The 57,450-nt window shown below is 72.3% G+C and carries 51 protein-coding genes and 1 pseudogene (1 of these 52 only partly in view); 21 read left to right on the top strand and 31 right to left on the bottom strand.

Annotated elements, in window-relative coordinates:
* The 10 genes from KIS93_RS54885 to KIS93_RS54840 form a co-directional block, all read right to left on the bottom strand.
* A protein-coding gene (locus KIS93_RS54885; protein WP_222108028.1) for an endo-alpha-N-acetylgalactosaminidase family protein crosses the window boundary here: on the bottom strand, positions 1–1,537 show its start. The gene continues 2,321 nt to the left of window position 1, outside the view; 1,537 of the gene's 3,858 nt are visible here — the first part of the coding sequence; its start codon is at positions 1,535–1,537; its stop codon lies beyond the left edge, outside the window.
* 84 nt (positions 1,538–1,621) lie between these two features.
* On the bottom strand, positions 1,622–2,416 hold the full coding sequence (gene trpA / locus KIS93_RS54880; RefSeq protein WP_080041012.1) for a tryptophan synthase subunit alpha: 795 nt from the start codon (positions 2,414–2,416) through the stop codon (positions 1,622–1,624).
* A 107-nt stretch (positions 2,417–2,523) separates the two neighbouring features.
* Positions 2,524–3,726: a tryptophan synthase subunit beta gene (gene trpB / locus KIS93_RS54875; protein ID WP_222108034.1), complete on the bottom strand. Its 1,203-nt coding sequence runs from the start codon at positions 3,724–3,726 to the stop codon at positions 2,524–2,526.
* Positions 3,727–3,764: 38 nt separating this feature from the next.
* The gene (trpC, locus tag KIS93_RS54870) at positions 3,765–4,604 is read right to left on the bottom strand and encodes an indole-3-glycerol phosphate synthase TrpC (RefSeq protein WP_080041013.1); all 840 of its coding nucleotides are present in this window, start codon (positions 4,602–4,604) and stop codon (positions 3,765–3,767) included.
* A 131-nt stretch (positions 4,605–4,735) separates the two neighbouring features.
* Complete coding sequence (locus KIS93_RS54865) at positions 4,736–5,167, bottom strand: DUF2752 domain-containing protein (RefSeq protein ID WP_080041014.1); 432 nt, start codon at positions 5,165–5,167, stop codon at positions 4,736–4,738.
* Between the two features lie 34 nt (positions 5,168–5,201).
* Entirely contained in the window at positions 5,202–5,783 is a 582-nt protein-coding gene (locus KIS93_RS54860; RefSeq protein WP_222108027.1) for a CD225/dispanin family protein, read from the bottom strand.
* 162 nt (positions 5,784–5,945) lie between these two features.
* Positions 5,946–6,581, bottom strand: coding sequence for a DUF4190 domain-containing protein (locus tag KIS93_RS54855; RefSeq protein WP_080041016.1), 636 nt, complete (start codon positions 6,579–6,581; stop codon positions 5,946–5,948).
* A 108-nt stretch (positions 6,582–6,689) separates the two neighbouring features.
* On the bottom strand, positions 6,690–7,277 hold the full coding sequence (locus tag KIS93_RS54850) for a Trp biosynthesis-associated membrane protein (RefSeq protein WP_186405020.1): 588 nt from the start codon (positions 7,275–7,277) through the stop codon (positions 6,690–6,692).
* 5 nt (positions 7,278–7,282) lie between these two features.
* Positions 7,283–7,630, bottom strand: a complete 348-nt coding sequence (hisI, locus tag KIS93_RS54845; RefSeq protein WP_080041017.1) for a phosphoribosyl-AMP cyclohydrolase — start codon at positions 7,628–7,630, stop codon at positions 7,283–7,285.
* 62 nt (positions 7,631–7,692) lie between these two features.
* Positions 7,693–8,034 carry an STAS domain-containing protein gene (locus KIS93_RS54840; protein ID WP_186405019.1) on the bottom strand — a complete coding sequence of 114 codons (342 nt, stop codon included), beginning with the start codon at positions 8,032–8,034 and terminating at the stop codon, positions 7,693–7,695.
* A gap of 145 nt (positions 8,035–8,179) precedes the next feature.
* On the opposite strand from KIS93_RS54840, the gene KIS93_RS54835 reads away from it, so the two are divergent.
* Positions 8,180–9,016 carry an MEDS domain-containing protein gene (locus KIS93_RS54835; protein ID WP_186405018.1) on the top strand — a complete coding sequence of 279 codons (837 nt, stop codon included), beginning with the start codon at positions 8,180–8,182 and terminating at the stop codon, positions 9,014–9,016.
* Between the two features lie 9 nt (positions 9,017–9,025).
* The gene (locus KIS93_RS54830; protein ID WP_186405030.1) at positions 9,026–9,397 is read left to right on the top strand and encodes an ATP-binding protein; all 372 of its coding nucleotides are present in this window, start codon (positions 9,026–9,028) and stop codon (positions 9,395–9,397) included.
* 27 nt (positions 9,398–9,424) lie between these two features.
* Here the strand turns inward: KIS93_RS54830 and KIS93_RS54825 are convergent, their stop codons facing one another.
* Positions 9,425–11,218, bottom strand: a complete 1,794-nt coding sequence (locus KIS93_RS54825) for an ABC transporter ATP-binding protein (RefSeq protein WP_080041021.1) — start codon at positions 11,216–11,218, stop codon at positions 9,425–9,427.
* Positions 11,215–13,035, bottom strand: coding sequence for an ABC transporter ATP-binding protein (locus KIS93_RS54820; protein ID WP_168019302.1), 1,821 nt, complete (start codon positions 13,033–13,035; stop codon positions 11,215–11,217). Before KIS93_RS54820 ends, KIS93_RS54825 begins: the two co-directional genes overlap by 4 nt.
* A gap of 116 nt (positions 13,036–13,151) precedes the next feature.
* Between KIS93_RS54820 and KIS93_RS54815 the strand changes: the two genes are divergently transcribed.
* From KIS93_RS54815 to KIS93_RS54805, 3 genes are all read left to right on the top strand, one after another.
* Positions 13,152–13,781: a TIGR03085 family metal-binding protein gene (locus tag KIS93_RS54815; RefSeq protein ID WP_080041023.1), complete on the top strand. Its 630-nt coding sequence runs from the start codon at positions 13,152–13,154 to the stop codon at positions 13,779–13,781.
* A gap of 191 nt (positions 13,782–13,972) precedes the next feature.
* Complete coding sequence (locus KIS93_RS54810) at positions 13,973–14,134, top strand: hypothetical protein (RefSeq protein WP_168019289.1); 162 nt, start codon at positions 13,973–13,975, stop codon at positions 14,132–14,134.
* 61 nt (positions 14,135–14,195) lie between these two features.
* Entirely contained in the window at positions 14,196–15,557 is a 1,362-nt protein-coding gene (locus KIS93_RS54805; protein ID WP_080041024.1) for a glutamine synthetase family protein, read from the top strand.
* Positions 15,558–15,675: 118 nt separating this feature from the next.
* Here KIS93_RS54805 and hisF read toward each other — a convergent pair whose 3' ends face one another.
* From hisF to hisD, 9 genes are read right to left on the bottom strand one after another with little or no spacing between them, the layout of a single operon-like run.
* On the bottom strand, positions 15,676–16,437 hold the full coding sequence (gene hisF / locus KIS93_RS54800; RefSeq protein WP_080041025.1) for an imidazole glycerol phosphate synthase subunit HisF: 762 nt from the start codon (positions 16,435–16,437) through the stop codon (positions 15,676–15,678).
* The gene (locus KIS93_RS54795; RefSeq protein ID WP_080041026.1) at positions 16,434–16,844 is read right to left on the bottom strand and encodes a Rid family hydrolase; all 411 of its coding nucleotides are present in this window, start codon (positions 16,842–16,844) and stop codon (positions 16,434–16,436) included. The genes hisF and KIS93_RS54795 overlap by 4 nt, the downstream gene beginning before the upstream one ends.
* Positions 16,845–16,863: 19 nt before the next feature.
* A complete protein-coding gene (gene priA, locus KIS93_RS54790) occupies positions 16,864–17,586 on the bottom strand; it encodes a bifunctional 1-(5-phosphoribosyl)-5-((5-phosphoribosylamino)methylideneamino)imidazole-4-carboxamide isomerase/phosphoribosylanthranilate isomerase PriA (RefSeq protein WP_080041027.1) in 723 nt (240 codons plus the stop codon).
* Complete coding sequence (locus tag KIS93_RS54785; protein ID WP_080041028.1) at positions 17,587–17,916, bottom strand: hypothetical protein; 330 nt, start codon at positions 17,914–17,916, stop codon at positions 17,587–17,589.
* A gap of 7 nt (positions 17,917–17,923) precedes the next feature.
* Positions 17,924–18,562 (bottom strand): imidazole glycerol phosphate synthase subunit HisH, encoded by a 639-nt coding sequence (gene hisH / locus KIS93_RS54780; protein ID WP_222108025.1) that lies wholly within the window; start codon positions 18,560–18,562, stop codon positions 17,924–17,926.
* The gene (locus KIS93_RS54775; protein ID WP_168019310.1) at positions 18,556–18,711 is read right to left on the bottom strand and encodes a hypothetical protein; all 156 of its coding nucleotides are present in this window, start codon (positions 18,709–18,711) and stop codon (positions 18,556–18,558) included. The genes hisH and KIS93_RS54775 overlap by 7 nt, the downstream gene beginning before the upstream one ends.
* Positions 18,708–19,301 carry an imidazoleglycerol-phosphate dehydratase HisB gene (gene hisB, locus KIS93_RS54770; RefSeq protein ID WP_080041029.1) on the bottom strand — a complete coding sequence of 198 codons (594 nt, stop codon included), beginning with the start codon at positions 19,299–19,301 and terminating at the stop codon, positions 18,708–18,710. The genes KIS93_RS54775 and hisB overlap by 4 nt, the downstream gene beginning before the upstream one ends.
* The gene (locus KIS93_RS54765; protein WP_080041030.1) at positions 19,298–20,368 is read right to left on the bottom strand and encodes a histidinol-phosphate transaminase; all 1,071 of its coding nucleotides are present in this window, start codon (positions 20,366–20,368) and stop codon (positions 19,298–19,300) included. Before KIS93_RS54765 ends, hisB begins: the two co-directional genes overlap by 4 nt.
* Positions 20,365–21,672 (bottom strand): histidinol dehydrogenase, encoded by a 1,308-nt coding sequence (gene hisD, locus KIS93_RS54760; RefSeq protein ID WP_080041031.1) that lies wholly within the window; start codon positions 21,670–21,672, stop codon positions 20,365–20,367. The genes KIS93_RS54765 and hisD overlap by 4 nt, the downstream gene beginning before the upstream one ends.
* Before the next feature lie 378 nt (positions 21,673–22,050).
* Between hisD and KIS93_RS54755 the strand changes: the two genes are divergently transcribed.
* From KIS93_RS54755 to KIS93_RS68040, 4 genes are all read left to right on the top strand, one after another.
* Positions 22,051–23,004 (top strand): hypothetical protein, encoded by a 954-nt coding sequence (locus tag KIS93_RS54755; protein ID WP_080041032.1) that lies wholly within the window; start codon positions 22,051–22,053, stop codon positions 23,002–23,004.
* A gap of 36 nt (positions 23,005–23,040) precedes the next feature.
* Positions 23,041–23,235 (top strand): hypothetical protein, encoded by a 195-nt coding sequence (locus KIS93_RS54750; protein ID WP_080041033.1) that lies wholly within the window; start codon positions 23,041–23,043, stop codon positions 23,233–23,235.
* A gap of 48 nt (positions 23,236–23,283) precedes the next feature.
* A complete protein-coding gene (ligD, locus tag KIS93_RS54745; protein WP_080041034.1) occupies positions 23,284–24,288 on the top strand; it encodes a non-homologous end-joining DNA ligase in 1,005 nt (334 codons plus the stop codon).
* Positions 24,289–24,376: 88 nt separating this feature from the next.
* A complete protein-coding gene (locus KIS93_RS68040; RefSeq protein ID WP_080041035.1) occupies positions 24,377–26,104 on the top strand; it encodes a trypsin-like serine peptidase in 1,728 nt (575 codons plus the stop codon).
* A gap of 205 nt (positions 26,105–26,309) precedes the next feature.
* Here KIS93_RS68040 and KIS93_RS54735 read toward each other — a convergent pair whose 3' ends face one another.
* Entirely contained in the window at positions 26,310–27,428 is a 1,119-nt protein-coding gene (locus tag KIS93_RS54735) for an MFS transporter (RefSeq protein ID WP_230466399.1), read from the bottom strand.
* 54 nt (positions 27,429–27,482) lie between these two features.
* Here KIS93_RS54735 and KIS93_RS66730 point away from each other — a divergent pair, with 54 nt between their 5' ends.
* Complete coding sequence (locus KIS93_RS66730) at positions 27,483–28,394, top strand: AraC family transcriptional regulator (RefSeq protein WP_230466400.1); 912 nt, start codon at positions 27,483–27,485, stop codon at positions 28,392–28,394.
* Between the two features lie 65 nt (positions 28,395–28,459).
* Positions 28,460–28,954, top strand: a complete 495-nt coding sequence (ybaK, locus tag KIS93_RS54720; RefSeq protein WP_080041036.1) for a Cys-tRNA(Pro) deacylase — start codon at positions 28,460–28,462, stop codon at positions 28,952–28,954.
* Between the two features lie 503 nt (positions 28,955–29,457).
* Here ybaK and KIS93_RS54715 read toward each other — a convergent pair.
* Positions 29,458–31,653 carry a transglycosylase domain-containing protein gene (locus KIS93_RS54715; protein ID WP_155129826.1) on the bottom strand — a complete coding sequence of 732 codons (2,196 nt, stop codon included), beginning with the start codon at positions 31,651–31,653 and terminating at the stop codon, positions 29,458–29,460.
* A 159-nt stretch (positions 31,654–31,812) separates the two neighbouring features.
* Positions 31,813–33,123 carry a UDP-N-acetylglucosamine 1-carboxyvinyltransferase gene (gene murA, locus KIS93_RS54710; protein ID WP_230466401.1) on the bottom strand — a complete coding sequence of 437 codons (1,311 nt, stop codon included), beginning with the start codon at positions 33,121–33,123 and terminating at the stop codon, positions 31,813–31,815.
* 173 nt (positions 33,124–33,296) lie between these two features.
* Between murA and KIS93_RS54705 the strand changes: the two genes are divergently transcribed.
* Complete coding sequence (locus KIS93_RS54705; RefSeq protein ID WP_080041038.1) at positions 33,297–33,824, top strand: hypothetical protein; 528 nt, start codon at positions 33,297–33,299, stop codon at positions 33,822–33,824.
* 36 nt (positions 33,825–33,860) lie between these two features.
* Here the strand turns inward: KIS93_RS54705 and KIS93_RS54700 are convergent, their stop codons facing one another.
* Positions 33,861–35,255: an amidase gene (locus KIS93_RS54700; protein ID WP_080041039.1), complete on the bottom strand. Its 1,395-nt coding sequence runs from the start codon at positions 35,253–35,255 to the stop codon at positions 33,861–33,863.
* A 64-nt stretch (positions 35,256–35,319) separates the two neighbouring features.
* Positions 35,320–38,847, bottom strand: a complete 3,528-nt coding sequence (gene dnaE / locus KIS93_RS54695) for a DNA polymerase III subunit alpha (protein ID WP_080041040.1) — start codon at positions 38,845–38,847, stop codon at positions 35,320–35,322.
* A gap of 224 nt (positions 38,848–39,071) precedes the next feature.
* Here dnaE and KIS93_RS54690 point away from each other — a divergent pair.
* Together KIS93_RS54690 and KIS93_RS54685 are read left to right on the top strand one after the other, a co-directional pair.
* Positions 39,072–40,354 (top strand): annotated as a pseudogene (locus KIS93_RS54690) (amino acid permease).
* 10 nt (positions 40,355–40,364) lie between these two features.
* The gene (locus tag KIS93_RS54685) at positions 40,365–41,486 is read left to right on the top strand and encodes an SGNH/GDSL hydrolase family protein (protein ID WP_155128138.1); all 1,122 of its coding nucleotides are present in this window, start codon (positions 40,365–40,367) and stop codon (positions 41,484–41,486) included.
* Here KIS93_RS54685 and KIS93_RS68600 read toward each other — a convergent pair.
* On the bottom strand, positions 41,440–42,081 hold the full coding sequence (locus tag KIS93_RS68600; RefSeq protein ID WP_335673943.1) for a chorismate mutase: 642 nt from the start codon (positions 42,079–42,081) through the stop codon (positions 41,440–41,442). The genes KIS93_RS54685 and KIS93_RS68600 overlap by 47 nt on opposite strands.
* Before the next feature lie 513 nt (positions 42,082–42,594).
* On the opposite strand from KIS93_RS68600, the gene KIS93_RS54675 reads away from it, so the two are divergent.
* From KIS93_RS54675 to KIS93_RS54650, 6 genes are all read left to right on the top strand, one after another.
* Positions 42,595–44,508, top strand: a complete 1,914-nt coding sequence (locus KIS93_RS54675; RefSeq protein ID WP_080041042.1) for a serine/threonine-protein kinase — start codon at positions 42,595–42,597, stop codon at positions 44,506–44,508.
* 14 nt (positions 44,509–44,522) lie between these two features.
* Positions 44,523–46,178, top strand: a complete 1,656-nt coding sequence (locus KIS93_RS54670) for a protein kinase domain-containing protein (RefSeq protein WP_080041043.1) — start codon at positions 44,523–44,525, stop codon at positions 46,176–46,178.
* Positions 46,175–46,990: an AraC family transcriptional regulator gene (locus KIS93_RS54665; protein WP_230466403.1), complete on the top strand. Its 816-nt coding sequence runs from the start codon at positions 46,175–46,177 to the stop codon at positions 46,988–46,990. Before KIS93_RS54670 ends, KIS93_RS54665 begins: the two co-directional genes overlap by 4 nt.
* Positions 46,991–47,098: 108 nt before the next feature.
* Positions 47,099–47,761 carry an AzlC family ABC transporter permease gene (locus tag KIS93_RS54660; RefSeq protein ID WP_080041044.1) on the top strand — a complete coding sequence of 221 codons (663 nt, stop codon included), beginning with the start codon at positions 47,099–47,101 and terminating at the stop codon, positions 47,759–47,761.
* Positions 47,762–47,775: 14 nt separating this feature from the next.
* Positions 47,776–48,087, top strand: a complete 312-nt coding sequence (locus KIS93_RS54655) for an AzlD domain-containing protein (protein WP_080041045.1) — start codon at positions 47,776–47,778, stop codon at positions 48,085–48,087.
* A 9-nt stretch (positions 48,088–48,096) separates the two neighbouring features.
* Complete coding sequence (locus KIS93_RS54650; RefSeq protein WP_080041046.1) at positions 48,097–49,428, top strand: serine/threonine-protein kinase; 1,332 nt, start codon at positions 48,097–48,099, stop codon at positions 49,426–49,428.
* Positions 49,429–49,432: 4 nt separating this feature from the next.
* On the opposite strand, the gene KIS93_RS54645 is transcribed toward KIS93_RS54650, so the two are convergent.
* The 3 genes from KIS93_RS54645 to KIS93_RS54635 all read right to left on the bottom strand — a co-directional run bounded on the left by KIS93_RS54645 (position 49,433) and on the right by KIS93_RS54635 (position 51,326).
* The gene (locus tag KIS93_RS54645) at positions 49,433–50,362 is read right to left on the bottom strand and encodes an RluA family pseudouridine synthase (RefSeq protein WP_080041047.1); all 930 of its coding nucleotides are present in this window, start codon (positions 50,360–50,362) and stop codon (positions 49,433–49,435) included.
* Positions 50,359–50,868, bottom strand: a complete 510-nt coding sequence (gene lspA, locus KIS93_RS54640; RefSeq protein WP_222108024.1) for a signal peptidase II — start codon at positions 50,866–50,868, stop codon at positions 50,359–50,361. Before lspA ends, KIS93_RS54645 begins: the two co-directional genes overlap by 4 nt.
* A gap of 68 nt (positions 50,869–50,936) precedes the next feature.
* Positions 50,937–51,326: a TraR/DksA family transcriptional regulator gene (locus KIS93_RS54635; protein WP_186405017.1), complete on the bottom strand. Its 390-nt coding sequence runs from the start codon at positions 51,324–51,326 to the stop codon at positions 50,937–50,939.
* 471 nt (positions 51,327–51,797) lie between these two features.
* Between KIS93_RS54635 and ileS the strand changes: the two genes are divergently transcribed.
* A complete protein-coding gene (gene ileS, locus KIS93_RS54630; RefSeq protein ID WP_080047027.1) occupies positions 51,798–54,941 on the top strand; it encodes an isoleucine--tRNA ligase in 3,144 nt (1,047 codons plus the stop codon).
* A 99-nt stretch (positions 54,942–55,040) separates the two neighbouring features.
* On the opposite strand, the gene KIS93_RS54625 is transcribed toward ileS, so the two are convergent.
* On the bottom strand, positions 55,041–56,291 hold the full coding sequence (locus KIS93_RS54625) for an MFS transporter (RefSeq protein WP_080041050.1): 1,251 nt from the start codon (positions 56,289–56,291) through the stop codon (positions 55,041–55,043).
* Positions 56,292–57,450: the final 1,159 nt, after the last annotated feature.

Raw genomic sequence — 57,450 nt, 5'->3', positions numbered from 1 at the left:
ACTCGGTGGCCACCTGCCAGCCCTGCGCGCGCAGCTCGGCCTGCGTGCGGTCGGCGACCCAGCCGAACGGCCGGAACACGTCCACGTACAGGAGCGCGAGGTTCGGGTCCGTCTCCGCGCGCAGCCGGGCCAGCCGCGCGGCCAGCGTGCCTCTGGTCAGGTCGCCGCGCTGGTCGATCAGGTACGCCTGGTCGAGCCAGTTCCAGCCCTTGGCGTCCTTGTTGACCAGCCGCTCGTCGAAGCTCCTGGCCTCGGGGTAGGCCTCGGTGGCGTTGACGTGCGCGCCGAATGTGGCGTTCCACGCCCTGCCCGCCCTGAGCAGCGTGTTCAGGTCCTTGAGCCCGCCCGCGCGGCGGTTGTAGTTGCCGCCGTAGTCGGGGTGCGCCGAATCGTGCCCCTCCGACTGGTAGCCCTTGAGCAGCGCGAGCTGCCCGAGCCCGTCGGTGGCCAGCGAGACGCGCTTGACATCGTCCAGCGTGCGCAGGAACGGGTGCGTGGCCTGGCTGGAGAAGTTGAACGGGATGTGCGTGACCACCCGGTCCTTGGTCCGCTCCGAGCCGAGCGCCTTGATCGCGATGCCGCGGAACGCGATCGCGCCGTCCTGCCAGTCGAGCGTGCCGTCGCCGTTCGCGTCGGGGGTGACCACGACCTTCGCCCACGGGCGTTCCTCGGTGAACGGGGAGCCGCTCGCGCGGTGCGTCCACTGGCCGCTCCAGACGCCCACCCGGACCGTGCCGTCGGCGTCCTTCCTGGCCTGGTGCCACAGCCGGGCCGCGTCACGGTCGGTGGGGCCCGACGGGCGGTCGTAGGTCGCGTTCGTCTCGACGGCGGCGGCCAGCCGGTCGGTGTGCACGATCGCGTACGTCGCCCCGACCGGCGCCGTGTCCGCCGGCGTGGCCGCGGTGACCTGGGCGAAGACGTCGGCGGTGCGGGTGGAGTCGGGGTCCAGCCGGGTGAACGCGGTGGCCGCGCCCGGCTGCGCGCTCGACACCGACACCAGGTCGTGGCCGGGCAGGTCGATGGTGCCGACCCTGAACGCCTCGGTGTCGATCACCTCGTCGATCGCGAACGTCGTCACCCTGCCCCTGACCCCGACGCTGGCCCGCAGCGCGACCCCGTCGCCGAGGTCGAGGCGGTAGCGGGCGGTCGCGCCGTCGTTGCCGGTCAGCCGCACCTCGGCGGGCCTGGCCTGGCCGTTGATCACGATGGCGGGCACGGCCGTGCCGCCGCCGAGCGTGGCGCCGCTCGCCCGGTCGGTGTAGCGCAGGACGCGCGGGAAGTCAGGGTCCAGCTCGACCCGCAGGGCCGCCGACGCGATCACGATCGGCTCGGCCACCTGGGCGGGGGTGGGCGGCACGTTCTGCGCGGTGGGGCTCGGCGGCGGCGCGCCGGTCACCGGCGGCTCCGGCGACGGCAGCTCGTAGGTGGGCGCGGGTGAAGCCGATGTGGGTGCGGGTGCAGGTGCGGGCGGTGCTGCCAGGGCGGCCATGGCCGGGGCCGCGAGGGTGAGGGCTGCCGCGAGTAACAAGGGACGCATGACCCGTCCTTTCGGGACCGTCTGACTTAGACGGTAAAGCGCGGCCCCCGTTCAGGGAACCGCGCTTTCAGGTCACGACAGGGCTCAGCGCCGCACGCCCCTGGCCATGTCACGGGCCAGCACCCCGATGGACTCGCGCCCGGCCGCCTCGTCGGGCGCGTCGAGGATGCGGCGGATGAACGCCGACCCCACGATCACGCCGTCGGCGTAGGCCGCCACCTCGGCCGCCTGCGCGCCCGTGCCGACCCCGAGGCCCACGCAGACGGGCAGGTCGGTGTGCGCCTTGGTGCGCTGGACCAGGCCCTCGGCGGCGACGTTCACGGTCTCCCTGGCGCCGGTGACGCCCATGAGGGAGGCGGCGTACACGAAGCCGGTGCAGCAGTCGACGACGGCCTTGATGCGCGGCTCGGTCGAGCTGGGCGCGACCAGGAACACCGTGTCGATGCCGGCCGCCGCGGACGCGGCCCGCCACGGCTCGGACTCCTCCGGCGTCAGGTCGGGCGTGATCGTGCCCACGCCGCCGGCGTTGGCCAGGTCACGCGCGAAGCGGTCGGCGCCGTACTTGTCGATCGGGTTCCAGTAGGTCATGACGAGCGTGGCGGCGCCGGTGGCGGCCACCCCCTCGACGGTGCGCAGCACGTCGGCGATGCGCGTGCCGTTGGTCAGCGAACGGTGCACCGCGTCTTGGATGGTCGGGCCGTCCATGAGCGGGTCGGAGTAGGGCAGGCCGATCTCGATGACGTCGCAGCCGGCCTCCACCAGGGCCGCGGCGGCGGCGACGTCGCCGCCCTTGGAGGGGAAGCCCGCGGGCAGGTAGCCGACGAGCGCGGCCCGGTTGTCCGCCTTCGCCTTGGCGAAAACCGTCTGAAGAGTCGTCATGTCTGTCCGTTTCGAAGGTCGAGTCCTCCCATGATGCCCTGCGGCGGGCCCGCCCCTGAATCCCCCGCGCCGGGGAGGACTCGCGCCCGGCGCGGGCGAAGGGAGTCTTACAGGTTGAAGTACTTCATCGCGGTGCCCATGTCCTTGTCGCCGCGGCCGGAGAGGTTGACCAGGATGGTCGCCTCGGGGCCGAGCTCGCGGCCCAGCTCCAGCGCGCCCGCCAGGGCGTGGGAGGACTCGATGGCGGGGATGATGCCTTCGGTCCGGGCCAGCAGCGAGAACGCGGCCATCGCCTGGTCGTCGGTGACGCCGTGGTAGGTGGCGCGGCCGGAGTCCTTCAGCCAGGCGTGCTCGGGGCCGACGCCGGGGTAGTCGAGCCCGGCGGAGATCGAGTGCGACTCGATGGTCTGGCCTTCGTCGTCCTGGAGGACGTAGGTGCGCGAGCCGTGCAGCACGCCGACGGAGCCGGCGGTGAGGGTGAGCGCGTGCTCGCCGCTCTCCAGGCCGTGCCCGGCGGCCTCGTAGCCGTGCAGCTGGACGTCGTGGTCGCCGATGAAGGCGTGGAAGATGCCGATCGCGTTGCTGCCGCCGCCGACGGCGGCGCACACCGCGTCGGGCAGCTTCCCGGTCAGCTCCAGCATCTGGCGGCGCGCCTCGACGCCGATGATGCGCGCGAAGTCGCGCACGATCTCGGGGAACGGGTGCGGGCCTGCCACGGTGCCGAACAGGTAGTGGGTGGTGTCGACGTTGGTCACCCAGTCGCGGAACGCCTCGTTGATGGCGTCCTTCAGCGTGCGGGAGCCGTTGGAGACGGGCACGACGGTGGCGCCGAGCAGCTTCATCCTGGCGACGTTGAGGGCCTGGCGCTCGCAGTCGACGGCGCCCATGTAGATGACGCACTCGAGGCCGAGCAGGGCCGCGGCGGTGGCGGTGGCCACGCCGTGCTGGCCGGCGCCGGTCTCGGCGATCACGCGCTTCTTGCCGAGCCGCTTGGTGAGCAGCACCTGGCCCAGCACGTTGTTGATCTTGTGGGCGCCGGTGTGGGTGAGGTCTTCGCGCTTGAGGATCACGCGGGCGCCGCCGGCCTGCTCGCTGAAGCGCGGCACGTCGGTCAGCGTGGTGGGCCGGCCCGCGTAGGTGCGCAGCAGGTGATCGAACTCGCGCAGGAACTCCGCGTCGTTCTTGGCCTTCTCGTAGGTGGCCGCGACCTCGTCGAGCGCCGGGATGAGCGCCTCGGGGACGTACCGGCCGCCGAAGATGCCGAACTTGCCGTGCACGTCGGGGTCGTCGCCGGCGCCGTTGCCGGCCAGGTCGGCGGCGGTCAGGATGCTGCCTTCGTTTGCCACTGCTATCCCTCTGCTGAGTGGTCGGGGCGCGTCGACGGATGAGCGCCGGCGGTCACCAACGCCTCCACTGCCTTGCGCGGGTCTTTGCCGGTGACCAGACTCTCGCCCACCAGGACGGCGTCGGCGCCGCCCCGGGCATAGGCGAGCAGGTCATGCGGGCCGCGCACGCCCGACTCGGCAATCTTGATGACATTATCGGGGATCTTCGGCGCGATCTTCGCGAAGACGTCGCGGTCGACCTCGAGTGTCTTCAGATTGCGCGCGTTGACCCCGATGACCCGGGCGCCGGCGGCGACCGCCCGCTCCAGCTCCTCTTCGGTGTGCACCTCGACCAGCGGGGTGAGCCCGATCGACTCGGCCCGCTCGATGAGCGACACCAGGGCCTCCTGCTCCAGGCAGACGACCATGAGCAGGGCCAGGTCGGCGCCGTAGGCGCGGGCCTCCCAGAGCTGGTAGGAGGTGAGGATGAAGTCTTTGCGCAGGATCGGGATGTCGACCCTGGCGCGCACCGCGGCCAGGTCGTCGAGGCTGCCGCCGAACTTGCGCCGCTCGGTCAGCACGCTGATGACGTGGGCGCCGCCCGCCTCGTAGTCGGCCGCCAGCGCCGCGGGGTCGGCGATCGCGGCGAGCGCGCCCTTCGACGGGCTGGAGCGCTTGACCTCGGCGATCACCGAGATGCGGTCGCCTCCCAGCGCGGCCATCGCGTCGCGGGGCGCCTGGGCCCGCTCGGCTCGCTGCTTGAGCTCGTCGATGGACACGGCCTGCTGACGTGCGGCGAGGTCGGCGCGCACCCCGTCGAGGATGTCGTCGAGGACACTCGGCCCTTCCGTCCGCTCACTCACGCGCTTGAGGTCCCTCCGGTCGGCGTCTGGGGGTGGCGGAGAGTTCGCGTCGCGTCCGCTCTCTGCCTTGTCCTGCGATGGTATCGGCCCCTACGGGGTCACCTCACCACCGGTCCCCATGTGGGCGCCGCCTATGGGGCTAGGAACGCCCCGAATGGGAGATTACGGACGACCCAGTAGACCATCACGATCGCGAGGAACGCCCAGAGCCACGCCGGATGCGCCAGCGTCGTGCGTCTGGGCCGGCCCTGCAAGGCGCGCACCACCCATCGGCCCCACCAGAACACCAGGAACGGGATCATGGCGACTGCGAGGGGATTGAGGCCGAGGGCGGCCACCGGGTCGAGGTGGGCCAGCGCGTGGATGGTGCGCAGCGTGCCGCAACCCGGGCAGTACAGGCCGGTGAGCCACAGGAACGGGCAGGTCGGGTAGTGGCCCGGCTCGTTGGGATCGACCATCCCGACGACCGTGAACACCGCACCGGTGAGCGCGGCGACACCGAGCGGCGGCAGCAGGGCCTTCAGGCGTCGCTTCCCGGACTGCTCGGTCGCCGCGAATGTCATGTGCTCAGTATTCACCTTCCCCGCCCGGCCCTCATCAGGAGTACGACGCGCTCACGGCGGCGGCGATCAGCAGGAAGTAGACGATCACGCCGATGACGCTCAGCACCGACAGGATGATGCCGGCGATCAGGGTGCGCTTCCACCACGTCTTGGCCTCCTCGGCGGCCTGGTGGGCGCCCGCGAAGTCGCCGACCTGCCACCGCTGGTTGACCTGCGACGACTTCATGATCGCCACGATGCCGAGCGGGAGGCAGCAGAAAATGGCGGTCAGGATGGCCGGGACGAGCTGGTTGTCCGGCGGGTTGCCGCCCGGGCCGCCGCCGTAGCCGCCACCGGGGGGCTGGCCGTAACCGCCGCCGGGCGGCTGGCCGTAGCCGTCACCGTAACCACCGCCGCTGGGCGGCTGCTGGCCGTAGCCGCCACCGCTCGGGGGCTGCTGCCCGTAACCACCGCCGTAGCCGCCGCCGCTGGGCGGCTGCTGGCCGTAGCCGCCACCGCTCGGGGGCTGCTGCCCGTAGCCGCCACCGTAGCCGCCGCCGCTCGGCGGCTGCTGGCCGTACCCGCCGCCCGGCGGCTGGCCGCCGTAACCGCCGTCGCCCTGGTTGCCGTAACTCATGCTCATGACCCCTTATTCGTCACTTTGAGTTCGAGTTGCGCGCGGCAGCCTAGCGACAATGCACCGTCTACGTGGACGAACGTCCATTTTGCGGACAATTCGTAATCGGACCGCAAGCGGCTCGTCACGGTCCGGCTACGGTTTCGGCACGTTACCCGCGGGTCAGAAATCGGACGTGGACGTGGCCGCGGCGCTCAGGCCCAGCATCCACAGGAAGAACCCGCCGAAGAAGAGCCAGCACAGCACCCAGATCACGACCGTGATGTACGAGGTGACCAGGCCGCCCACCGCCATGCCCGAGCCCTCCTCACCCGTCTTCTTGATCCGGTTGAGCGCGATGTGGCCGAGGATCACGCCGGGGATGCTGGTGAGGCCGCAGAAGATCAGCCCGATGATGCCCAGCACGAGCGAGGCCACCGCCATGCCGTTCGTGGAGCGCGGCTGCTGCGGCGGGCCGTAGTAGCCGGGAGGCGGCTGCTGCTGGTAGCCGTAGCCGCCGCTCGGCGGAAGCTGGCCGTAGCCGAGGTTCTGCTGGCTGTTGGGCTGCTCCCCGTAGCCGCCGTAGCCAGGCTGCTGCTCCCCGTAGCCGCCATAACCCGGCTGCTGCTGGCCGTAGCCGCCGTGGCTGGGGGGCTGCTGGCCGTAGCCACCACCGCTCGGTGGCTGCTGGCCGTAGCCGCCGCCGCTCGCGGGCTGCTGCCCGTAGCCGCCGTAACCGGGAGGCTGTTGCCCGTAGCCTCCCCCGCTCGGCGGCTGCTGCCCGTAGCCGCCGTTCGCGCCCTGATCCCCGTAGGTCATGAGCTGGCTCCTCAATGTTCGTGGCGAGTTGCAACGGCAGCTTATTGAGGAAACGTTTGCCAAGCAGACAATGGTTCAGAACAGTGGAGGATTCGACAGAGCCGGGATTCAGCGGGAATCGGTGGGATCGTCGCCCCTGTCGAGCGCGTCCCAGAGCGCTTTGTCGTCCTTGACCTGCGCGGTCTCCTTCGCGGGCGCGCCCGCTTCCCTGCTGTACCGGGCCGACATGCCGGCCCAGCCGCCGCCGCGTACGACGGCCAGGATCCCGCCCGCGACCATCAGCACCGCGCCGGCGGCGGCCACGGCCGGCCACAGGGGCGCGCTCTCCCAGGGGAGGTCGGTGGCGCCGTGCAGCACGTTCTGCTCGCGCAGCCAATCGGTCACGTTGTCGCCGCTGAGCGCCGTCCACGTGGCCGCGGCGGCGCCGGCGCCGCACAGGGCCAGCAGCGCGCCGACGAGCCGGCGCCCCAGGCCCTTGGTGGCGAGCACCGCGACGATGCCGGCCAGCCCGGCCAGCGCCACGGGGGTCAGCGCGGGGCTGAGGTCTCCTCCGGTGGGCGCCGCCCCGCCGTCGTTCCGGAGCACGCGCGCCCACGTCTGCCCGGCGGCGACCAGCACGAGCAGGCAGCCGAGCGCGGTTGCCACCACCCAGGCCCACAGCTCACGGCGGCCGGAGTCAGGTCTCTCGCTGTCCACGACGCTCAGCCGAGCGCGATCTCGAGCGGGTCGGCGTCGAAGCAGGTGCGGTCGCCCGTGTGGCACGCGCCGCCCTCCTGGTCCACCTTCACGAGGATCGTGTCGCCGTCGCAGTCGAGCGCCACGGCCTTGACGTGCTGGACGTGGCCGGAGGTGTCGCCCTTCACCCAGAACTCCTGGCGGCTGCGCGACCAGTAGGTGGCCCGGCCGGTGGTGAGGGTGCGGTGCAGCGCCTCGTCGTTCATCCAGGCCAGCATGAGCACCTCGCCGGTGTCGTACTGCTGGGCGATCGCGGCGACGAGCCCGTCGGGGTTGCGCTTCAGCCTGGCGGCGATCTTGGGGTCGAGCGGCATGCACCCATTCAACCAGCCCCACCCGCCGCCATGCCCTCCGGCACGTCCGCTCTGGCGAGCAGTCAGGCCAGGGCTTGCGACAGCGTGTCGTAGATGGGGAACAGCGGCGCCAGGTTCGTCCGCCGCAGGCGCCGCAGCACCTGCCCGTCGGGCGCCACCAGGGCCATCGTGCCGTTCCTGTCGCGCAGCGAGGCCAGCATCCGCACCAGCACGCCCAGGCCCGTGGTGTCGATGAACGTCAGCGCGCTCAGGTCGACCACCAGCCGGGGCTCCGGCGTGGCCGCCGCCTCGTTGAGGCACTGGCGGACCTGGGAGACGTTGTCCAGGTCCACCTCGCCCGCGAGGCTGACCACCACGAGCTCCCCGTGTCGGCGTCGCGACATCTCCAGCACATCCACGCCCATGCTCTCCATAACCCCTCCCGCGGGCGGCCCCGCCGAAAAGGTACACCGGTCTGCGTCGCGTCACCGTGGGTTTTGCCGAGAATGCGTTACGTGATGGCCGGGATCGAGGTAATTTCGTCCCGACGCGTGCTTGGGGAGGGCCATCGTGGTGCACGTCGCGAGCTCCGTCCTCGATCCCGATCTCGGTGATCATGTGTGCCTGCCGTTCGACGGCGAGCGGGAGCGGAGGACGACCACCGGGCTGTTCACCGTGAACGGCCTGCGCCGCCGTACCAAGGTGGTGATCATCACACATGCCGACAGCCCCGAGCGGACGCGCGGGTGGCTGGCGCCGCTCGTGCCTGGGCTGGCCGATGCCGAGTCCGCCGGGCAGGTCGAGATCCTCGACTGCGCCGGCACCCACTTCACCGGCGGCCGGCTCGACTTGGAGCGCGTGTACGCGAGCCTGTCCGACGCGCACGCCCGGGCGCGCAAGCACGGGCAGCACGGCGTGTACGCGCTGATCGACGCCTCCTGGGGAGCGGGCGCCACCGGGGAGCAGGTGGCGTTCGAGGCGGCGACCAACGAGCTGTTCGGCGAGCGGTGGCTGGCCGCCGTGTGCCAGTACGACCGCGGCCTCTTCGCGCGCGACGCCCTCGACCGGGCCTCCTCCGTGCACCCGATCTCGCCGGAGCAGGCGCTGCTGCGTTTCGCGGGGACGAGCGAGCCCGCCGGGCTGCGGGTGTGGGGCGACATCGACCTCACCAACCGGCCGGCGTTCGCCTCGCTGCTGGCGCGGCTGGAGAAGGAGCCGGGCGAGGTCGTCATCGACGCGTCGGAGCTGGACTTCATCGACGCGGGCTCGGCGCGGCTCCTGACCGTCACGGCGATGGCCAGGCCGCGCGGCGCCACCTCCGTGGTGTGCCGCGACTCCATCGCGCGGGTGCTGCGGCTGATCGGGGCGGACGAGTTCATGACCGTGCGACGGGTGGGCGATGCGTAGGCAGGTGCTCTGCGCGGCCTTCGCCCGGGCCGGATCACGTTCCTGCGCAGGGCGGTCGCCGAGCACGCCAGGTACGAAGGGCTCACCGGGAGGCGGCTGGAGGACTTCGTGCTGGCGGTCAACGAGATCACCACGAACGCGGTCCTGCACGGCGGCGGGCACGGGCGGCTGCGGCTGTGGTCGCACGGCGAGCTGCTGTGGTGCGAGGTCAGCGACGAGGGGCCGGGGCTGCCCGCCGGGTGGATGGGCGACATGCGGCCGCCCGCGGGGTTCGACTTCCGCGGGCGGGGGTTGTGGCTGACCAGCATGGTGTGCGAGCACATCACGATCGTGTCCGGGCCCGCGGGCACGACCGTGACGTTCGCCGCCGTCCGGGAGTGAAGCCCGGCCGGATAGGAGCGGGCCGGGTCAGGAGCGGGCCGCGGAGACCCACGAGGCGTGCAGGTCGGCGTACACGCCGGGCTGCTGGACGAGCTCCGCATGCGGCCCGCGCTGCACCAGCCGGCCCGCGTCGAAGACGAGCACCTCGTCGGCGTTCTCGGCCGTGGACAGGCGGTGCGCGATCGAGACGGCCGTACGGCCCCGGGTGACGCCTTCGAGGGCGCGGGCCAGCCGTACCTCCGTGGCGGGGTCCACCGCCGAGGTGGCCTCGTCCAGCAGGAGCAGGTCGGGGTCGGCGAGGTAGGCGCGGGCGAGGGCGACGAGCTGCCGCTCACCGGCCGACAGGGACTCGCCGCGCTGGCCGACCGGCGTGTCGAGGCCGGCGGGCAGGCCCTCCAGCCAGTCGGCCAGGCCCAGCTCGGTCATGGCCAGCTCGATCTCCTCCCGGGTGGCCGACGGCTTGCCGTAGCGGATGTTGTCGGCGAGGGTGCCGTCGAACAGGAAGCCGTCCTGGGGCACCATGACGATGCGCTCGCGCAGCGAGGAGAAGCGCACGTCGCGCAGGTCGTGGCCGTCCACGGTGACGCGGCCTGAGCCGGGGTCCATGAGCCTGGTCAGGAGCTTGGCGAACGTGGTCTTGCCCGAGCCGGTCTCTCCCACGACGGCGACGCGGGAGCGCGGCGGGATGTCCACGGTGACCTCCCGCAGCACGGGCGCGCCGCCCGGGTAGGAGAAGTGCACGTTCTCGAAGGCGACCTCGATGGGGCCGCGGGGCAGCTCCACACCCTTCTCGCCGGGGTCGGCGACGTCGGGCGGCGTGTCGAGGACGCCGAGGATGCGCCGCCAGCCGGCCACCGCGTTCTGGGCCTCGTTGAGCACCTCGGTGGCGGTCTGCAGCGGCGAGACGAACAGCGTGACGAGGAACAGGAACGCCACCAGCCGCCCCTGCGTGATGTCGCCCGACAGGCCGAGCCGCACGCCGAGCAGCACGATGCCGGCGATGGCGAGGGCGGCCACGATCTCGGTCAGCGGGAAGACGAAGCCGACGATGGTCTGCGCCCTCGTCTGGGCCTTCCTGTTGGCGTTGACGGCCTGGTCGATGCGCTCGGCGGTGCGCCGCTCGGAGGCGTACGCCCTGATGACGGTGGCGCCGACGACGGACTCGCTGACGGCGGCCAGCATGTCGCCGGTGCGCTCGCGCACGACCGTGTACGCGCGCGACAGCAGCCGCTGGAAGCGCGGCAGGGCGATCATCAGCGGAATGAAGCAGGCCCAGACCAGGAGGGTGAGCTGCCACGAGTAGACGAACATCAGGACGGTGGCCACGAGGAGCTGGCCGAGCGCCACGATGATCATCAGCCCGCCCCATTGCATGAAGTTGCTGATCTGGTCGATGTCGTTGGTGACGCGGGAGACCAGGGCGCCGCGCCGCTCGGTGTTCTGGGTGAGCACCGACAGGTCGTGGACGTGGCGGAAGCCGCGCACGCGCAGGGTGGCCAGCGAGGACTCGGTGGCCTTGTAGAGACGGACGTTCATGACGTAGCCGGCCAGGGCGGTCAGGACGACCGCCGCGGCGCAGACCAGGACGGCACGGGTGATGTACGGAATGTCGGGCGTCCCGCTCTTGAGCCCGGTGTCGATCGTCTGCTGGACCGCGATCGGCACGATGATCTTGCCGATGGTGGCCACGATCGCCAGCGCCAGCGTGCCCGCCAGGCCCTTGCGGAACTCGGGCGTCAGCGCCAGGCCCTGCCGGACCGTGGCCAGCGCCGAGCGCTCCGAGTCGCGCCGAATGCTCTGCGCGCTGCTCTGCGCCGTCATGCCTGCACCTCTTCCACAGCCTCTTCCGCGGCTTCCTCGACCGCCTCGTCCACGGCCTCCTCCAGCTCGATGGCCGCGCGTTCCGCCTCCTCGCGCTCGTACGCGGTCACCAGGTTGCGGTAGCCGGCGCAGCGCTCGATCAGCTCCTCGTGCGGCCCGTGGTCGACGACGCGGCCCTTGTCCAGGTAGACGACCTCGTCGGCCAGGGCGATCGTGGCCATGCGGTAGGCGACGACCACGACGGTGGAGGCTTCGGCGGCGTCGCGCAGGCCGTACAGGATCTTGGCCTCGACCTGGGGGTCCACACTGGAGGTGGCGTCGTCGAGCACGAGCAGGCGGGGGCGGCGCACGAGCGCGCGGGCCAGCGCGATGCGCTGGCGCTGGCCGCCCGACAGGGAGGCGCCGCGCTCGCCGACGCGCGTGTCGAGGCCGTCGGGCAGGCGGCCGACGAAGCCGTCCGCCTGGGCCAGGCGCAGGGCGGCCCGCACGTCCTCGTCGGTGGTGTCGGCGCCGAGCGCGACGTTGCCGCGCACGGTGTCGTCGAACAGGAACGTCTGCTGCGGCACCAGCGCCACGGAGGCCGCGACGCCGCCGTAGGGCAGCTCGCGCAGGTCCACGTCGTCGAGCAGCACCCGCCCCGAGTTCGGGTCGACCAGGCGGGCGAGAAGCTGGACGAGCGTGGACTTGCCTGAGCCGGTGGGCCCGACGAGGGCGACGGTGCGGCCGGCGGGCACCTCGAAGGTGACGTCGTGCAGCACCTCGGCCTCGCCGTAGGCGTAGGAGACGCCCTCGACGGCCAGCTTCGCCGGCCCCGTGGAGGTCGTGGGGGTGGAGCCGTACTCCATGGAGCCGGTCGCGTCCAGCACGGCCTGCACCCGCTGCCAGCCGACGACGCTGCGCGGCAGCTCGGCCAGCACCCAGCCCAGCGCCCTGATGGGGAAGGCGAGCAGCGTGAACAGGTAGGCCACCTGCACGAGCCCGCCGGCGTCGATCGCGCCGCCGGACAGGCGGGCGGCGCCCACGGCCAGCACGGCGAGCACGCCGAGCGTGGGCAGTGCCTCCAGCATCGGGTCGAACAGGCCGCGCACCCGGCCGACGGCGATGTTGGCGTCGCGCAGCTCGTGGGCGCGCCGCTGGAACCGCTCGGTCTCCAGGTCCTCGCGGCCGAGGGTCTTGACGACGAGCGCGCCGTCGAAGCTCTCGTGCGCGATCTCGCTGACCTCGGCGCGCAGCTGCTGCGCGCGGGTGGCCAGGGGGCTGAGCCGGCGCTGGTAGACCAGGTTGAGCACGGCGATGGCCGGGAAGATGAGGAAGCCCACGAGGGCGAGCACCAGGTCGGTGAACAGCATGGCGACGGCCGCGGTGACCAGCATGACGATCACGCCCACGGCCATCGGCAGCGGCGCGAGCGGGGCCCAGGCGGCCTCGGCGTCGGCGCTGGCGTTCGACAGGAGCTGGCCGGTCGGGTGCTGGTGGTGCCAGGACAGGGGCAGGCGCAGGTACTGCTTGGTGACGTCGCGGCGGGAGCGGGCCTGCATGCGGTACTGCATGACGCCGGCGAGGATGCGCCGCCCGGCCACGCCGAGCGCCTTGAGCAGCGCGGTGCCGAGGATCAGCAGCGCGCCGGTCCACAGGGCGGCCGTGGTGACCCCGCCCTGGGCGAACGTGGGCAGCACCACGTTCTGCGTCGCCCATCCCAGTGCCCAGGCGGAGGCGACGGTCATGCCGCCGTAGACCGCGCTGGCGAGCACCGCCAGCGTGAACACCGCCTTCTCCGTGCGAATGGCCACTCCAAGGACGCCGAGCCCTTGGCGCATCACGGCCGAGGTGACCTTATTCGCCACTCGGTGGGTTTCCTCTCCAATTGGACGTTTCTACGTATGTCAGTATCACTTCCGATCATGCTGTTATTCCCAGCGGTAAGGTTGAGCACGTGACTCACGCTCGTGGCGAACGTTCCGCGCTCTGCGACCTGCTCGACAGGCTCGGCCCCGACGCGCCGACCCTCTGCACGGGCTGGACCACCTACGACCTGGCCGCCCACCTCGCGCTGCGCGAGCGCCGCCCCGACGCCATGGGCGGCATCGCGATCAAGGCCCTGGCCGGCTACACGGCCTCCGTCCAGAACGGGCTCAAGGCCCGCCACCCCTTCCCCGAGCTGGTCGGCCTCGTCCGCAAGCCCGGCGGCGTCTACGGCCTGCTGCCCGCCCTCGACGAGGCGGTCAACACCCTCGAACTGTTCGTGCACCACGAAGACGTGCGCCGCGCCCAGCCCGCGTGGCAGCCGCGCGAGCTGCCCGCCGACCTGGAGGCGCTCATCTGGAAGCGCGTCTCCACCGGCGCCCGGCTGATGCTGCGCCGCTCGCCCGTGGGCGTCGTGCTGCACCGGCTCGGCGGCGGCGTGGCGCTCGGCGGGCCGCGCGGCGGCTCCCGCGTCGAGGTCACCGGCAGGGCGGCGGAGCTGCTGATGTTCTGCTTCGGACGGCAGGCGCACGCCCAGGTGGAGCTGACCGGCGACCCCGGCGACGTCGCCCGGCTGCGCGAGGCCACTCTCGGCGTCTGACGCCGGTGCGCGGTCGCCTCGCTACCCGCGGAAATCCCGCCACGGAAGGCACCCGCAGGTAATCTCCTGCCCGTACCATGGCATGAGTAGGAAGCCCCCCGGTTAGGATCATGTACATCTTCACAGAAGATGCCTAGGGATCGCCCAGATCCGGGTATATACGGCTGGGAATGGACTGCAGGAGGCCCCCCATGCAGGTCAAGAAGGTGATCACCTACGTGGCTGTCGCGTTCGTGGTCTTCTACCTGTTCACCCGGCCGGCCCAAGCCGCCGCCGCGGTCAACGGTGTGTTCGACGGAATCCTTCAAGGAGCTAATCAGTTGGCCGTGTTCTTCTCAAGTGTTCTGACCTGACCGTAGGTTCTGTCTGCGTCAGGTGCTTCCCCGCGCTGCCGGATCGTGTTACGCAGGCAGGATGAGAGATCGCCCCAGCGGCACCAAACCCCATCAGCTCGACCCCCACGCGCGGCGCATCCTCGAGCGAGCGGAGCTCGAGGGCATCGAGCTGATCCGTTTCCTGTACGTCGACCACGGCGGCGTCATCCGTGGCAAGGCGGCATCCCGGTCGCGGTTGGCCGAGCGGCTCAGCACGGGCATCGGGCACACGGTGGCCATGATGGCGATGAACATGCTCGACCAGCTCCAGGAGGTCGAGCACCTGGGTCCGGTGGGCGAGGTACGCATCGTCCCCGACCCTGCCACGTACGTCCCGTTGCCGCACGCCCCCGGCTCGGCGGCCATGCTGTCGGACCTGTGTCTGCCGGATGGCAGCCCGTGGGGGGCGTGCGCGCGGACGTTCCTGAAGGAGGCCGTCGCCGAGCTCAGGACCGAGGGGTACGCGCTGGTGGCGGCGTTCGAGCCCGAGTTCACGCTCGGGCGCCGGCTGCCCGATCCGATGGGCGGCCCCGACCGCCTGGTGCCGCTCGACGACTCGCTCTGCTACGCCACGACGGGCTTCGACACGGCCCACGACTACACGATCAAGCTGATCCGCGCGCTGGAGACGCAGGGTCTGCGGGTCGAGCACTACCATCCGGAGCTCGGGCCCGGCCAGCAGGAGCTGTCGATCCGGCACGCGCCCGCGCTGCGTGCCGCCGACAACCACGTCATCTACCGCGACACCGTGCGCGGCGTCGCCATGCGGATGCAGATGTGGGCCTCGCTGGCCCCCAAGCCGCTGGCCGAGCAGGCGGGCAACGGCTGCCACCTGCACCTGTCGCTGTGGAACGACACCCAGAACGTCTTCGCCGAGGAGAGCGAGGTCCGCGACGGCTTCATCGGCGGCCTGCTCGCGCACCTGCCCGCCCTCACCGCCCTGACCTGCGGCAGCGTCAACAGCTTCCGCCGCCTGGCGCCCCGCATGTGGTCCGGCGCGTACGCCGTGTACGGCCCCGACAACCGCGAGGCCGCGGTCCGCGTGTGCTCCCCGCTCGGCGAGAGCGGCGAGCCGAACCTGGAGCTGAAGCCCTCCGACTCCTCCGCCAACCCCTACCTGTCGCTCGGGGCCGTCATCCACGCCGGGCTCGACGGCATCCGGCGCAAGCTCGACCCCGGCGAGGCGGTGGACGTCGACCCCGACACGCGGCCGGGCCTCTACCCGCGGCTGCCGCAGTCGCTCGACGAGGCGCTCGACGCGCTGGAGGCCGACGAGGTGCTGATGGAGGCGCTCGGGCCGCTGCGGCGCAGCGCGTACCTGGCCGTCAAGCGGTCGGAGGCGGCGGCGTTCGCCGGCAAGGACGTCTCCTACGAGCTCTTCCACCACCTGCGGGTGTTCTGAACGGCCCTGGCTCCGGCATGCGAAGCCCCGGGCGCGCAGGCCCGGGGCCGGAACCGCAGGTGCCGCGACCCGATCGAGCGTGAGAACCCGTCGGGGCCGCAGGTGTGTCGCGACCCGATCAGCGGACCGGGTGGCCTGCCATCCTCAGTGTGTCCTTGACCTCGGAGATCTTCAGCGTGCCGAAGTGGAAGACGCTGGCCGCCAGCACGGCGTCGGCGCCCGCCGCCACCGCCGGCGGGAAGTGCTCCAGCCGGCCCGCGCCACCGCTGGCGATCACCGGCACCCGCACGGCCGCCCTGACCGCCCGCAGCATCTCCAGGTCGTAGCCGTCGAGCGTGCCGTCGCCGTCCATCGAGTTGAGCAGGATCTCGCCCACCCCGAGCTCCTCGCCCCGGGCGGCCCACTCCACGGCGTCGATGCCGGTGCCGCGCCGCCCGCCGTGCGTGGTCACCTCGAAGCCGCTCGCGGTGCCGGGAGCCCGGCGCGCGTCGACCGACAGCACGACGCACTGCGCGCCGAACCGCCTGGACGCCTCGGTGAGCAGCTCCGGCCGGGCGATGGCGGCGGTGTTGAGCGACACCTTGTCGGCACCGGCCCGCAGCAGCCGGTCGACGTCGTCGACCGAGCGCACTCCCCCGCCGACGGTGAGCGGGATGAACACCTGCTCAGCGGTCCTGCGCACGACGTCGAGCATCGTCTCGCGCTCGCCGGAGGACGCCGTGATGTCGAGGAAGGTCAGCTCGTCGGCGCCCTCCTCGTCGTAGCGCCTGGCCAGCTCGACGGGATCGCCCGCGTCGCGCAGGTTCTCGAAGTTGACGCCCTTGACCACGCGTCCGGCGTCGACGTCGAGACAGGGGATGACTCTTACCGCTACGGTCATGTTCGCAGTGCCTCTATTTCGATCTCGACCAGCATTCTAGGGTCGACCAGCCCCGCGACCCGCACTCCTGTGCAGGCCGGCCGTACCTTGCAGAAGACCTCGTGGATGGCCTGTCCGACGGGGTCGAAGTGGCGCTGCTCCACCACGTAGTAGCGGACCATGACGACGTCCTCCCGCGTCAGGCCGCCCATCAGGACGGCTTCGAGAGCGATGTCGATCGCGGTCAGTGCCTGCTTGTACGGGTCTCCGACGTGCCGCACCTCGCCTGCCACCGTGGCCGTGCAGCCGGACACGATCACCCGCTCGCCCGCCACCACGGCCCGGGCGTAGCCGTACCTCTCCTCCCAGATGCCGCCAGAAAACACCCGGTAACCGGTGCTCTCCATGCCGATGCTGCTGACGCTCATCCCGCCCCCTCCCGGCGAGCTACACGCGTACCGCGGAAAGCGCGTCTTCCAGCGTGAACGCGTGAGCGTAGAGCGCCCTGCCCACAATGGCGCCCTCCACTCCGTCCGGGACGAGAGAAGCCAGTGCCACCAGGTCATCGAGGCTGGAAACGCCGCCGCTGGCGATGACCGGCCGGTCGGTGCGGGCGCAGATCTGCCGGTAGAGGTCGAGGTTGGGGCCCTGGAGCATGCCGTCCTTGGTCACGTCGGTGACGACGTAGCGGGGGCAGCCGTCGGACTCGAGCCGGTCGAGCACCTCCCACAGGTCGCCGGCGTCCTCGGTCCAGCCGCGGGCGGCGAGGGTGGTGCCGCGCACGTCGAGCCCGACCGCGATCCGGTCGCCGTGCTCGGCGATGATCTTCCGGCACCACTCGGGGTTCTCCAGGGCGGCGGTGCCGATGTTGACCCGGCGGCAGCCGGTGGCCAGGGCGGTGGCCAGCGACTCGTCGTCGCGGATGCCGCCGGACAGCTCGACGTTCACATCGAGCTTGCCGATCACCTCGGCGATCAGCTCGCGGTTGCTGCCCCGGCCGAACGCGGCGTCGAGGTCGACCATGTGGATCCACTCGGCGCCCGCCTCCTGCCAGGCCAGCGCGGCGGCCAGGGGCGTGCCGTGCACGGTCTCGGTGCCGGCCTCGCCCTGCGTCAGGCGTACGGCCTGGCCGTTCACGATGTCGACGGCGGGCAGCAGTACGAGCGACATTCAGGTCCTCCGGTCGAAAGCGAGGGTCACGACAACGGGTGCGAGCAGCAGGGAGAAGACGAGCACGCCGAAGCTGAGCGGGAACGAGCCCCAGATCAGCCAGACGATCACTTGCACGAGCAGGAAGCCGAGCGCCACCACCGCGTTCTGGGCGCGGTGGCGGCGGGCCAGCACGCCGCCCTGGCGGTAGAACCGCACCGGGCGCGGCGTCAGGCGGGCCAACACGGCACGGCGGCGGGCCCGGCGGGCCTGCCGCTCCTCGTTGGCCCGGATCGCGCGCGCCCGCTCGGCCTCCCGCTCGGCCCGGCGGCGCGCGCGTTCCTTGCTCATGACGGGCTCACAGCGTCTGGAGCCAGTTGCGCAGCAGCGCGGCTCCGGCGTCGCCGGACTTCTCGGGGTGGAACTGGGTGGCCATGAGCGGGCCGTTCTCGACGGCGGCCACGAACGGCACGCCGTGCTCGGCCCACGTGACGGCCGGCTCGGCGAAGCCCTCGCCGGTGCGCAGCTCCCACTCGCGCACGCCGTAGGAGTGCACGAAGTAGAAGCGGGTGGCCGCGTCGAGGCCGTCGAACAGCACGCTGCCGGCGGGCGACTTGACGGTGTTCCAGCCCATGTGGGGCAGCACCGGCGCCTCCAGCCGCTCGACCGTGCCGGGCCACTCGCCGCAGCCCTCGGTCTCGACGCCGTGCTCGACGCCCCGGGCGAACAGGATCTGCATGCCGACGCAGATGCCGAGCACCGGGCGCCCGCCGGACAGGCGGCGCCCGACGATCTGCTCGCCGCGCACGGCCCTGAGGCCCTTCATGCACGCCTCGAACGCGCCCACGCCGGGCACGACGAGCCCGTCGCACTCCAGCGCCGCCTCGAAGTCGGGCGTGACGGTCACCTCGGCGCCGGCCCTGGCCAGGGCCCGCTCGGCCGAGCGCAGGTTGCCCGAGCCGTAGTCGAGCACCACGACGTTCTTCTTGCTCACCACCACAGCACCCCCGCCGTGATCGCCATCGCCGCGCCCAGCGCGCAGACGGCCGCACCGATCTTGAGCCCCTGCTTGCCCAGGGAGAAGACGCCACCGGCCAGGAACAACCCGAGGAAGACCATCACGATGGCGAGAACGTTGTCGGTCATAGCACGCCCTTGGTGCTGGGCACCCCCGTGGCGCGGGGGTCGAGCTCGGACGCCTCGCGCAGCGCCCTGGCCAGCGCCTTGAACTGGGCCTCCACGATGTGGTGGGCGTTGCGGCCGTAGGGGACGTGCACGTGCAGGCAGATGGCGGCCTGCGCGACGAACGACTCGAGGATGTGGCGGGTCATCGTCGTGTCGTACTCGGGGCCGATCATCGGCGCCATGCCCTCGGGCTCGGTGTGCACGAGGTAGGGGCGGCCGGACAGGTCGACGGTGACCTGGGCGAGCGACTCGTCGAGCGGGCACGACGCGCTACCGAACCGCCTGATGCCCGACTTGTCGCCCAGCGCCTCGCGGAACGCCGCGCCCAGCGCGAGCGCGGTGTCCTCGATCGTGTGGTGCGAGTCGATGTGCAGGTCGCCCTCGGTCTTGACGGTCAGGTCGAACAGCCCGTGCTTGCCGAGCTGGGCCAGCATGTGGTCGTAGAAGCCGACCCCGGTGGCCACCTCGACCCGGCCGGTGCCGTCGAGGTTCACCTCGACCAGGACCGAGGTCTCCTTGGTGACACGCTCGATGCGACCTACGCGGCTCAAAGCACTCCTTCCAGGGCGGCGCGGAAGGCCGCCATCTCCTCGCTGGTGCCGATCGAGACACGCAGCCACTCCGGCGGGCCCACCTCGCGGATGAGCACCCCGCGCTCCAGCATCGCCTCCCACACCTTGCGCCGGTCGGGGAAGCGCCCGAACAGCACGAAGTTCGCGTCGGAGTCGGCCACGGCCAGGCCCAGGGACCGCAGCCACGTCACCGTGTCGTCACGCTCGCGGCGCAACGCGTCGACGGTGCCGAGCAGCTCCTCCTGGTGCCGCAGCGCCACGCGCGCCGCCGTCTGGGTGAGCGTGGACAGGTGGTACGGCAGCCGCACCAGCAGCAGCGCCTGCACCACGGCCGGGTGCGCGGCCAGGTAGCCCACGCGGGTGCCGGCCATGGCGAACGCCTTCGACATCGTCCGGGTGACGATCATGCGCGGGTGCGCGGGCAGCAGCGTCAGCGCCGACGGCGTGCCCTCGCGGGCGAACTCGGCGTAGGCCTCGTCGACCACCACGATGCCGGGCGCCGCCGCGGCGACCGCCTCGATCGTGTCGAGCGGCTGCGCGGTGCCGGTCGGGTTGTTGGGCGAGGTGATGAAGACGATGTCGGGGCGGTGCTCCTCGATCGCGGCCACGGCCTTGCCGGGGTCGAGCGAGAAGTCGTCCTCGCGGCTGGCCTTGACCCACTCGGTGCTGGTGCCGCTGGTGATGATCGGGTGCATCGAGTAGGACGGCTCGAACCCCATGGCGCTGCGGCCGTGGCCGCCGAACGCCTGGAGGATCTGCTGGAGCACCTCGTTGGAGCCGTTGGCGGCCCACACCTGCTCGGTGCTCAGCCCGTGGCCGAGGTAGGCGGCCAGCTCGGCGCGCAGCTCGACGGCGTCTCTGTCGGGGTAGCGGTTGAGCTCGCCCGCCTGCTCCCCGATCGCCCTGGCCAGGTCGGCGACCAGCTCGGGCGAGGGCGGGTAGGGATTCTCGTTGGTGTTGAGCCGGACCGGGACGTCGATCTGCGGCGCGCCATAGGGCGTCTTGCCCCGCAGGTCGTCGCGGATGGGCAGGTCGTCGAGGTTCACTCGGGCACTCGCCAGTCGAATCGGGCGCGGATCGCCGCGCCGTGTGCGGGCAGGTCTTCGGCGTCGGCCAGGACCGACACGTGGGCCGCCGCGCCGGCCAGCGCCTCGCGGCTGTAGTCGACGACGTGGATGCCGCGCAGGAACGACTGCACCGACAGGCCACTGGAGTGGCAGGCGCAGCCGCCGGTGGGCAGCACGTGGTTGGAGCCGGCGAGGTAGTCGCCGAGCGAGACGGGCGCGTAGGTGCCCACGAAGATCGCGCCGGCGTTGCGCACGCGCGCCGCGACGGCCGCCGCGTCGGCGGTGTGGATCTCCAGGTGCTCGGCGGCGTAGGCGTCGACGACCTTGAGGCCGTCGTCGATCGAGCTCACCAGAACGATGCCGGACTGCTTGCCGCTCAGCGCCTCGGTGATGCGCTCGGAGTGCTTGGTGGCCGAGACCTGGCCCGGCAGCTCCTTCTCCACCGCGTCGGCCAGCTCGGGGCTGGTGGTGACGAGCACGGCGGCGGCGATCGTGTCGTGCTCCGCCTGGCTGATCAGGTCGGCGGCGACGTGCACCGGGTCGGCCGTCTCGTCGGCCAGGATGGCGATCTCGGTGGGGCCGGCCTCGGAGTCGATGCCGATCAGACCCTTGAGCAGCCGCTTGGCCGCCGCCACGTAGATGTTGCCGGGGCCGGTCACCATGGTGACGGGCGCGCACTCCTCGGTGCCGTACGCGAACATGGCCACCGCCTGCGCGCCGCCCACGGAGTAGACCTCGTCGACGCCGAGCAGCGCGCACGCGGCCAGGATCGTGGGGTGCGGCAGGCCGCCGAACGCCTTCTGCGCCGGGCTGGCCACGGCCAGCGAGCCGACGCCCGCCTCCTGCGCGGGCACGACGTTCATCACGACGCTGGAGGGATAGACCGCGCGGCCGCCGGGGACGTAGAGGCCCACGCGATCGACCGGCACCCACCGCTCGGTGACCGTGCCGCCGGGCACGACCTGCGTGGTGACGTCGGCGCGCCGCTGGTCGCGGTGGACGAGCCTGGCCCGCCTGATCGACTCTTCCAGCGCCGCCCTGACCCTGGGGTCGAGCTCGGCGAGGGCCCGGTCGAGGGCCTCGGCGGGCACGCGGGCGGAGGCGATCTCGACACCGTCGAACCTGGCGGTCAGCTCCCGTACGGCTGCCGCCCCGCGATGGCGCACGTCGTCGCAGATGGGCCGCACCTTCTCCAGGGCGGCCTCGACGTCGAGCTCGGCGCGGGGCAGCACGTCGCGCAGGTCCTCCGGCAGAGAACCGCGCATGTCAATACGGGAAATCACCCTGACAGTCTACGGAGTCCGGGCCCTGAATCTGGTTCTGTCCATCATGCGGACATGTCGGGCGCGGCGCTTCGGGGGCGGCACGTCACGTCGGGCACGGCGCTTCGAGGGCGGCGCTTCGGCCGTGGCGCAAGTGAAGGCCGCGGGGCGGGCGCTCGCCGACGCGCGCCCCGCGGCCACCATCACCCCGGACCGGGCCTGCCGGGGTGGAAGCCGTGGCCGTCACGGGGGCACGGCCACGGCAGGGAAAAGCTCAAGGGGTCACAACTGCCCGGGAGCGGCCGGCTCTAACGTCTCTGCCAAGAAAAACTTTGAGTAATCAAAAGCTAACGTTACGTCATCTTTACGGCCGGGCACGTGTCGTAGAGGGGCCGTCTCATGCACCACACCAGCACCGGCACACATCACCTGGGCCGGACGATCTGCTCATCTCTCCAGCACGCCGCGGCCCTGCACCCGGTCGAGACCGCCGAGCCCGGCGCGGTGGCGGGCATCCCGCTCGTCCGGCCCGGCATCGACCCCGGCTACGCGATCCCCTCCCACGTCGCCGCCGCCGGCGTGCCGCGCGGCTCTCAGTGGAAGGCGACCTGGAAGGCGGCCCCCGCCGGCGAGCCGTCCGAGGAGCACTGGGCCGAGGTACGCAAGGTCTGCGACTGCTGCTTCACCGAGGACGAGCGGCGGCGCGGCACCGCCGTCATCGGCCACCGCGCCTCCCACCCCACGGAAAGGCTCGTGCTCGACCACTTCGAGGAGCTGATCTCCCGCTACCCGGAGCACCTGGCGTTCGGCGGCCGCCTCGGCACCCGCTACCCGTGGCGGGCCGCCACCGCCACCGCCGCGGGCGGCACCCGGCTGCGGTACTCCGTGACCAGCGAGATCCGCAAGGCCGTCACCGCGTCCGGCGGGTGGGCGGCCGGCGGCACGATCGACATCACGGTGCCCGGGCACGCCGCGTTCACCGGCGGCTACACGCACGGGATCGGCAACACCAGCCCCTGGCCCAGCTCCGACACCGTGCACTCGCACCTGCTCGTCGAGCCGGGCGAGCGCGGCAGGATCGACGTCCACGGCATCGGCGGGATCTACTCCGGTTTCCTCTACTTCGCCATGACCGGCCTCCCCCGCCACGACGAGCACGGCGCCCGCTGCTTCGACCTGGGCGGCCACCACGTCTGGACGACCCTCGGCTACCTGTGCTTCCCCGTCGAGGACGCGTTCGTCAAATCGCCCGACGCCCCCGCCGCCGTGCTGCGCCTGCGCCGCACCTGGCCCGACGGCGTTCCCGAGCCGGGCCCCGCCCTTCTCGGCACCCCGGGGGAGAGCCGCCGTTGACGTGTCCATGATGTCCGGGCGCATACCCTTACCGGCATGGGACAGTGGCGCGGGCCGGACGGCATCCTCGTCGAGGCGATCATTCTGGACGATCGCCCGCTGCTGCGTGTCTCCCACCAGGTCAACGGGCGCACCTACCTGCGCGGCTACTGCACCACGGTCTCCGAGCTCGGCCAGCACGGCGTGGATCTGGCCGAACTGGTGGAAGACAGACCTCTTGACCATCTGTAGACCCCTCCTCACCACTGTCGATCAAGCGGACGGGGTACGGCATGAGCCATGGTGCGGCTGCCGGCCTACGCGCCGATGCTGGCCCAGCTCGGGACGCTGACCTCCGTCCAGGGCGACGACTGGGCCGTGGAGATGAAGTGGGACGGCGTGCGCGCCCTCGCCTACATCGAGGACGGCGCCGTCCGCCTGATGTCGCGCAACGGCAAGGACATCACCCCCGCCTACCCCGAGCTGCAGCTCATGGCCGGCGCTATCGGCCGGCACGACGCCGTCCTCGACGGTGAGGTGGTGGCCTTCGACGACGCGGGGCGGCCCAGCTTCGAGGCGCTGCAGCCCCGCATGCACCAGCGCAACCCGGCCGCCGTGGCCGAGCTGACCAGGGCGGTGCCGGTCACGTACATGGCCTTCGACATCCTGCACCTCGACGACTCCGGGGTGGTCGCGCGACCCTACACCGAGCGGCGCGAGCTGCTGGAGGGCACGCTGCGGCCCGGGTACCGGTGGCAGGTGCCCGTGTGGTTCGCCGACCACGCGTCCCAGGCGTTCGACTCCTCGCGGCAGCTCGGGCTCGAAGGGGTCGTGTGCAAGCGGATGGGCTCGCCCTACCGTCCCGGCCGGCGCAGCGGCGAATGGACCAAGATCAAGAACGTCAGCGCGGTCGAGATCGTCATCGGCGGCTGGAAACCGGGCGGCGGGCGGCGCTCGGGGATGATCGGATCGCTGCTGCTCGGCGCCTACGACGCGCGCGGCCGGCTGCGGTACGTCGGCCACGTCGGCACCGGCTTCACCCAGGCCATGCTGCGCGACCTGCACGACCGGCTCGCGCCCCTGGAGCGGGACGACTCGCCGTTCGACGAAGTGGTGCCGCGCGAGCACGCCCGCGACGCCCACTGGGTGGAGCCGCGGATGGTCGGCGAGGTCCAGTACGCCGAGGTCACCGGCGACGGGCGGCTGCGGCACCCGTCGTGGCGGGGGCTGCGGCCCGACCGCGATCCGCGCGAGGCGAGCACCGCCGACCTCCTTCCCGGGCAGGGGGATGCCGCCGCGGGCTGATTTACCCGACACGGACCCCCCGACAGCACATCGTCACCATTTGGTGACTTAAGGTGACCAGAGGTCATCGAGCCGCTCGGGGGACATTGTGCGCAAAACTCTCGTCACCACCCTGACCACGCTGGCCGGGGTCACACTCGCCCTGCCCGCCGACCTGCCGGCGGCGGCCGACCCGCCGCCCGCCACCGGCACCACACCCACCGGCCAGTCACCACCCTCCCTCCAGACGGCGCCCGCCGCCCAGACGGTGCGGCCCGCTCCGCAGGGCCGCCCCTGGGGCGCCGCCGCGTCGCCGGTGATGCGGCCCGGACGGGCGGTGCGGTACTGGACGGCGACCAAGCAGGCCAAGGCCAAGGCCGCCGACCTGCCGCCCAGCATCCCCAGCACGGGAGTGGGCGCGGGCGTGGGATCGGGATCGGGATCGGGATCGGGCGTCGGCGGGAGCACGAGCGTCCGCGCGGGCTCGGGCGCCGGCTCGGGCGCCGGCGAAGGTGCGGGCGTTCGCGCCGGTGCAGGCGTCGGCGCGAACGGGACGGGCACAGGGCCGGGCACGGGCTCAGGCATGGGCGCCGGTGAGGAGTCGGACGACAGCGGCGGGGCGGCCGAGCGGCGCAGCGTGCCCTCCGCCAAACGCATCACCCCAGGCGGTGACACCAACGGTTACGCCCGGGTGCGCCGCCCGTACACGGGGACGCCGGCCAACCGGATCACCGGCCGCCTGTTCTTCGTCAACGCGGCCGGCAACGGCGACTCGTGCAGCGCCTCGGTGGTCCGCTCGGCGTCCAAACTGCTCGTCGTCACCGCCGCCCACTGCGTGTACGGCGTGCCCGCCGGCGCGGCGACCGGCCGCTGGCACACCAGCTTCGCGTTCGTGCCCGCCTACGACGGCCGCGGCGCCACCGTGCGGCAGCGCGAGCCGTACGGACGCTGGGGCGGGCGGCGCGCGTGGAAGCCCGACGGCTACACCGGCGCGCCCGGCGGCGACTGGAACTCCATCTACGACGTCGCCCTCATCGAGGTCGGCCGCCGCAACCGCACCCTCCAGGACGCCGTGGGCGCCTTCACCCCGCTGCTCAACCAGGGCGGCAAGCACACGATCGCGACCACCGGCTATCCGGGGCTGCTCGGCAGGAAGCCGTACGACGGCAGGGACCAGCTCTGGTGCCTGGGCAGGACCAGGCCGGCGCTCGGGATCGCCCACGGCGACGGCGTGCTCGCCGCCCGCAGCGCGGCGGCGGCGTCGAAGGCGGGGCGGATGGAGACGTTCAACTGCCACCTGTTCAAAGGGCACAGCGGCGGGCCGTGGGTGGTCAAGGGCACCGGCGACCTGGTCGGCGTGCTGTCGGCGGGCAAGGAGGACGGCGAGTCCGACGGCAACTCGGTGGCCAACGCGATCAACCTCGACGGGTACGGCGCGATCGTCAAGCGGGCCGACCCGCGCGGGGTGTACGACGCGCGTTCCATCACCCTGTCGGGCCCCGCCCGCCCCGTGCGGGCCGGCGGCACCGCCACGGTCACCGCCACCGTCACCATGCGCGGGCTGATGGCCGCCGCCCAAGTGCCCGTCACGCTCACCGTGCCGCCCGGCGCCAGCCTGACCTCGATCAGCGGCGCCACGTGCCGGAGCGGCGAACGCGAGGCGTCCTGCACGATCGGCACCCTGCACCCGGGCCATCCGGTACGGCTCCAGGCCCGCGTCCGCGTGGCGCCGGGCGCGCCGGACCGGCTGCCGGTCACGGCCCGCGTCACCTCGACCCGCCTGGACCCGGCCCAACGCGACAACACGAGCGTCCTGCGCCTCGCGACCACCCGTTAGACGCCGGCACCACCGCCTCCCACCCGATCGGACGGCGGCCACCACCTCCCGCTCGACCGGACGGCGGCCACCGCCTCCGGCCCAGTCGGACGGCCTCCTTCAGCTGGTCAGGCGGCTTGGCTGCTCAGGCGGTGGGCTGGTCAGGCGGCTTGGTTGCTCAGGCGGTGGGCTGGTCAGGCGGCTGGCTGGTCGAGCGACGGGCTGGTCAGGCGGCGGGCACCGGCTCCTTGATCGTGCGGGCCATGAGCAGGGCCAGCAGCGGGAACACGATCAGGCAGGCCAGCGCCGTCCGCAGCGACGCCGCCTCGGCCACCGCGCCCACCAGCGGGCTGGCCAGGCCGCCCACGCTGACCGCCAGCCCGAGGGTGACGCCACTGGCCGTGCCCACCCTGGTCGGCAGGAAGTCCTGCCCCAGCGTCACGTGCAGGGAGAACGGGGCGTACAGGGCGATGGAGGAGGCGGCGACGAACAGGTACGCGGCGGGGCCGGGCACGAGCACCACGCCGGCGACGGCGGGCACGGCCAGCGCGTACGACAGCCGCATCGTGCGCACCCGCCCCAGCCGCGCCGCGGCCCGGCCACCGACCACCGTGCCCACCGCCCCGCCGGCGAACAGCACGAACAACGCCACCGCCCCGGCCGCGCCGCCTCCCATGTAGAGGGCCACGAAGGCGCTCAGCCCGACGTACACGACGGAGCGGAAGACGATCACGAGCGTCAGCCGGGCGAACGACGGCCAGTCGTCCCGCCCCGCGACAGGACCTTCCGCGCGTCCCCGCGGAGCCCCACCGGACAACGCCATGATCGCCGGCAGCGTCAGGACCGCGCCGAGCACCGCGGGCAGCACGAGCAGCGGCGAGGCGCCCAGCCCCCACCCCGCCAGCAGCGGCGTCACCAGCACGGGCGCCGACGCGAAGCCCAGCGTCCCGCCCGTCGCGAACCAGCTCATCCGCACATGGCTGCCCTCGCTCGCCATCCTGGCCAGGCGCGCCGACTCCGGATGGTAGGCGGCCACGCCGAGCCCGGACAGGGCCGCCGCCAGCCAGGTCAGCACGTACGAGTCCGAGACGCCGCACACCGCGACCCCCGTCCCCGCCAGGATCATGCTCGCGGGGATCAGCCACGGCATGCGCCACCTGTCCGTGAGCACGCCGAAGATCGGCTGCACGATGGACGACAGCAGCGTGGCGGCCAGCACGATGCCGGACACGGCGACGTACCCGTAACCGCGCCCCGCCACGAGGAACGGCACGAGCGCGGGGACCGCGCCCTGGTAGAAGTCCACGGTGGCGTGGCCGGCGGCGAGCATGGGGATCCTGTTCACGCCTCGATCCTCGCCCCGGGGGCGAATGGCTCGCTTCCGATAAAATGCCAATACATGACGGAAATCCGCCACCTGTCCGAAGCTCCCACCGGCAGGCGCCCCCTGGCACCCGGGGCGGGCATCGACGCCCACCGCCACGACACCCACCAGATCGCCTACGCCAGCCGCGGCGTCATCTCCGTCACCACCGACGCCGGCACCTGGGTCGCCCCGGCGAACCGCGCCCTCTGGGTACCGGCGGGCACCGTCCACGAACACCGCGCCCACGGCGACACCGACCTCCGCCTGGTCGGCCTCACCCACAACCCCCTCGGCCTGGACCGCCCGGCCGTCCTCGCAGTCGGCCCCCTGCTCCGCGAACTGATCATCGCCTACACCAGCGACCCGTCACACGACGACAGCGACCCGCGGAGGGACGGCAGGGACTCGCAGCAGGACGCAGGCGGCTCACAGCAGGACGCAGGCCACTCCCGACGGAATAGCGGCAACTCACAGCGAGACGGCAGCGACGCGCGGCGGGGCGGCAGGGACTCGCAGGAGCGTGGCGGGGACTTGCGGCGGGACGGCGGGGAGCGGGCGCGGCTGCTGGCGGTGCTGCTCGACCAGCTCAAGCACGCCCCCGAGCAGCCGCTGCACCTGCCCACCGCCCGCGACCCCCGCCTGGCCGCCGTCTGCGCCGCCCTGCACCGCGACCCGGCCGACCCCAGCACCCTCGCCCGGCTCGCCGCCCGCGCCGGCACCAGCGACCGCACGCTGGCCCGGCTGTTCAGGGCCGAGCTGGGGATGACGTTCCCGCAGTGGCGCACCCAGCTCCGCCTCCACCACGCCCTCCTCCTGCTCGCCGACGGCCTCCCCGTGACCACCGTCGCGCACCGGTGCGGGTGGGCGTCGGCGAGCGCGTTCATCGACGTGTTCAGAAGAGCGTTCGGGTACACGCCCGGCCGGGTGCGCTCGACCCCCGGGTGAGCGCCCCGACTCGAACGGCGGCACCCGCACCATGATCGTCAGCCATCGCGCTATGGTCATCAACCATGTCGCGCAAAACCAAGACTGGGGGCACTCCGGCCACCATGGCGCTGGCCAAGGCGGGGGCGGAGTTCACGCTTCATCCGTACGAGCACGATCCCGCCGCCGCGGCCTACGGCGAGGAGGCCGCCGACGCGCTCGGCGTACCGTACGAGCGCATCTTCAAGACGCTCGTCGCGGAGGTGGAGAGCGGGCTGGCGGTGGCGGTCGTGCCGGTGGCGGGCAAGCTCGACCTCAAGGCCCTGGCCGGCGCGCTCAACAGCAAGCGAGCCGCCATGGCCGACGCCGCCAAGGTCGAGCGGGTCACGGGGTACGTCGTGGGCGGGATCAGCCCGCTCGGACAGCGCAAGCAACTCCCCACCGTGGTCGACTCGTCGGCACTGGACTTCGAGACGATCTACTTCTCGGCCGGCAAGCGCGGGCTCCAGATCGAGACCGCTCCCGACAACCTCATCACCCTCACCCGCGCCGTCACGGCCCCCATCGGCAAACCCGCCTGACCCCACCCCTTCCCCACCACACTCCGGCCGAGCTCCTTCCGGGGTGAAAGGGGAAGGGGCCGCCCAGCACCCGGCCTCAGGGCAGCGGCGGCGCCACCGCACCGCAGGCCCATGCCGCCGCACGCGCCCACGCCCGGACCGCAGGAGGGCAGCGCGCCGGCGCCCGCAGCGCACGGCGGGCCAGCGCACGCCACAGCGCAGGGCCGCACGCACCTGCACCGCACCACCGGCCGACGCCGCACCACGCGCCTGCACCGCACCGCAGGCCAGCGGCACGCCGCCGCTCGCACAACACCGCAGCGCGCACTCACTCAGCACCGCCCGCCCCCTCCCCGCCGCACTCCGGCTGAGGTCCTTCCGGGTGAAAGAGGAAGGGGCCACCAGCCTCCGGCCTCGGGGCAGCGGCGACAAGCGCCACCGCACCCCAGGCCGACACCGCACCGCGCACCTGCAGCTCGCCGCCGGTCGGTGCCGTGGTACGCCGGAGCGGAGCGTGGGTCCGGTTATCGTCTCCGGCCGTGGTGGTGGCCTTCAGGGGACAGGGCCGGGCGGTGGGGGTGGTTGTGTCGTGGGCGTATGACGAGGTGGTGGGGGCGGTCCCCGTGGTGGGGTGGCCATTCCAGGGAGGGTGTGCCGGGGCCCTGGCCGAGGAGCCATTCGAACAGCCTCCGGTAGCGGCGTCCGAACGGGTGGTTCCCGCGTTTCTTGCGTTCCTCCTCCGCCAGCGCCTTCTCCAGCCCCGGCGTGTGGCCGCCGCCGAAGCGGGACATGTCGGGGCCTGGGAAGCCGCGGGGTTCGGTCCGGCGCAGGGCGGCGTCCATGGAGTCGACCCAGATCGGCCCGGGCAGCGACGCCCCCTGCACCGACCCGAAGTACTGGTCCCCGATCTGCACCCCTTGGAGGGGGAAGCGGTAGGAGCCGCGGATGTCGCCGACGCTGACGGCCGCCGCGAGGTGCGGCGTGTAGCCGGCGAACCAGGCGGAGGTGTAGCCGTTGTTGGTGCCGGTCTTGCCGGCGGCGGGCCGGCCGAGGGACTGCCCTTTCATGGTGCCCTTGTCGAACACGCCCTGGAGCACGTGGCTGACGGCGTCGGCGACGCCGCGGTCGAGGGCCTGCTCGCAGGAGGGCGGGACGTGGGTGCGCCGCCCGTCCCTGCCGACGATCTCCACGATGGCGAGCGGCCGGCAGTACAGGCCGCGGGCGGCGAAGGCGGCGAACGAGGTGGCGACCGTCACGGGGTCCATCTCGTTGACCCCGAGCGTGAACGTCGGCACCTCCTTCAGAGGCTTCCCGTCGGCCCTGGTGATGCCGAGCGTCCTGGCCATGCGGACGACGTTGCAGAGCCCGACCTTGCGCTCCAGCATCATGTAGAAGATGTTCACCGATTTCCAGGTGCCGGTCTCGATGCTGTGCGGGCCGCCCTCGCCCTCGCCGCTGGCGTTCAGCACGCGGGTGTCCGGGTCGTTGACGGGCCGGCCGGAGCAGTCGCGGTAGCCCTGCCCGGGTACGAGCGAGCCGGGCGTCTGGAACCCGTCGCCGAAGCGCCACCCCTGCTGCAGCGCGGTGGCGAGGGTGAAGACCTTGAACGTGGAGCCGGCCTGGAAGCCCTGCCCGCCCCCGTGGGCCACGTCGGCGGGCAGGTTGAAGGTGGTCTTGGGGCCGTTCTTGCGGTCGCCGGGGTTGCGGCCGAAGCGTTTGCTGGCGGCCATCGCCCTGATCCGCCCGGTCCGCGGCTCGACCATGGCTTCGGCGGCGACCTCGGTGTCCTCGGGTGAGACGCGCTCGCGGATGGCCCGTTCTGCGGCGCGCTGCGCGATCGGGTCGAGGCTGGTCCTGATCGTCAGGCCGCCCCTGGCCATCCTGACCTGGCGTTCGCGGGCGGTGTTGCCGAAGACGGGGTTCGACAGGAGCTCCTGCTGCACGTACAGGCAGTAGAACGGGTACCGGCTCTGCGCGCAGCCGCCGGGCTCGGGGCGCAGCTTGATGGCCAGCGGCGCCGCCTTGGCGGCGGCGGCCTCCTGCGGGGTGATCTGTTTGAGCCCGGCCATGCGGTCGAGCACGAGGTCGCGGCGCATCTTCAGGCGTTCCCGCTGCGCCTGCCCGAGCGAGGGGTCGGTCGAGTACGGCATGCGCACCGCCCCCGCCAGCGTGGCCGCCTGGGTCAGGGTCAGCCGGGAGGCCGTGGTGGAGAAGAAGCGCCTGGCGGCCGCCTCGACGCCGTGCGCGCCGGCGCCGAAGTAGGCGATGTTGAGGTAGCGCTCCAGGATCTCGTCCTTGCGGTACTTCTTCTCCAGCGCCAGCGCGTACCGCAACTCGGTGATCTTGCGGGCGAGGTTGGGGGCGCGCGCCCGGTCGCGTTCGGCGTCGCTGCGCGCGCTCTCCACCAGGATGTTCTTGACGAGCTGCTGGGTCAGGGACGAGCCGCCCTGCCGGATGCCGCCCGCCTGGGTGTTGGTGAGCAGCGCCCGGATGGTGCCTCTGACGTCGAGGCCGCCGTGCTCGTAGAAGCGGGCGTCCTCGATCGCGACGATGGCCTTGCGCATCACGGGCGCGACCGCGCCGAGCCGCACGGCCGTCCTGTTGGCCTCGTAGAACTGGGCGAACGGCCGCCCGTCCTTGTCCAGCAGCCTGGTCACCTGGGCGAGCGGCTCCTCGCGCGGGGCGGGCGGCAGGTCCACGAAGGTGTTCGTGACGCTCATGGCGGCCAGGCCGCCCCGCCGACCAGCGGCGCGGCCAGCGCGGCCGCCAGCACCCCGCCGAGCGCCCCGCCAGGCCGAGCGCTCCGACGGATCTGAGTACGGTCACGTCAGATGATCTGCGACGTCCCGATCAGCGGCAAACGCCCGCTTCCTGCCTCTTTACCGTTGCCGTGTGATGTTCAGACCGAGCGAGGCGAACTGCTCGAACGGCCGGTGGTAGCCGCGTTCGATGTGGTGCACGCCGCGCAGCGTGGACGGGCCGTCGGCCACCGCGGCCGCCAGCACCGCCGAGAACCCGGCCCTGATGTCGGGCAGCGTCACGTCGGCGCCCTTGAGCTTGGACACGCCGCGCACGACGGCCGAGTGGCGGGCGTTCGTGTCGTGGTAGCGGCAGGCGGGGCCGCCGAGGCACTGGTCGAACACCTCGATCTCGCAGCCCATCTTCTGCAGCGCCGGCACGTACACGAGGCGGTTCTCGAAGACCGTCTCGTGCAGCACCGACATGCCCTGGCTCTGCGTGAACAGCACCATCAGCGGCGTCTGCCAGTCGGTCATGAACCCGGGGTGCGTGTCGGTCTGCACGGCCGCCGAGCGCAGGCCCTCGGGGGGCGCGGTGGCGCACAGGTACTCGTCGTTGATGTCGAACTGGGCGCCCATCCTGGCCAGCGTGGTGATCGCGGTGACCAGGCGGTCCTGCGGGCAGCCGTGCACGCGCACCTCGCCGCCGGTGATCAGGCCGGCCGCCAGGTACGAGAACGCCTCGATCCGGTCGCCGGTCAGCCACGTCTGGGCGCCGCGCAGCCGTTCGACGCCCTCGATGACGATCCTGCGGTCGGGTGACAGCTCGATCCTGGCCCCCATCCGCTGCAGGAACAGCGCCAGCTCCACCACTTCGGGCTCGGTGGCCGCGTTCTTCAGCACGGTCTTGCCGTCGGCCAGCACCGCCGACATCAGCACCGTCTCGGTGGCGCCCACGCTCGGGTACGGCAGCTCGATCCGGGTGCCGTTGAGCCGCTTGGCCTTGGCGTAGATGCCGGTGTCGCCCACCTGCACCTCGGCGCCCATCGCGCGCAGGGCCTCCACGTGGAAGTTCACCGGCCGCCGGCCGATCGGGTCGCCGCCGACCAGCGGCACGAACGCCTCCCCCGCCAGGTGCAGGAGGGGGCCGAGCATGAGGATCGGGATGCGGTTCAGGCCGGTGAACGCGTCGGGGACGCGCGGCTCGATCTCCGCGCCCTTCTCGATCCTGATCTCGGTACGGGAGATCTCGACGTGGATGCCGAGCGCCCGCAGCATCTCGGCCGTGATGCCCACCTCGCCCACCTCGGGGGCGTTGTGGATGCTGCTCTCGCCGTTGCCCAGCATGGCCGCGACCATGTGCTTGGACACGCCGTTCTTCGAACCGCGCACTTCGACGTCGCCCCGGAGCGGTCCGGAGGGCTCTATCAGCCAGGCCTCTTCTGCAATCACGAAGTTCTGCCCTTTTCAATCGAGGTCGTGCGCAACCGCGCACGATGCACGATCGTACGTCGATGCGCCCCGGATGCCGCACTTGTCCGGGGATCACGACGCGCAGGAGGGCCGCCGGGCGGGCTGAGGGATACCATCGAGCTGATTCGGACGTACATGTGAGGGGGAGTGGCGTGACGAGGGAAGTACGCGCTTTTGCGGTAACTGTCCTCACACTCGCCGCTCTCGGGGTCGCCGCCGGACTGCTCTGGTCAGGGCTGACGCCGCGGGCGCCGTACCAGGTCACGGAGCAGGGCACGGTGCTGGCCGACCCGACGACGCAGGCGCTGATCGCGGCCGACGGCTGGTTCGCGGTGATCACGGGCGGGCTCGGGCTGCTGTGCGGCGGAGTGGCCTGGTTCGCGGCGCGGCGGTGGATGTTGCCGGTGCTGCTGGGGTTGTGCGCGGGCGGGGTGGCGGCGGCGTTCCTCACGTTGTGGGTCGGGTCCACGTTCACGCTGGGGGCGGTCACGGTGGAGGCGTCCCCGGCGCTGACGGCGGCCGGGACGAAGGTCGTCCCGGGCGCGCTGCATCTGACCGCCAAAGGGGTGATGGTGGCCTGGCCGCTGCTGGCGGTGGGGTTCTTCGGGCTGCTGGAGGGCATGCACGGCTACCGCGAGTCGCCGCTGCGGGAGCCGTACGGCGGCATCGGGCCGGTCTGAGCCTCGGGTGGGAGCCGTACGGCGCGGTCCGAGCTCCTAGAGCGGGGGGCGGCGCAGGCCGTGGCCGGTGGCCTGCTCGAAGGCCCGGGCCACCCGCAGCACCCGGGCGTCCTCGAACGGCCGGCCCACGATCTGCACGCCCACGGGCAGCCCGTCCTCGGTGAAGCCGGCGGGCACGGAGGCGGCCGGCGCGTGCAGGACGCTGATCCAGTACGCCGAGCGCATCCACGCCAGGTAGTCGGGCAGCTTCTGGCCGTTGATCTCGCTCACGTACGGCTGCTCGATCGGGAACGGCGGCACCTGGCTGACCGGCGCGAGCAGCACGTCGTAGGTGTCGAAGAAGGCGGCCATGCGCTGGTAGAGGCGGCTGCGGGCGCGCTCGGCGCGGGCCAGGTCGGCGCCGGTGACCTTGCGGCCCTGCTCGACGTTCCAGGCCGTGTTGGGCCCGAGCCCTCCCGTGTCGCCGTGCAGGTCGCCGAACACGAGCAGGTAGTTCCAGGCGCGGTAGGTGCGGAAGGCGTCCTCGGCGTCGCTCAGGTCCAGCTCGACCTGCTCCACGCGGGCCCCGAGCCGCTCGAACACGGCGGGCGCGGTCGCGGTGACCGCCGCGGTGCGCGGGTCCACCGGCAGCCCGCCGAGGTCGGGGCTCCACGCCACGCGCAGCCCGGCGACCCCCTGCTCGGGCTCGGGCGCGAACACCTCCTTGATCGAGTACGGCGAGCGCCGGTCGAACCCGGCGATGGCCCCGAGCATCAGCGTCACGTCCTCGACCGTCCTGGCCATGGGCCCGGGGACGCCCAGCGTGTACCAGGCGTTGATGTCGGAGATGTCGGGCACCCGGCCGGGTGTGGGCCGCAGGCCGACGACGTTGCAGAAGGAGGCGGGGTTGCGCAGCGAGCCGCCCATGTCGGAGCCGTCGGCCAGCGGCACCATGCCGGTGGCCAGCGCGGCCGCCGCTCCCCCGCTGCTGCCGCCGGCGGACTTGGTGAGGTCGTAGGGGTTCCTGGTGGCGCCGAACACCTCGTTGACGGTGTGGGAGCCGGTGCCGAACTCGGGGGTGTTGGTCTTGCCCACGGTGACGGCGCCCGCCGCCCGCAGCCGCTGGACGATCACGTCGTCGTGGTCGGGCACGTGCTCGGCGAACAGCGGGGACCCGTAGGTGGTGCGGATCCCCGCCGTGTCGACGAGGTCTTTGTGCGCGACCGGCACCCCGTGCAGCGGCCCGGCCTCCCCTCCCGAGGAGAGGGCCGCGTCGGCCGCCCTGGCCGCCTCCATGGCCCGGTCGGCGACGAGGGTGACGATGGCGTTGACGTGCGGGTTGACCTGCTCGATCCGGTCGAGATGGGCCTCGAGTACCTCCACGGCGCTCACCTGCCGGGCCCTGATCAGCCGGGCCAGCTCGGTCGCGGTCAGGAAATGCAGTTCGCTCACGCCTGCGATCCTGCCCCACGGCGCCGCCTCCCGAAAACGGGAGGCCGGCGCGGGGGAACGGAGGTCAGGCGCCGAGGCAGGCCGGGCCGAGGAGCTGCTTCAGGTCGCCCATCAGCGCCGGGGACGGCGTGACCCGCAGCCGGTCGTCGACCCGCATGACGGTCGTCTTGGGCCCGTTGTGCACCTGGAGGTGCACCTCGGACGTGCCGGGGTGGGTGGTGAGGATCTCCTTGAGCCGCCCCACCACCGGCGGCGTGCAGCGGGTCAGCGGCAGGCTCACCAGCAGCGGCCCGCCGGCCTCCACGGTGAGGTCGGGCGCGGTCACCTCCATCGCGATGATCTTGGCGACGTCCTCCCGCTTGTCGATCCGGCCCTTGACGAACACGATTGCGTCTTCGGCCAGCAGCGTCGAGCAGAGCTGGTACGCCGACGGGAAGATCATCACCTCGATGGAGCCCGCGAGGTCTTCGAGCTGGGTCAGCACCCAGGTGTCGCCCTTCTTGGTGACCTTGCGCTGCACCCCGCTCAGGATGCCGCCCACGGTGACCACCTGCCCGTCGGCCCGGCTCTCGTCCTGGACGGCGCCGATCGAGCAGTCGGCCCCGGCGGCCAGGATGTGCTCGACGCCGAACAGCGGGTGGTCGGAGACGTACAGGCCGAGCATCTCCCGCTCGAACTGCAGCAGCGTCGTCTTGTCCCACTCGCCCACCGGGATCTGCACGTCGAAGGTCTGGTCCTCGCCGCCGTCGATCGCGCCGAACAACGAGTCTTGGCCGATGGCCTCGTTCTTCTTGATGTCGATGATCGCGTCGACGGCCTGCTCGTGCACCATGACCAGGCCCTTGCGCACGTGCCCGAGCGAGTCGAACGCGCCCGCCTTGATCAGCGACTCGATCACGCGCTTGTTGCAGACGATCGCCGGCACCTTGCGCAGGAAGTCCTTGAAGTCGGCGAAGCGGCCCTTCTCCTTGCGCGCGGAGATGATGCCGTCGACGACGTTGCCGCCGACGTTGCGGATGGCCGACAGGCCGAAGCGGATGTCGGTGCCGCGCGGGGTGAAGTCGAAGTCGGAGTCGTTGACGTCCGGCGGGAAGACCTTGATGCCCATGCGGCGGCACTCGTTGAGGTAGAGGGCCGACTTGTCCTTGTCGTCCTTGACCGACGACAGCAGCGCGGCCATGTAGGCGGCCGGGTAGTTGGCCTTGAGGTAGGCGGTCCAGTAAGCGATGAGGCCGTAGGCGGCGGTGTGGGCCTTGTTGAAGGCGTAGTCGGAGAACGGCAGCAGGATGTCCCACAGCGCCTTGACGGCCTCGGGCGGGTAGCCGCGCTCCAGCATGCCCGCCTCGAAGCCGGCGTACTGTTTGTCCAGCTCCGCCTTCTTCTTCTTGCCCATGGCGCGGCGCAGCAGGTCGGCGGCGCCGAGGGAGAAGCCGGCCACCTTCTGGGCGATGGCCATGACCTGCTCCTGATAGATGATCAGGCCGTAGGTCGTGTCGAGGATGTCCTTGAGCGGCTCCTCCAGCGCCGGGTGGATCGGCGTAATCTCCTGCTGGCCGTTCTTGCGCAGCGCGTAGTTGGTGTGCGAGTTGGCGCCCATCGGGCCGGGCCGGTAGAGCGCGAGGGCGGCGGAGATGTCCTCGAAGTTGTCGGGGCGCATGAGGCGCAGCAGCGAGCGCATGCCGCCGCCGTCGAGCTGGAACACGCCCAGCGTGTCGCCCCTGGCCAGCAGCTCGTACGACTTGCGGTCGTCGAGCGGCAACGCCAGCAGATCGACCTTCTCACCCGTGGTCGCCTCGATCATCTTGAGGCAGTCGTCCATGATGGTGAGGTTGCGCAGGCCCAGGAAGTCCATCTTCAGCAGGCCGAGCGTCTCGCAGGTCGGGTAGTCGAACTGCGTGATGATCGCGCCGTCGGAGTCGCGGCGCATGATCGGGATGTGGTCGGTCAGCACCTCGCGGGACATGATCACGCCGGCGGCGTGCACGCCCGTCTGCCTGATCAGGCCCTCCAGGCCCCTGCCGAGGTCCATCGTCGCCTTGACGTCGACGTCTTCCTCGTAGAGGCGGCGCAGCTCGCCGGCCTCGGCGTAACGCGGGTGGTCTTTGTCGAAGATGCCCGACAGCGGGATGTCCTTGCCCATGACGGCGGGCGGGAACGCCTTGGAGACGCGGTCGCCCAGCGCGTACGGGTAGCCCAGGACGCGGCCCGCGTCCTTGATGGCGGCCTTCGCCTTGATGGTGCCGAACGTGGCGATCATGGCGACCTTGTCGGCGCCCCACTTCTCGGTCACGTAGCGGATCACGTCGCCGCGCCTGCGCTCGTCGAAGTCGATGTCGACGTCGGGCATGGAGACGCGCTCGGGGTTGAGGAACCGCTCGAAGATCAGGCCGTGCGGGAGCGGGTCGAGGTCGGTGATGCCCATCGCGTACGCGACCAGCGAACCGGCGGCCGAGCCACGGCCGGGGCCGACCGGGATGCCGTTCTCCTTGGCCCACATGATGAAGTCGGCGACCACGAGGAAGTAGCTCGGGAAGCCCATCTGCTCGATGATGCCGATCTCGTACTCGGCCTGCTTGCGGTGCTCCTCGTCGTAGCCGTCGGGCCAGCGGCGGGCCATGCCCTCCCAGACGGTCTTGCGGAAGAACTCGCTCTCCGTCATGCCCTCGGGGATGGGGTAGGTCGGCATGAGGTTCTTGAACTCGAAGAACCCGGTCGCGTCGACCCGCTCGGCCACCAGCAGGGTGTTGCGGCAGCCCTCGGCCCACAGGTCGGAGGAGTCGACCGCGCGCATCTCGTCGGCGCTCTTGATGTAGTAGCCGGTGCCGTCGAAGCGGAAGCGGTCGGGGTCGGAGAGCTGCTTGCCGGTCTGGATGCACAGGAGGGCGTCGTGGGAGGCGGCGTCGGACTCGTAGGTGTAGTGCGAGTCGTTGGTCACCAGCGGCGGGATGTTCAGCTCTTTGCTGATCCTGGTCAGGCCGTCGCGGACGCGGCGCTCGATCTCGAGGCCGTGGTCCATGATCTCCAGGAAGAAGTTTTCCTTGCCGAAGATGTCCTGGTATTTCGCGGCGGCCTTGAGCGCCTCGTCGTACTGGCCGAGCCGCAGCCTCGTCTGCACCTCGCCCGACGGGCAGCCCGTGGTGGCGATCAGGCCGTCGGCGTGCTCGGCGAGGATGTCGGCGTCCATGCGCGCCCACTTGCGCACGAAACCCTCGGTGTAGGCGCGCGAGGACAGCCGCATCAGGTTGTGCAGGCCCGTCTTGTTGCGCGCCCAGATCGTCATGTGGGTGTAGTAACCACCCGCCGAGACGTCGTCCTTCTTCTGGTGCGGCTCGCCCCACAGCACCGGCTTCTTGTTGTGCCGCGACTCCGGCGCGACATACGCCTCGATGCCGATGATCGGCTTGATCTCGGCGGCCGTGGCCTGCTTGTAGAAGTCGTAGGCGCCGTGCATGTTGCCGTGGTCGGTGATCGCGATCGCGGGCATCCCCAGGTCGCCGACCTGCTTGAACATCTGCTTGAGACGGGCCGCCCCGTCGAGCATGGAGTATTCGGTGTGAACATGCAGATGAACGAACGAGTCGCTGGACGACATGGAGCGGCGCCTCCCGGTCTCTGATGGGTTGTGGCATCTGACTCTAGTGGGCTCCACCGACATCCCGGGGACGCTCCACCGCTCCCCCGGAACGGCGCGCCGCGGGAGGCCGCGATCAGCAGCGGCGATAGTCTCGTACGCACCATCGGTAATCGAGGAGTCACCGAGTGCGCACGCAGACCGACGAGGGCTACACGCACGCGCTGGGCAACCGCCAGGTCCAGATGATCGCCATCGGCGGGGCCATCGGCGTGGGGCTGTTCCTCGGCGCCGGGGGCCGGCTGGCCGCCGCCGGGCCCGCGCTGGTGCTCTCCTACGCCGCCGCCGGGCTGGCCGCGTTCTTCGTCATGCGGGCGCTGGGCGAGCTCGTCCTCTACCGGCCGGTCTCAGGCTCCTTCGTCGAGTACGCCGGCGAGTTCATCGGCCCGTGGGCGGCCTTCGCCAGCGGCTGGATGTACTGGATCAACTGGGCGTTCACCGGCATCGCCGAGCTGACCGCGATCGCCGCCTACATCCACTACTGGGCGCCGGCCTTCCCCCAGTGGCTCACGGCGCTGATCGCGCTCGGCTTCGTCATGACGGTCAACCTGCTGTCGGTGCGCCTGTTCGGCGAGCTGGAGTTCTGGTTCGCCCTGCTCAAGGTGCTGGCCATCACGGTGTTCCTGGTCGTCGGGCTGGTGCTCGTGGTGTTCGCGATCGGCGCGGCCGGCCCGCGCAACCTCGTCGCGCACGGCGGCTTCTTCCCCACCGGGTTCCCGCTGGTGCTGATGAGCCTGCAGTCGGTCGTGTTCGCGTACGCCTCGATCGAGCTGGTCGGCATCACGGCGGGCGAGACGGCCCGGCCGCACGAGGTCATGCCGAAGGCCATCAACGGCGTCGTGTGGCGCATCGCGATCTTCTACGTCGGGTCGGTGGCGCTGCTGGCGATGGTGCTGCCCTGGACCGCCTACCGCGCGGGCACCTCCCCGTTCGTGACGGTCTTCGCCGGCCTCGGCGTCCCGTGGGCCGCCGACGCCATGAACCTCGTCGTGATCACCGCCGCGCTCTCGTCCTGCAACTCCGGCCTGTACGCCACCGGCCGCATCCTGCGCTCGATGGCCATGAAGCACGAGGCCCCCGCTTCGCCGGCACGCTGAGCGCCCGGCACGTGCCGATCGGCGGCATCCTGTTCACCGCGAGCATGTTCCTGGCCGGGGTGGCGCTGTTCTACTTCCTGCCCGAGCGGGCCTTCAACATCGCCACCGCCGTCGCCTCGCTGGGCGTGATCACCACGTGGGGCGTGCTCGTGTTCTGCCAGACCCGGCTGCGCCGCACCGGCCACCGCTCGGCCTTCCCGATGCCCGGCTCGCCCTACACCAACTGGCTGACGCTGGCGTTCCTGGCGCTGGTGGTGCTGCTGATGCCGTTCGCCGACCAGGACCAGCGGGTCGCGTTCTTCCTCATCCCCGCGCTGGCGATCGCCATCGCCGGAGGCTGGCTCGCCGTGCGGCGCCGCCGCCCGTCCTGACCGCCCCCGCTTGGGTAGGCTCGATGGCGCAGCAGAGGAGTCGCCGCGTGGGGAGGTCGCACTGGACGCTGCGAGACGGAAGATCGTCCAGACGGCGGCCGCGGCCGCGATCGGCGTCGCCCTGGCGTTGGCGTGCCTGCCCCTGGGGGTCTACCCCAGGCTGGCCTGCGCCGTGCTCGACGCCGGCTGCCCCGCCGGCGCACCGCGCGGCGAGTTACCGCGCGTGACCAGGCTGACGGCCGTCCAGGTGGCCCAGAGCGGCACGTACGTGGCGCTCGGCGACTCCTACTCCTCCGGCGAGGGCGTGTGGGAGCTGGACCAGCCGCCGGTCAACGACGGGGCCGACCGCTGCCACCGCTCCGAAGGCTCGTACGTGCCGCTGGTCGCCAAGACCTACCGCTTCGGCGGCGGCACCGCCTTCTACGCCTGCAGCGGCGCCACCACCCGCCAGCTCCTGTCGGGCCAGCACGGCCAGCCGCCCCAGATCACCCGCGTCACCTCGGCGGCGAGCCTGGTGACGCTCAGCATCGGCGGCAACGACGCCGGCTTCTCCAAGGTGCTGACCGGCTGCATCGTCAAGCTCCCGTGGTCGTCGGCCTGCGTCGAGCAGGACGCCGCGGTCGCCCGGCGCATCGAGGAGCTGCGCACCGACCTGCTCAAGGTGCTCAGGGAGGTGCGCGTCCGCGCCCCGTCCGCGCGCGTCGTCGTGCTCGGCTACCCCCGCCCGTTCCCCAAGGAGCCGGTGGCGACCGTCGACAACCTCTCCGAGGCCGACCAGCGCTGGCTGAACACCGTGGCCCGGCGGCTGAACGACACCGTGGGGTCGGTGGTGAAGGACTTCGACCGGGCCATCGCCGCGTTCGGGGCGCCGGGCAGCGCCGAGTACGTGGACGCCTACGAGGCGTTCGACGGGCACGAGGTGGGCCGGCCCCAGCCGTACCTCAACGGGCTGGCGGTCGACATGGACGAGCTGCAGGTCAACGCGCGCAGCTACCATCCGACCGGGGCCGGCTACCGCCGCTTCGCCGAGCTCATCACCCACCAGATCGCCGCCGGCCCCGGCAGGCCGATGAACAACGTGCTGCTCACCGATCCGAACGCTCCTCGGCCAGGTGCAGCCCCGCCTCGATGACGGCGTTCATGATGGCCGACAGGCGCGACTCGCCCAGCGCGGGCGCCCGCACGGCCATCCTGGCCACGACGTCGCGCTCGCGCCCCAGGTCGCGCCCGGCGAACCCGCCGACGGGCTTGAGCCGCTGCACGACGCCGGCCAGCTCGGCGCGCCGCTCCAGCAGCGTGGCCAGGGCGGCGTCGACCCGGTCGATGGCCTGCCGGCACTCGGCCAGCGTGCCGGGCCGCTCGTCGCGCAGCAGCGCGCCGACGACGGTCACGGCCTCCTCGGCCACCCGCCGCTCCGCCTCGGAGGCGGCCGGGCCGCGGGCGGAGCCCTCCGCGTCCGTGCCGATGATCAGGCCGTCGGCGCCGGCCGCGACGGCGGCGGCCGACAGGCCGAGGTCGGCGGAGACGTCCACCAGCGCCGGGTGCCCCGACGCCGCCCGCGCGGCCCGTACGAGCGCCAGGTCGGGGCGGCGGCCCCCCTCGCAGAGGATCACCCTCCCGTCGCCCTCGCCCGCGCAGTAGGCCGCCAGCTGCAGCCACTCCTCCATGGAGGCGGCGGCCCGCCGCTCCACCACGACCGGCAGCCCCAGCCCCGCCGCCGCGCGCACGAGGGGGATGTCGCGCGTCCACGACGCCCCACCACCACGGCCGCCGCGTGCTCGGCGATCTCCGGCAGGTCGGCGGCCGTGGCCGGCTCCGCCAGCGTCACGCCCGCGCGCAGCGCCGCGCGCGGGCCCGTGCGCAGGCTCACCCTGTCGCTGATCACCACGGCGGGCCCGGCGCCCACGAGGAGGCCGCCCACGGCGACCGCGTGCCGTTGCAAGGTCGATGACATCCCGACTCCTCATTCGGCCGGCCCCTGGAGCCGGCGGAAAACCAAAAAGGCAGAGACGGGGTGTCTCTGCCTCGTGCCGACTCCAGGTGGTCGCTAGCTGACGACCGGCTCTCCCGGAGCCGGCTCGGTAAACGCGTAGCGACGACAAGTCATATCCGAACCCTACACCCCCGCCTCCACCTGCTGGGCGGCACTTCTCACATGGCGGACTGTCCTTCTGGCGAGTCGCCGTTGATCCCTGCCCGTGAGAGTATTTCTTGGCCTAGAGGAGGGTTTGAGGCCGTTGATGTCGGATCGCAAGCAGGACGGACGCCGCATCGCCGGCCGCTACCAGCTGCAGGAACCCATCGGCAGGGGCGGAATGGGCATCGTGTGGCGCGCCTACGACGAGCTCCTTGACCGCACGGTCGCGGTCAAGGAGGTCAGGTACGCCGCCGCCCTGGGCGAAGAGGTGCAGCTGCTGAACCGGCGCACGATGCGCGAGGCGAGGGCGGCGGCGAGGTTCGAGCATCCCAACGTGATCGTCGTGCACGACGTGATCGAGGAGGACGAGCGTCCCTGGATCGTCATGCAGCTCGTCCCGTCGCGCTCGCTCGGCGCGGTGATCAAGCAGGACGGGCCGCTGCCGCCCAAGCGGGTGGCCGAGATCGGCCTGGCCGTGCTCGACGCGCTGCACCGCGCCCACGAGGCCGGCGTGCTGCACCGCGACGTCAAGCCCGAGAACGTGCTCCTGGCCGACGACGGCCGCGTCGTGCTCACCGACTTCGGCATCGCCACGCTGGAGACCGAGACGCAGCTCACCGTGACGGGCCTGGCGGGCACGCCCGCGTTCATCGCGCCCGAGCGGCTCAAGGGGCTGCCCGCGCGGCGCGAGTCCGACCTGTGGTCGCTGGGCGCCACGCTCTACACGGCGGTGGAGGGCCGCTCCCCGCACGAGCGCGGCATGGCGCTGGCCACCATGCACGCCGTCCTCACCGACGAGCCCGACCCGGCCACCCACGCGGGCCCGCTCACCGACGTGATCAACGGGCTGCTGGTGAAGGAGCCGGTGCAGCGGCTGACGTACGAGGAGACGCAGCGCATGCTGCGCCGGGCCCTGGCCGACATGACGGCCGCCGAACTGGCCGCCTCGGCCCCCGCCCCGGCCCCGGCGCCCACCGCCCAGTTCCCCGCCGCGCGGCCTCCCGTCCAGGAGCTGCACGTGCCGGCCGCGCCCCAGCGGCCCGCCGCGCCGCCCGCCCAGCCGAAGCGGACCCGCCCCGCCAAGGCGAGGCGGCCGTACGAGCCCGTCGAGGACGACACCCCCACCGACCCCAACCTGCGCGCCGCCGCCGCCCTCCCCGGCGCCGCCGAGCAGGAGGAGATGCCGGAGACGGGCGCGCGCATCCCGCAGACGCCGACCGTCGAGCCGCCCCGGCCGACGGCCGAGTCCACCATGGACGCGGCCAAGCCGGAGCAGCAGAGCCGCCCCACGATCGTCATCGCGGCGGCCGTGGCGGTCCTGCTGGTGGCGGCCGTCGGCGGCTACCTCGGCCTCAACTCCGCGCCCGACGACCAGACCGCGCAGCGCGCCGGCGCGCGGGCGGCGACCGTGACCACCGGCCCGGCGCAGACGCCGCCCGCCGCCTCCACGTCGCCGTCGACCCCGCCCACGACGGCCCCGCCTTCGACGACCCCGCCCTCGGCCTCCCCCTCCGAGCCGGCCTCCCCGAGCTCCTCCCCCACCTCGACGCCCGAGGAGACGAAGGACCCGCTGCCGTCCGGCTGGAAGTACTACACGGACAAGAAGCTCGGGTTCAAGATCGGCCTGCCCAAGGGCTGGGACGAGTGGACCCGCACCGGCAGGAGCGTGGAGTTCAAGGGCCCGGGCGGCGCGCCCAACGCGCACGTACGCGTCGAGGAGATGCCCAAGCTGGGCAAGGACCCGCTGAAGGGCTGGAAGAAGCTCGAACCCCGGATGAAGGACCGCTACGGCGGCTACGACAAGATCGACATCAAGAAGGTCGACTACCGCAAGGCCGCCGCCGACTGGGACTTCTACTGGCCCACCAACACCGGCAAGAGCCGCATCCGCTACCGGGGGTTCATCGCCGAGGACGGGAAGGCGTACGCCATCTACTGGCACACGCTCAGCAGCCACTGGAAGAAGGACTACGACTTCTTCGAGGGCTTCTGTGCCACTTTCGTGCCGCCCAAGTAGGTAGGCTGCGCTGCGTGCACGTCAGCAATCGCTACCGCCTCATCGAGCCGCTCGGCGAAGGCGGCATGGGCGTCGTGTGGCGGGCCTACGACGAGCTGCTCGACCGTACGGTGGCGATCAAGGAGGTCCGCTACACCGGCGTCGGCGACGCCAAGCGGGCCGAGCTCAACCGCCGCACCATCAGGGAGGCCAGGGCCGCCGGGCGGCTCGACCACCCGTCGGTCGTCGTCATCCACGACGTCGTCGAGGAGGACGGCCGGCCCTGGATCGTGATGCAGCTCGTCCGCTCGCGCTCGCTGGCGCAGGTGATCGGCGAGAGCGGGCCGCTGCGGCCCGGGCAGGCCGCGGTGATCGGCGGCCGGGTCCTCGACGCGCTGCGGGCCGCGCACGCCACCGGCGTGCTGCACCGTGACGTCAAGCCCGAGAACGTGCTGCTGGCCGACGACGGCCGCGTCGTCCTCACCGACTTCGGCATCGCCTCCATGGAGACCGAGGCGGGGCTGACGGCCACGGGCGGGCTGGTGGGCACGCCCGCGTACATGCCGCCCGAGCGGCTGAACGGCGATCCCGCCCGCCCCGAGTCGGACCTGTGGGCGCTGGGCGCCACCCTGTACACGGCGGTCGAGGGCCGGCCGCCGTTCAAGCGCGACTCGTGGGCCGCGACGGTGGCGGCGGTGCTGCGCGACGAGCCGGAGCCGCCGGTGCGGGCCGGCGCGCTGGAGCCGGTCATCATGGGGCTGCTGCGGCGCGACCCCGCCGCCCGGCTGTCCGCCGAGCAGGCCGCCAGACTCCTGTACGAGGCCGCGTCCGCGCCGCCCGGCCCGTTCGCCCCCGCGCCTCCCGACGCCCCGCCGTCGCACTGGCAGGCGGCCACCGGCCCCGGCCGGCGCGGCACCACCGACCCAGCGGGCGGGAGCCACTGGGGGACGACCGGCAGCGGCCCGCACCCGGGCGGGCCTGTTTCCGGCCCGTCGCACACCATGCCCGAGCAGCGGCGCGGGCGGCGCAAGGCGCTCTGGATCGGCCTGCCCGCCGCGCTGGTGACCGTCGCGGCGCTGGGCACGGGCGGCGTCCTGCTGTCCGACAAATGGAACGCCACGGCCTCGAATGTGAGCCCGACCCCCAGCCCTACCCGGACGGCCCCCAGCCCCACCGAAGCACCCACCGAAGCACTGGCCACCGCCACCCCCGAGCCCACCCGGACGGCGGCGACGGTGCCCGACGGCTGGCGCTCGTACCGGAACGCGGCCGGCCGCTTCCGGATCGCGATGCCCGAGCGGTGGCGCGCGGAGAAGAACCCCACCCGGGACAGCATCAGCATCAAGGGCCCCGGCAGCCCCGGCATGATGATCGTCGAGTGGACCGTCCCCGACATCCCGTGGGACGACCCGGTGCGGCACTGGCTCGGCCTGGAGAAGGAGATCCGCGCCAAGGGCGAGTTCCAGCAGTACGAACGCGTCGGCATCACCCCCACCGGCTACCTGGGGCTGAAGGCGGCCGACTGGGAGTTCACCCGGGTCCGCGACGGGCAGACGATCCACGTGATCAACCGCGGCTTCCACACCGACGACGGCCGCCCGTACGCGCTGTACTGGGAGACCACCGACTCCCGCTGGGACGCCGACCGGCACTACTTCGAGACGTTCGTCAAGACGTTCAGGCCCCTGTGAAGGAGCAGGCCCGGTTCTGGCGGCACCCGGCGGTGCCGGGCACCGACCTGCTCAAGGCCCGCTACGTGACGCACCGCTTCTCCCGGCACGTGCACGACGGCTACGCGATCGGGCTGATCGTCTCGGGGGTGGAGGAGTTCGACTACCGCGGCACGCTGCACCGGGCGGCGGCGGGCGAGCTGGTGCTGGTCAACCCCGACGCGGTGCACACGGGGCACGCCGGGGTGCCGGGCGGGTGGGCGTACCGGATGCTCTATCCGTCGATCGACGCGCTGGCCGGGATCGCGGCGGAGCTGGGGGCGCCGTACGGGACGCCGTACTTCCCCGAGCAGGTGGTGCGCGACGAGCAGGTGGCGGCGCTGCTGCGGCGGGCGCACGAGGCGGCCGAGCGGGGTGACGCGCTGGCGGCCTCGACGCTGAGCCGCACGATGTTCGCCCGGCTGCTGTCGCGTCACGCCGCGCCGCGGCCCGCCGCGGTGCTGCCGGCGGAGGGCAGGCGGGCGGTGCGCGCGGCGCTCGACGTGCTGCACGAGAGCCTCGTGGACCCGCCGACGCTGGAGGGGCTGGCGCAGGCGGTGGGGGCGCGGCCGTTCGCGCTGCTGCGGGCGTTCAAGGCCGTCACGGGGCTGCCGCCGCACGCGTATCTCACCTCGCTGCGGGTGCGACAGGCGCGCCGGCTGCTGCGGTCCGGCGTGCGGCCCGCGCGGGTGGCCGCCGAGGTGGGCTTCACCGACCAGGCCCACCTGAGCCGCCACTTCAAGCGCATCGTCGGCGTTCCGCCCGCCGCGTATCAGCGGGCCGCAGGGGCGTAGAAGCCACCGCCCATCAGCGGGCGTGGGGGTGTACGAGCCCGCCGCCCATCAACAAGCCGCAAGAACGTACAAGACGGGCGATTCGCCCGGCGCCTAGCGTCGGGCGGCATGGAAGAGACGACCTCCCGTTCCGCCGCCGTGCGGGACGGTCTCGGCGTGGGGCTGGCCGTGGGCCTGTCCGGGATCGCCTTCGGCGCCGCGGCGGTCACCGCGGGCCTGTCCGTGCCGCAGGCGTGCGTGCTGAGCCTGCTGGCGTTCACGGGCGCCTCGCAGTTCGCGCTGACCGGCGCGGTCGCCGCCGGCGGCGACCTGGTGGCCGCCACGCTGGGCGCGCTGCTGCTCGGCGGCCGCAACACGCTCTACGGCCTGCGCATGGCCGAGCTCCTTCGGGTACGCGGCCCGCGCCGCCTGCTGGCCGCCCACGGCGTGATCGACGAGACCACGGCCGTCACGATGGCCCAGCCCACCCCGGAGTCGGCCCGCACGGGCTTCGTGACGACGTTCGCCAGCCTCTACACCGCCTGGAACCTGAGCACGCTGGCCGGCGCGTACGGCACCTCGTTCCTGGGCGACCCGGCCGTGCTGGGCCTGGACGTGGTGGGCCCGGTGGCGTTCCTGGCCATCCTGTGGCCGCGCCTGGCGGCCAGCGCCGAGCTGCGCTGGCTGGCGGCGGGGGCGGCGGCGATCGCCCTGTGCGCGACCCCGTTCCTGCCGGCCGGCGTGCCGGTGCTGCTGTCGGCCGTCGCGGTGCTGGTGGTGCTGTTCCGATGACAGGGGGTGCTCCGATGGCGTTGTGGTGGGCGATCGCGGCCGTCTGCGCGGGCTGCTACGCGTTGAAGCTGGCGGGGCTGGCCGCGCCCCGGCGGGTGCTGGAGCATCCGCGGGTGCGCAGGTTCGCGGAGCTGGTGCCGGTGGCGCTGCTGGCGGCGCTGATCGCGGTGCAGACGTTCACGGCCCAGGGCGGGCTGAGCTTCGACCCGGCGCGGGCGGCGGGGCTGGGGGCGGCGGTGGTGGCGTTGCTGCTGCGGGCGCCGTTCCTCGTCGTGCTGGCCTCGGCGGCCGTGGTCACCGCGCTTGCCCGGATGCTTCTGGGGTAGTCGCCGTGCATGTCCGATTCAGTGGGGTTGGTGGTCGGCGGGCGTTATCGGCTGCTCAGGACCATCGGAAAGGGTGGCATGGGCATGGTGTGGCATGCCCACGACGAGGTGCTCGGCCGGGACGTGGCCGTCAAGGAGGTGCTTCCCCCTCCCAACATGAGCGGCCCTGAGCGCGAGGAGTTCGCCGTACGGACCTTCCGCGAGGCCAGGGCGGCGGGCCGGGTCGCGCATCCCGGCGTGGCCACCGTCTATGACGTCCTGGAGGAGCGCGGTCATCCCTGGATCGTCATGCAGCTCGTGCAGTCGCGCACGCTGGGCGCGCTGATCCGCGAGGAGGGTCCGATGCCGCCCGCGCAGGCGGCGGGCATCGGGTTACAGCTCCTGGAGGCGCTGCGCGCGGCGCACGCGGCCGGGGTGCTGCACCGCGACGTCAAGCCCGACAACGTGCTGCTGTCGCAGGACGGCCGCGCGGTCCTGACCGACTTCGGCATCGCCACCACGGAGGACGAGGCGCCGGTCACGAGGACGGGCATCCTGGTCGGCACCCCCGCGTTCATGGCGCCGGAGCGGGCGGCCGGCGGCCGGGCCACGCCCGCCTCTGACCTGTGGTCGGTGGGCGTGACGCTCTACATGGCCGTCGAGGGCCACTCCCCCTTCCAGCGGGACACCGCCCTGGCCACGCTGGGCGCCGTCATGCACGCCGAGCCCCGGCCGCTGGCCCGCGCGGGCGTGCTCGCCCCCGTCCTGCTCGGCCTGCTGCGCAAGGACCCGGCCGAGCGCATGTCGCTGGAGGAGGCGGAGCGGCGGCTGACCGCGATCCTGACCGGCGCCGCGCCCGAGCGGACCGGCCCCGTCACCGTCCCGGCGGGTCACCGGCGCCCGCGGCGGCGGCTGCTCCCGCTGGCCGCGATCGTCGGCGGCGCGCTGGCCGTCGGGCTGGTCACCGGCGGCGCGGCCTGGTGGTCGCAGCGCCCGCGGCAGCCGGTCACCCCCAGCCCCGTGCCCGCCGTGGTGACCACCGAGAAGACGACCGTGTACGAGTCGCCCACCCCGGAGCTGAAGACCACCCGGCCGGAGAGCACCGCCCCGTCCCCCTCCGGGCCGCCGTCTCCGCCCCAGTCCCGGCCGCAGTCCCACGAGGCGAGGACCAGCAGCACTCCGCCCCCGACGCGCGAGCAGCAGCCGCGCAGCCCGTCGCCCACGGCGAAGAAGAAGACCCCCACCAAGGAGCCGAAGCCGACCAAGACCAAGGAGGAGGCCACCGGCCGGGCCCCCGGCCAGATCGAGGGCACGGGCAACGGCCGGGCGCTCGGCAAGGGCAAGAAGAAGAAGTCCGCCTGAGCGGCTAGGACTCCTCGCGCACGATGTCGAGCGCCTTCTGCAGGTCCTGCGGGTAGTCGGTGCTGAACGACATCCACTCCCCCGTCGAGGGGTGCTCGAAGCCGAGCGCGACCGCGTGCAGCCACTGCCGCGTGACGCCGAGCCGGGCCGCCAGCGTCGGGTCGGCGCCGTACAGCAGGTCGCCGACGCACGGGTGGCGCAGCGCCGACATGTGCACCCGGATCTGGTGTGTGCGCCCCGTCTCCAGCTTGATGTCCAGCAGCGACGCCGCCCTGAACGCCTCCACCGTGTCGTAGTGCGTGACGGACGGCTTGCCCCCGGCCACCACCGCGAAGCGGCCGTCGCCCGACGGGTGCCGGTCGATGGGCGCGTCGACCGTGCCCCTGAACGGGTCGGGATGGCCCTGCACCAGCGCGTGGTAGCGCTTGTCGACCGTGCGCTCCTTGAAGGCCCGCTTGAGGTGGGAGTAGGCGTGCTCGCTCTTCGCCACCACCATGGCGCCCGTGGTGTTGGCGTCGAGCCGGTGCACGATGCCCTGGCGCTCGGCGGCGCCGCTGGTGGCGATCGTGTGCCCGGCGCCGAGCAGCCCGCCGATCACCGTGGGGCCGGTCCAGCCGACGGTGGGGTGGGCGGCCACGCCGATGGGCTTGTTGACCACGATGATGTCGTCGTCCTCGTACACGATGGACATGCCCGGCACCGGCTCGGCCACCGGCATGGGCGTGCTGACCGGCGGCGGCAGCGTGACGTCGAGCCACGCGCCCGCGTGCACCCGGTCCGACTTGGCCGGCTGGCGGCCGTCCACGAGCACCTCGCCGGCCGTGATCAGCTCGGCCGCGCGGGTGCGGGAGAAGCCGAACAGCCGCGAGAGGGCGGCGTCGAGCCGCTCGCCCTCCAGCCCGTCGGGCACCGGCAGGCTGCGCTGCTCACTCATTTGCCGCCCACCTCCTTCGACCCGTCGATCTGCACGTTGCGCCAGGCCAGGATCACCGCCAGGATGCCGCCGCAGACGATCGCCGAGTCGGCGATGTTGAAGACCGGGAAGTAGTCGATGACCGGGAAGTTGCCCGGCAGCACCTCGATGAAGTCGACCACGTGCCCCTGGAGCTGCGTGGAGCGCCCGAACCCCGACGGGTAGCGCAGCAGCCGGTCGGTGAGGTTGCCCGTCGCGCCGCCCAGCAGCAGGCCGAGCGTGACCGCCCAGGACCGGCTGCCGAGCTTGCGCGCCGTGCGCACGATCGCCACGACGACACCGGCCGCGATGAAGGTGAAGATGAACGTCATCCCGGTGCCGATGCTGAACGCGGCACCCGAGTTGAAGATCACCCTGAACTGCAGCACGCCCGGGATGACGACCAGCGGCGGCTCACCCTCCAGCGACCGCAGCACCACCGTCTTGGTGGCCAGGTCGGCCGCGTAGATCACGGCCGCCAGCGCCACGAGAACGGCGAAGAGGCGCCGGCGGGGCCTGCCCGCCGCGCCTCCCGTGCCCGTGGAGGGGGAGCCCGTTACCGGCGCTCCTCCTTCTGCTTGCAGGTCACGCACAGCGTCGCCCTCGGGAACGCCTGGAGGCGTTCCTTGCCGATCGGCTTGTGGCACGATTCGCACACTCCATAGGTCCCTGCGTCGATCCTGGCGATCGCACGTTCGTTCTGCGCGACCAGATCGCGCGCATTCAGGGTAAGGGCGATCTCGCGTTCGCGCTCGTACGTCTTGGCGCCGGCGTCGGCCTGGTCGTCGCCCGCGCCCTGGGTCACGTCCCCAGAGGCTATCTCCGACTCGTGGCGGAGGATGTCCGCCTCGAGCTCGTCGATCTCCGTCTGGAGCCTGCCGCGTACCTCGGCCAGCTCCTCTTCCGACCACATCGAGGGTGTCGCGGTCTGCGTGACTGCCGCCATGGCTGCCTCCATTGCTGATCAAGGCCGTAAATGGTGCGGGCAGCTTAGGATCCAGATAACGGAACGGCAAACGACCCGCCGGACGGTTTACCTCCCCCGTACTATCCCGCCTCGCGCATTCAACTCCTCCCCAGCGGCGTCCATTCCCACATCTTTGCGCCGTTGACGACTTGCGTACCGGCCGCTGATCGGGGGACGGGGCGCCACCAGGAAAACAAGGAAGCCTTCGCCTCCACTCTGCGTTATGGTTTGAGACTGCAAGGCGTTGATGGGGCCCCACTGTGAGGGATATCACCCCGGAGCCGCCGGAAGAACGGCTCTCCCGAGAGCTCATTAGACCCGGCAGCAGCCCAAATGAAGAGGGCCCCGCCCCGCGCGGGGTCAAGAAGGGTGGTACCGCGGAGCCGCCAGGCTTCGTCCCTTCACGCGTCAAGCCCAGTCGTTTGATCAAGCGTGGAGGTCGCGCCCGAGATGTCTTCCCCATCATTCCGCTCTCTTCCCGCGCAGGTCGACCTGCCCGCGCTCGAGCGCGAGGTCCTCGACCGCTGGCGGGACGGGAAGATCTTCGAGCGTTCCGTCGAGCAGAACGCGGGCAACCCCGCCTGGGTCTTCTACGAGGGCCCGCCCACCGCCAACGGCCTGCCCGGCGTGCACCACGTCGAGGCCCGCGTCTTCAAGGACCTGTTCCCCCGCTACAAGTCGATGCGCGGCTTCAGCGTGCCCCGCAAGGCGGGCTGGGACTGCCACGGCCTGCCCGTCGAGGTGGGCGTCGAGCGGGAGCTGGGCCTGTCGGGCAAGCGCGACATCGAGACGTACGGCATCGCCGAGTTCAACGCCAAGTGCCGCGAGTCGGTGCTGCGGCACGTCGACGCGTTCGAGCAGATGACCGAGCGGATGGGCTACTGGATCGACCTGTCCCAGGCGTACCGCACGATGGACCCGTCCTACGTCGAGTCCGTGTGGTGGTCGCTGAAGGTCGTCTTCGACAAGGGGCTGCTGTTCCGCGACTTCCGCATCACGCCCTACTGCCCGCGCTGCGGCACCGGCCTGTCCGACCACGAGCTGGGCCAGCCCGGCGCCTACGAGACCGTCTCCAGCCCGTCGGTCTACGTCCGCATGCCCGCCACCTCCGGCCCGCTGGCCGAGCTCGGCGCCGCGCTGCTCATCTGGACGACCACGCCGTGGACGCTCGTCTCCAACACCGCCGTGGCCGTGCACCCCGACGTCACCTACGTCGCGGCCCGCACCGCCGACGGCGAGGTCCTCGTCGTGGCCGAGCCGCTGCTGTCGGTGCTCGGCGAGGGCGCCACCGAGGTGGCCCGCTTCACCGGCCGCGAGCTGGAGCACACCACCTACACGCGCCCGTTCGACCTGGTCGACATCCCCGGCGCCCACTACGTCGTGCTCGGCGACTACGTGACCGTCGAGGACGGCACCGGCCTGGTCCACCAGGCGCCCGCCTTCGGCGCCGACGACATGGCCGTGATCAGGAAGTACGAGATGCCGGTCGTCAACCCGATCGGCCCCGACGGCCGCTTCCTCGACGACGTGCCCATGGTCGGCGGCAAGTTCTTCAAGGACGCCGACGAGGAGCTGACCGAAGACCTGCGGGCGCGCGGCCTGCTCTACCGCGGCGGCCACTTCGAGCACAGCTACCCGCACTGCTGGCGCTGCCACACGGCGCTGCTCTACTACGCGCTGCCCTCCTGGTACATCCGCACCACCGCGATCAAGGACCAGATGCTGTCCGAGAACGCCGACACCAACTGGTTCCCCGAAACGATCAAGTGGGGCCGGTTCGGCGAGTGGCTGCGCGGCAACGTCGACTGGTCGCTGTCGCGCTCGCGCTACTGGGGCACGCCGCTGCCGCTGTGGGTGTGCTCCGAGGACGAGTCGCACGTGACGTGCGTCGGGTCGCTGGAGGAGCTGGGCACGCTGGCCGGCCGCGACGTCTCGGCCCTCGACCCGCACCGCCCGTACGTCGACGACGTCACCTTCGACTGCCCGTCGTGCGGCGCCCTGGCCACGCGCGTGCCCGACGTCATCGACGCCTGGTACGACTCCGGCTCCATGCCGTTCGCCCAGTGGGGCGAGCGCGGCAAGCCGGACGTCTACCCGGCCGACTTCATCTGCGAGGCCACCGACCAGACGCGCGGCTGGTTCTACTCGATGATGGCCGTCGGCACGCTCGTCTTCGGCCAGTCGTCCTTCCGGAACGTGCTCTGCCTCGGCCTCATCCTGGCCGAGGACGGCCGCAAGATGAGCAAGCACCTGGGCAACATCCTCGAGCCGATCCCGCTGATGGACCAGCACGGGGCCGACGCGCTGCGCTGGTTCATGGCCTGCTCCGGCTCGCCGTGGGCGGCCCGCCGGGTGGGCCACACCACGCTGGAGGAGATCGTCCGCAAGGTCCTGCTGACCCTGTGGAACACCTCGTCGTTCTTCACCCTCTACGCCAACGCCGAGTCCTGGTCCCCCGACAAGCTCGCCGAGGCCGCGCCGGCGGCGCAGCGCCCGCTGCTCGACCGCTGGGCGCTGGCCGAGCTGCACCGCACGGTGGCCGAGGTCACCTCGGCACTCGACGAGTACGACACCCAGCGGGCCGGCCGCCGCCTGGCCGACTTCCTCGACGACCTGTCCAACTGGTACGTCCGCCGCTCGCGCCGCCGCTTCTGGCAGGGCTCCCAGGACGCGTTCGCGACCCTGTACGAGTGCCTGGAGACGGTGCTGCGGCTGATGGCGCCGATCACGCCGTTCGTCACCGACTACCTGTGGGACGTCCTGCGCCCGGCCGGCGCGCCCTCCTCGGTCCACCTCGCCACGTGGCCCGAGGTGCGCGAGGACCTGCTCGACCCGGCGCTGTCGGACCAGATGGCCCTCGTGCGGCGCCTGGTGGAGCTGGGCCGCTCGGCCCGCGCCTCCTCGGGCGTCAAGACCCGCCAGCCGCTGCGCCGGGCCCTGGTCGGCGCGCACGGCTGGCCGTCGCTGCCCGACGAGCTGCGCGGCCTCGTCGCCGACGAGCTGAACGTCCAGGCACTGGAGGACATGTCCGGCTTCAGCGCCGACCTCGTGTCCTACACGATCAAGCCGAACTTCCGCGCCCTGGGCAAGCGCTTCGGCTCCCAGACCAAGCTCGTGGCCGCCGCCGTCACCGCCGCCGACGCCGCCCGCGTCGCCCGTGCCCTGCGCTCGGGCGCCACCGTCATGGTGGAGGCCGACGAGCTCGGCGAGGTCATGCTCGGCCCCGACGAGGTGATCGTCAACGAGCAGCCCCGCTCCGGCTGGGCCGTCGAGACCGGCGCCATCGGCACCGGCACGGGCGAGACGATCGCGCTCGACCTGGAGCTGACCGACGAGCTGCGCCGCGCCGGCCTGCTGCGCGAGGTCATCCGCCTCGTCCAGGAGGCCCGCAAGTCGACCGGCCTGTCCATCACCGACCGGATCGACCTGTGGTGGAGCGCCACCTCCGACGACCTCGCCGCCGCGCTGCGCACGCAGGGTCACGTGGTGGGCGAGGAAGTCCTGGCGACCACCATCCAAGAGGGCACCGCCGCGGACCTCCCGTCCCACACGGACGCCGACCTCGGCCTCACCTTCCAGCTCCGCCGCGCCTGACCGACCCCGGGGAGGGGGCGCCCTCCGGCACCCCCTCCCCGCCCAGGTCGTCGACGTCCCGCACACCGCGCAGGGCCCCGTCCAGATCCTCGACGTCCTTCACTCCCGCAGAGCCGCGTCCAGGTCCTCGACGTCCCGCACGCCTCGCAGAGCCGCGTACACCGGCAGCGGCGACAGCAGGACGACGACCGCCGCCACCCACAGGGTCTGCCGCGCCCCCGCCACCTCCCCCAGCACCCCGCCCAGCAGGGCGCCCAGGGGGAACAGCCCCATCATGAGGAACCGCATGGTGGCGTTGACCCGGCCGAGCATCCGCTCCGGGCACAGCCGCTGGCGCAGGCTGACGTTCGTGACCGCGTACACGATCTGCCCCAGCTCCCCCGCCGCCGTCCCCACCACGAGCAGCCCCACCCCCCAGCCCCGCCCCGCCAGGGGGCTGAGCATCGCGACGGGCCCCGTCACGGCCAGGGCCAGCCAGATCACCCTCGCCGACCCCGCACAGCGCGCGAGCACCGGCGTGAGAGCCGCCCCCGCCAGGGCGGCGACGGAGCCGGCGGCGAGCACGAGCCCGATGCCGGTGGGCGACAGGCCGAGCGTGCGAACCATGAACACGAAGCTCACCGCCGACGCGATGGCGAAGGCGAAGTTCCCGGCGGCACTGGTGATCGCGGTCGCCCGCAGAACCGGCGTCCTGAGAACGACCACCAGCCCTTCCTTGATCTCAGCACCCAGCCCCGCGGACCCCGATGCGGCGGGGACCGGCGCGGGTTCAGGGGCCTTGATGGCCAGCAACGAGACAGCCGACACAGCGAACGTGACCGCCTGAACCAGCACCACGTTCGCCGCACCCAGCACACTCACGGCCCACCCACCGACCCCCGGCCCCGCCACCTGCCCACCCGCCCGGATGCTCTCCATCGCCGAGTTACCCGCGAGCAGCCCCTCCCGCCCCACCACAGACGGCAGATAACTCTGGTACCCCACATCGAAGAACACCCTGGCAACCCCGGCCAGCAGCGAGACGACCACGAGCTGCCAGATGCCCAGCACCCCGAGCATGGCGGCGAGCGGAACCGTGGCCAGCACCACCGCCCGAGCCAGATCCGCCCCCACGAGCACGGGCCGCCGCCGCCACCGATCGACCCACGCCCCGGCCGGCAACCCGATCACCGCGAACGCGACCGTCCCGGAGGCCGTGATCAGGCCGAGCTGCAGGGGCGAGGCATCAAGGGTCACAACGGCCAGCAACGGCACCGCCACGCCGCTGACCTGCGTACCGAGCTGGGCGGTGGTCTGCCCGAACAGGAGCAGCCGGAAATCGCGCCGCTTGAACGGCGAACGGCTGGACATCTTGGAGCCTCCAGAGAGCCGGTGAGGTGATGAACCCCCACCCGCAGCTCCGAAAGGCGTCGCTAGGGGTGGGGCACATTACCGCCCCCACCCCACCCGTCAACCACCCGCCCCCTCACCCGTTTCACACCCCGGCACCCCACCACCACCGCCCCGAACAACCACACCCCGCGCACCCCGCCACCGCACGACCACGCCTCCAAGCACCCCGCCACCCTCACCACCACGCGACCTCGCCCCGAGCACCCGCCATCCTCACCACCACGCGACCACGCCCTCGCACACCGGCAGGGCTCACCGCCGCCTTCGCCGCGCACCCTCGCATGCCGCACACCCTCGCCGCCCAGGCCGCACACCCTCGCCTCCAACGTCGTCGCACCCCAGCCGAGCCTCGCCCGCCCACCCCCTCGCGCCGACAGGGCTCACCACCGTCTTCGCCCGCACACCCTCGCCTCCCACGTTGTCGCACCCCAGCCCAGCACGCGTCACCCACCCGCAGCACGCCCCTGCGCCCAGCGCCCCCGCGCCGCTGCCCGCGCAATCCATGCCCGCACGCCCCGCGCCCTGTGCACCCGCACCGTGCACATGCGGCAGGCCCGCACCCACGCGCCACCGTGCCCCTGCCCGCGCCCCATGCCGTGCGCCCCGGGCCCTTGCCCACGCGCCACCGTTCCTTCGCGCCCTGCACCCCGCACCCTGGGGCCGCTCCCTGTGCCCTCGCGCCTCCGCACCTCGCGCCCACGCCCCAATGCCCCGCGGCCACGCGCCGCGCCGGCGCATAGCGCGCCCCGGGCCATGCCCGCAGGCCCACAGCCCCGTGTCCAGGCACCGCCGCACTCCCGTACCCGCCCGCAACGCGCCGCGCCTCCCATGCCCCATGCTCCGCGCCCGCGGCCTGCGCCTCGCCCCTGTGGCCGCACGCAGCGCGCCTGTGCCCCCGCATGCTGTGGCCGTGCGCCACCGCGCCCCGCCCGTACACAGCGCGCCCCGCGGCCCGTGCCCTGCGGCCCCGCGCCCCATACCCCGGCCCACGCGCCCCGCGCTTTCACACCCACCGCTCGCGCGCGCTGCCGTGCCCGGTAGCCCATGTCGGCGTACAGCTCGGGCCGCAGAGCGGAGGCAAGTTCGGCCGGACGCACGACCTGGGCCCCGGGCCGGC

Source organism: [Actinomadura] parvosata subsp. kistnae (genome assembly GCF_900323885.1).
In the GTDB taxonomy this organism is placed as follows: Bacteria; Actinomycetota; Actinomycetes; order Streptosporangiales; family Streptosporangiaceae; genus Nonomuraea; species Nonomuraea composti.
The sequence above is the reverse complement of the archived record's forward strand: the minus strand, read 5'-3'. Positions and strand labels throughout refer to the sequence as shown.

Excerpts from the sequence above, each read along its gene's own strand:
- KIS93_RS54820 (WP_168019302.1), bottom strand. The coding sequence starts at position 13,035 with ATGCGCCAAGGGCTCGGCGTCCTTGGAGTGGCCATTCGCACGGAGAAG.
- KIS93_RS54855 (WP_080041016.1), bottom strand. The coding sequence starts at position 6,581 with ATGACCTACGGGGATCAGGGCGCGAACGGCGGCTACGGGCAGCAGCCG.
- KIS93_RS54650 (WP_080041046.1), top strand. The coding sequence starts at position 48,097 with ATGTCCGATTCAGTGGGGTTGGTGGTCGGCGGGCGTTATCGGCTGCTC.
- KIS93_RS54805 (WP_080041024.1), top strand. The coding sequence starts at position 14,196 with ATGAGAGATCGCCCCAGCGGCACCAAACCCCATCAGCTCGACCCCCAC.
- KIS93_RS54775 (WP_168019310.1), bottom strand. The coding sequence starts at position 18,711 with ATGACCGACAACGTTCTCGCCATCGTGATGGTCTTCCTCGGGTTGTTC.
- ybaK (WP_080041036.1), top strand. The coding sequence starts at position 28,460 with ATGTCGCGCAAAACCAAGACTGGGGGCACTCCGGCCACCATGGCGCTG.
- KIS93_RS54810 (WP_168019289.1), top strand. The coding sequence starts at position 13,973 with ATGCAGGTCAAGAAGGTGATCACCTACGTGGCTGTCGCGTTCGTGGTC.
- KIS93_RS54755 (WP_080041032.1), top strand. The coding sequence starts at position 22,051 with ATGCACCACACCAGCACCGGCACACATCACCTGGGCCGGACGATCTGC.
- KIS93_RS66730 (WP_230466400.1), top strand. The coding sequence starts at position 27,483 with ATGACGGAAATCCGCCACCTGTCCGAAGCTCCCACCGGCAGGCGCCCC.
- KIS93_RS54660 (WP_080041044.1), top strand. The coding sequence starts at position 47,099 with ATGGAAGAGACGACCTCCCGTTCCGCCGCCGTGCGGGACGGTCTCGGC.
- hisI (WP_080041017.1), bottom strand. The coding sequence starts at position 7,630 with ATGCCGCTCGACCCCAAGATCGCCGCCAGGCTGAAGCGCAACCCCGAC.
- KIS93_RS54715 (WP_155129826.1), bottom strand. The coding sequence starts at position 31,653 with ATGAGCGTCACGAACACCTTCGTGGACCTGCCGCCCGCCCCGCGCGAG.
- dnaE (WP_080041040.1), bottom strand. The coding sequence starts at position 38,847 with ATGTCGTCCAGCGACTCGTTCGTTCATCTGCATGTTCACACCGAATAC.
- KIS93_RS54865 (WP_080041014.1), bottom strand. The coding sequence starts at position 5,167 with ATGACATTCGCGGCGACCGAGCAGTCCGGGAAGCGACGCCTGAAGGCC.
- trpA (WP_080041012.1), bottom strand. The coding sequence starts at position 2,416 with ATGACGACTCTTCAGACGGTTTTCGCCAAGGCGAAGGCGGACAACCGG.
- KIS93_RS54825 (WP_080041021.1), bottom strand. The coding sequence starts at position 11,218 with ATGACGGCGCAGAGCAGCGCGCAGAGCATTCGGCGCGACTCGGAGCGC.
- KIS93_RS54625 (WP_080041050.1), bottom strand. The coding sequence starts at position 56,291 with ATGTCCAGCCGTTCGCCGTTCAAGCGGCGCGATTTCCGGCTGCTCCTG.
- KIS93_RS54675 (WP_080041042.1), top strand. The coding sequence starts at position 42,595 with ATGTCGGATCGCAAGCAGGACGGACGCCGCATCGCCGGCCGCTACCAG.
- priA (WP_080041027.1), bottom strand. The coding sequence starts at position 17,586 with ATGTCGCTCGTACTGCTGCCCGCCGTCGACATCGTGAACGGCCAGGCC.
- KIS93_RS54795 (WP_080041026.1), bottom strand. The coding sequence starts at position 16,844 with ATGAGCGTCAGCAGCATCGGCATGGAGAGCACCGGTTACCGGGTGTTT.
- KIS93_RS54655 (WP_080041045.1), top strand. The coding sequence starts at position 47,776 with ATGGCGTTGTGGTGGGCGATCGCGGCCGTCTGCGCGGGCTGCTACGCG.
- KIS93_RS54785 (WP_080041028.1), bottom strand. The coding sequence starts at position 17,916 with ATGAGCAAGGAACGCGCGCGCCGCCGGGCCGAGCGGGAGGCCGAGCGG.
- KIS93_RS54645 (WP_080041047.1), bottom strand. The coding sequence starts at position 50,362 with ATGAGTGAGCAGCGCAGCCTGCCGGTGCCCGACGGGCTGGAGGGCGAG.
- KIS93_RS54840 (WP_186405019.1), bottom strand. The coding sequence starts at position 8,034 with ATGGGCGTGGATGTGCTGGAGATGTCGCGACGCCGACACGGGGAGCTC.
- KIS93_RS54635 (WP_186405017.1), bottom strand. The coding sequence starts at position 51,326 with ATGGCGGCAGTCACGCAGACCGCGACACCCTCGATGTGGTCGGAAGAG.
- hisF (WP_080041025.1), bottom strand. The coding sequence starts at position 16,437 with ATGACCGTAGCGGTAAGAGTCATCCCCTGTCTCGACGTCGACGCCGGA.
- ligD (WP_080041034.1), top strand. The coding sequence starts at position 23,284 with ATGGTGCGGCTGCCGGCCTACGCGCCGATGCTGGCCCAGCTCGGGACG.
- ileS (WP_080047027.1), top strand. The coding sequence starts at position 51,798 with ATGTCTTCCCCATCATTCCGCTCTCTTCCCGCGCAGGTCGACCTGCCC.
- KIS93_RS54750 (WP_080041033.1), top strand. The coding sequence starts at position 23,041 with ATGGGACAGTGGCGCGGGCCGGACGGCATCCTCGTCGAGGCGATCATT.
- KIS93_RS54860 (WP_222108027.1), bottom strand. The coding sequence starts at position 5,783 with ATGAGTTACGGCAACCAGGGCGACGGCGGTTACGGCGGCCAGCCGCCG.